This window comes from Buchnera aphidicola (Myzocallis carpini), from assembly GCF_964059025.1.
In the GTDB taxonomy this organism is placed as follows: domain Bacteria; phylum Pseudomonadota; class Gammaproteobacteria; order Enterobacterales; family Enterobacteriaceae; genus Buchnera_L; species Buchnera_L aphidicola_AK.
The window spans coordinates 173,406-231,076 of sequence record NZ_OZ060376.1 but is presented as its reverse complement, the minus strand read 5'-3'; the positions used below and the strand labels follow the sequence as shown (position 1 = coordinate 231,076).

Here is a 57,671-nt window from a genome sequence, read left to right as displayed (position 1 = left end):
TTTGAATGGAAAAAAAAGATTACAAGCCATAAAATCTATTAAAGATTTTGGTGCAGGATTAAAATTATCTATGCATGATTTAAAAATTAGAGGTATAGGAGAATTATTGGGATATAATCAAAGTGGGCATATTAAAAGTATTGAGTTATCTCTTTATATAGAATTATTAAATAAAACAATTCAATTGATTAAAAAAAAATCTATTTTATCACTTACGGAAATAGAAAAAAAACAACCAGAAATACAATTATCTATACCCAATATATTACCAAATAAATATATTCCTGATATTACTCAAAGAGTATATTTTTACAAAAAATTATATTTATTAAATAACAAAGAAGATTTATTAAAAATACAATTACAATTAATTAATAATTTTGGTATTTTACCTCAAGAAGTAAAAAACTTAATATTATTAATAAGAATCAAAATTCTATCTAATAAAATAGGAATTACAAAAATAAAATCTAATAAATATGGAGGAAAAATTACTTTTCTTCATATTCCAAAAACAGTTGATATACAAAAATTATTTAAATTGTGTACAGAAGAATTTACAAAATGGAATATAGAAAAAAAATATTCTATAAAATATTTTTATAAAGTTTTTGATGATATTAAAAGAATTAAATGGATATTTAATGTTTTAAAAAAAATAAAAAATATATTTACTGTTGATAAGTTATCAAATTCATAAAGAATATTATCTAGGTATATTATGCAACAAATTATTTATATAGTGACGGCTGGTAATAAATCAATTGAAGTGTGGAAACTATTAAATACTGGAAAAATGTTTTTAATACAAATTATTGATACCGATAATGGAGAAGGACAAACAATAACTATTTTACAAAAAAGAAAAAAAATATACGTTGGTATACGTCCTTATTATAAAATTTTAATTTATGATATTTTAAAAAATGGAAAATTAAAAAAAATCGATAAAATTAATATCCCATACAGTCCTCATTACCTTATTACAGATGCTCAAGAAGAATTTTTATTTTGTAGTTATTATCATGCTGGTTGTATGAACATCAGTTATATTAATAATAAACACATACCAACCACAATAGTAAAGAATTTTTATGGTTTAGAAGGATGTCATTCGGTAAATATCGATCTTTCAAATAATTTTGTTTTTTTTCCTGCATTATTACAAGATCGTATTTATTGTTACAATTTTCAAGATTTTAAAAATAAAAAAAATATTTTTTTTGATACATTGAAATATGTTAATTGTCTTGAAAAATCTGGACCAAGGCATATGGCATTACACCCAAATAAAAAATATATATATAATATTAATGAACTCAATGGCACCATTGATGTTTGGAAAATATATAATATTAAAAAAAATATACAACATATACAAAATATTCAATTATTTCCAAAAAATAACAAAAATCAATATTGGTCTTCAGATATTCATATAACTTCTTGTGGAAAATATTTATATGCTTCTGATAGATTACATAATACAATTACTCTTTTTCAAATCAATAAACATTATACACTCAGTATGGTAAATAATTTTTATACTGCAAAACAACCAAAATCATTTATTATTGATGAAAAAAATAAATTTTTAATTTCTATTGGTCAAGTATCTAATACTGTTATGGTACATAATATTTCTAAAAAAAATGGTTTTTTAAATACGTTATATGAATATTCAGTAGGTAATAATCCAACATGGATTACAATCCATACAATATAAACATGATATAATTATTATTTACTATATCTTTCAAAAGAAAGATATAGTAAAATTCTATATTTATTTTTTATAAAATAAAAAATCTATTATTTTGAATCGCATATTTAATCGCTATAATCATTTTTTTTAAATAATACTTCTTAATAATATATGGCGGAGTTAAATAAATAATATTTTTAAAAGGTCGAATCCATACACCATGATTAACAAAAAATTTTTGTATTAATTTTAAATTTACAAAATGATAACATTCAATGACAGCAATTGCTCCTAAAACACGTATTTCTTTAATACGAGGATGATTTTTCATTAAAAATAAGTTATTTATAAAATATTTTTCAATACAACGCACTTGTTGTTTCCATAACCCCTTTTGTAAAATAGAAATATTTTTACTTGCTACAGCACAAGCTAATGGATTCCCCATAAATGTTGGGCCATGCATAAATTTGTAAGGATAATTGTTACTAATAATATCAGAAATTTTTTGCGTTGTAATTACAGCTGATAAAGTTAACATCCCTCCTGTTAATGCTTTTCCAATACATAAAATATCCGGAGTAATATTAGAATATTGAAATGCAAACAGTTTACCAGTTCTACCAAATCCAGTAGCAATTTCATCTATAATTAGTGGAATATTATATATATTACATATTAATCTAATATTTTTTAAATATTCGCTATGATAAAATTGCATATTTCCTATACCTTGTACAATAGGTTCTAAAATTACTGCTGCAATAATATGATGAAATTTCATCATATTATCATTAAAAGATTTAATATCACAAATATTCCACTTTTCTTGAAATGATATTTGAGGTTGTTTGGAAAATAAATTTTTTGGTATCACATTATGATATAAATTATGCATAGAATTTACAGGATCACATACAGACATTGCAAATAATGTATCTCCGTGATATCCATTACGTATTGTCAAAAATTTATTTTTTTTTATTTTTAAAGCTTTCCAATATTGTAGAGCCATTTTCATTGCTATTTCTATTGAAACTGAACCGGAATCACAAAAAAAAATACGTTTTAATTTTTTAGGTAAAATATTTAATAATCTTTTACACAAAGAAATAGCTGGTTTATGTGTAAAACCTCCAAACATAACGTGAGACATGTGATCAATTTGTTTTTTTAAAGCTTGATTTAATTTTTTATGGTTATATCCATGAATCGCTGACCACCAAGATGACATACCATCTATAATTTGCACGCCACTCTGTAGTGTAATATGCACACCTTTAGCAGAAGAAACAAAATAACATGGTAATGGTTTTACTATAGAATCATATGGATGCCAAATATATTTAGAATTAAAATACAAATTATTTTTATTCATAATTATTACTATATCAAAATATTAAAGTATTTCAGTATACACTATTTATTTAATCGAATATACCTGTATGGAATAAAAATGAAAAAAATATGGAAATTAGAAGAAGTTAATATATTATTTCAAAAACCATTTTTGGATTTAATGTTTGAAGCACAAAAAATACATAGGAAATATTTTAATCCTAATGAAATACAAATTAGTACTTTACTATCCATAAAAACAGGGTTGTGTCCAGAAGACTGTAAATATTGTGCACAAAGTTCTAGATATAAAACAAATATTAAAAAAGAAAAATTATTAGATATTGCAAAAGTATTAAAAGCAGCTAAAAAAGCAAAAGCATCAGGATCAAATAGATTTTGCATGGGTGCTGCATGGAAAAATCCTCAAGAAAGAGATATGCCATATTTATTAAATATTGTTAAAGAAATCAAAAAGATGAATATGGAAACTTGTATGACTTTAGGCAGTGTAAATAAAACACAAGCAATACAATTAGCAAAAGCTGGATTAGATTTTTATAATCATAATTTAGATACTTCTCCACGATTATATAAAAAAATTGTTACTACTAGAACATATCAAGATCGATTACAAACATTAGATATTATTAGAGATTCCGGTATTAAAATATGTTCTGGAGGAATATTGGGATTAGGAGAAAATAATACTGATAGAGCTGAATTATTAATGCAATTAGCGAATTTAAAAAAAATACCTGAAAGTGTTCCTATTAATATGTTAGTAAAAATAAAAGGAACACCAATGGAAAAAAACGAAAATATTGATAATATTGATTTTATTAAAACTATTGCTGTCGCAAGAATTATGATGCCAACATCTTACATTAGACTGTCAGCTGGTCGTGAAAACATGAGTCAAAATATGCAAACAATTTGTTTTATGGCCGGTGTAAATTCTATTTTTTATGGATGTAAATTACTGACAACAAATAATCCAAATCAATCAGATGATTTACGATTATTCAAAAAATTGGGATTACAAACTAAAAAAATCAATATCAAAAATGCTCAAATAGAAAGTGTTATTCAAAAATAAAAATTATAATTACTTTATTAAAGATACAATATTTTTATAAAAATTATTATTCTACTTATATAAAATAAGTAGAATATCTTTTATGAATATTTTATAAAAAATTTTAAATATGAAAAACATGTGGTTTATAACTGGAACAGATACTAATATAGGAAAAACAATAGTATCAACAATTTTATTACAAAAAGCATCACAAATAGGATATAATACCGCAGGATATAAACCTATTGCTGCTGGTTGTGTAGAAAAAAAACATGGATTATTTAATAGTGATGTTTTATTATTAAAAAAATATAGTAGTGTTTATTTAAAATATAAAGAAATTAATTTATTTTCTTTAAAAGATTTTTTACCACCAAATTTTTTTTTTGAAAAAAATAAAAAAATAAATTTATATCAAATATCTCAGGGATTAAAAAATCTTCAAAAAAAATCTAATTGGATTATTATAGAAGGAATAGGAGGTTGGTATACACCAATTTTTCATACAACAAATTTTGCAAAATGGATCTTGATAGAAAAAATACCTGTAATTTTAGTAATTGGAATAAAATTAGGTTGTATTAATCACGCTATTTTAACATATCAAGCAATTATAAAAGATAAAATAAAATGTTCCGGATGGATTACCAATTGTTGTGTAAATCAAGAGGAAAAGTATTTAAAATATTATATAAAAACCATTAAAAAATATATCATGGCTCCTTATTTAGGAAATCTTCCATATTTTCAAAATATAAAAAATATATTTAGTAAAAAAAATAGTATTACATTACCAAAATAATATTTTTAATATACTGAATAATAGAATATAGTTACGTAATATAAATAACTATATTCTAAAAATTATTTGTACACTGGATATTGTTTACATAGTTCTAGAACTTGATTTTTTATATTTAATATTTTTTTAGAATTTTTATGATTTTTAATAATTGCAATTAACCAATCAGAAATTATTTTTGCTTCCTTTTCTTTAAAACCTCTTCTTGTAATTGCTGCAGTACCAATACGAATCCCAGAAGTAATAAAAGGACTCTGTAAATCATTGGGAATACTATTTTTATTTACAATAATATTTGCTTTTCCTAATGCATGTTCTATTTCTCTTCCAGTTACTTGATGTTTAGTTAAATCAATTACAAATAAGTGATTTTTAGTTTTTTTAGAGACAATCTCAATTTGACTATTAATTAATGTACTTACCATAATTTTTGCATTATTTAAAATTTGTTGTTGATATTTTTTAAAGCATGGTTGTAAAGCTTCTTTAAAAGAAATTGCTTTTGCTGCAATAACATGCATTAAAGGTCCACCTTGACTGCCTGGAAAAACAGCAGAATTTAGCTTTTTATAAAATAGTTCGTTTTTATTTTTTGAAAGTATTAAACCACCTCTAGGACCAGATAATGTTTTATGTGTAGTTGTTGTAACTACATCAGCATATTCTATGGGACTAGGATACAATCCTACTGCAACTAATCCAGAAATATGTGCTATATCAGCCAAGAAATACGCATTAATATTACGAGCAATATTTTGTATTTTTTCCCAATTCACAATACCAGAAAATGATGAAAATCCTGCGATAATCATTTTTGGTTGATATTTATGAGCCATTTTTTCTAATTCTAGATAATCAATATCACCATCTTGATTTAACCCATATGATATTGAATTATATAATTTTCCGGAAAAATTTACTACAGATCCATGAGTTAAATGACCCCCATGTGATAAATTCATACCTAAAATTAAATCTCCTGGTTTTAATAATGCTAAGCATACAGAAAAATTTGCTTGAGAACCAGAATGAGGTTGTACGTTAGCATAATCTGCTTTAAATAATTTTTTTGCACGTTGAATAGCTAATTTTTCAATTTCATCAACATAATTACAACCTCCGTAATAACGTTTTTCTGGATATCCTTCTGCATATTTATTGGTTAATTGTGATCCCTGTGCTTGCATAATAGCACGACTAGCATAATTTTCAGAAGCAATTAATTCAATGTGATATTCTTGTCTATTATTTTCTTTATTAATTAAATTCCATATTGTCTTATCAAAAATTTCAAGGGGTAAATTATTTTGAATCATAAAAATTATCCTATATTTTATTATAAAAATATTTTCATAAATATGAAATTTATATAAAATTATTTTAAATTATTTTCTATTATATTTATCAAAGTAATCAGAATGTATTTTTTTTATAAGATTATTTATATGAACTATACAATTTTCTTTGTTTATAAAATTATAAAAACGAATTAAATTATTTTTTATTTTATTTTTTTCTAATAATAAAAGTATGTTAGTATTATATTTTTTAATATTTTTAAATATCTTGTTGAAATTTACTGGTTGAAATTCTAAAAAAGTTTTTAACATAGGAAAATTATTTCTAATATTTTCTGATAAATCAATTGCAAATAATTTAATTTCTTCACTATCCAATAAAATATAAATATCAATCATAATATTTTTTTCATTAAAAATAGATAATGATTTTAATAGTAATAATAATCTTTCCATTCCAATTGCTAATCCCATTGCTGGAGTTTGAGGTCCTCCTAAGTTTTCTACCAATGTATCATATCTTCCTCCAGCGCATATTGTATTTTTAGAACCTAAAAAATTTGTTTTCCATTCAAAAACAGTATTATTATAATAATCTAATCCTCTGACTAATCTGGGATTAATAATATATTGAATATTAAAAGAATCCATAAGATTACATAATTTCTGAAAATGTATACGTTCTTGAGAAGTAATAAAATCCATAAGTATAGGAGATTTTTTGAGTATATTTTGTATTTTTGTACTTTTACTATCTAATATTCTTAAAGAATTATTATGTAATTGATTAATGCAATGATTATCTAATAAATCAATATGTTTATACAAAAAATGTTTTAATATGTTTTGATATTTTTTTCGAGATGCAAGAGATCCAATAGAATTAATTTCTAAAAATACATAATCGGAAATATTTAATTTTTTCAAAAATTTGTTGATCAATATAATAACTTCTAATTCTATTTCTGGTTCTAAAAAACCAAATGTTTCTATTCCAAATTGAAAAAATTGTCGATATCTTCCTTTCTGTGGACGTTCATATCGAAACATAGGTCCATAATACCATAATTTTTGTTTTTTATGATATAGTAATTGATTTTGAATCATAGACCTGACACAACCTACAGTTGCTTCTGGTCTTAAAGTTAAATTATTTCCATTTTTATCATTGAAAGAATACATTTCTTTTCCAATAATATCCGTCATAGACCCCATAGATTTTTTAAATAATATTGTGTTTTCTACAATAGGTAATCTAATTTCAAAATAACTATAATTAAATAATATTTCTTTCAATATATTTTCTACTTTATTCCATAATATTAATTCTTTTGGAAGATAGTCATGCATACCCTTAACAGATTGAAAAATATCCTTCACGTAATTTTCCTAAAATATTAAATTTCATATATAACACATAATAATATAATTGTGATATTTCTATTTTTACCGAATTTATTTATATATTATATTATATATTGTAAAGTATCAAACTACTTCATATTTGTACTAGTTAATTGACCACATGCCGCATTAATGTCTTGTCCACGAGATTTTCTAATCGTTACTACAAAACCTTTACAAGATAAAAAATTTAAAAAAGAATATATTCTTTTAAAATTACTACAGAGAAAATTAGTATTAGGGAGATAATTCCAAGGAATTAAATTAATTTTACTTGGTACATTTTTTAATATTGTTGCTAATTCTTTCGCATGTAATAAAGTATCGTTAATATTATTTAACATAATATATTCTATCATAACTCCATTTTTATTGAGTTTAGAAAATTTTAAAAAATTCAATACAGAAGATAAAACAGATGCTATATTATATTTTTTATTTATTGGCATTAACTGAGTTCTTATAATATCATTTGGGGCATGTAATGAAATAGCTAATTTAACATCAATGGTATGAGATAATTTGTTTAAAGCAGGAACAATACCTGCTGTTGACAAAACAATTTTTTTTTTTGAAATATTAAATCCAAAAGTATCTGAGATAATTTTTAAAGCAGTAACAACATTGTTGAAATTTAATAACGGTTCTCCCATACCCATCATTACTATATTTGTAATAGGGGGATATGCTATATTGTTATAGTCATTAATTTTTTGTAATGCAATCCATATTTGCCCAATAATTTCAAAAACTAACAAATTACGACAAAAACCCTGCATACCAGTCGAACAAAAGGAACAATTTAAAATACATCCAATTTGTGAAGAAATACATAATGTTCCTCTTTTCTTTTCAGGAATATATACTGTTTCAACCATTCCATGATTTACTGAAACTATCCATTTTATTGTATTATCAATAGAATGTTGTTCTTTTATAAATTTTGGCGCTTGAATAATACTAATTTTTTTTAACTTATTTCTCAAATTGATTGAAATATTATACATTTTATCAAAATCATTACAAAAATGACGGTATATCCATATCATTATTTGATCTGCACAAAACCTTTTTTCTCCTAATGAAAGCAAGAAATTTTGCATTTGATCGCGATCTAAATTTAATAAATTAATTTTATTATAAAAAATATCTTTATGTAATATACTATCCATAATTATTTCTTCATAAAGTAATATGTTATTTTTACAAGATACAGTATTATTATATTAATACTTTTTCATGAAAGCGTTATAATATGTGATATACCTTTAGGAAAATGTAATGTATCCAATACTAAACGTAGCCATTTGTGCTATTAGAAACGGTGGTAACATTATTATTAATAGGTATTATAATAATATTAATTATGATATCAAGAATATACAAAATAACAAAAATTATCATATTAGCTTAATACATAACATCATTTATAAAACAGAAAAGGTAATGATTGCAAAAATTCTGAAATTTTATCCAAATCATATAATACTCAACCAAAAAAATACTACTTTTATTAAAAAAACAAATATTATATGGGATTTACAACCTATATATGGAACAAAGAATTTTATAAAAAATATTCCTCATTTTTGTCTTTCAATAGCAATATATATAAAAAATAAAATTGCATTTTCTGTAATCTATGATCCTATTCGAGATGAATTATTTACTGCTATTCAAGGCAAAGGAACACAATTAAATAAAAATAGAATCAGGTGTAATAATTCTTTCAATATAAACAATTCAATTATTTCAATTAGTCATATTACAAATTATGTACAAAAAAAATTTTTCTTGGATAACATTTTTAAAAATTTTCTTAATGCTAAAATAAATCTTAGAATTACAGGATGTATTATTTTAGAATTTATGTATTTATCTAGTGGTAAATTAGATTTTGTAATAGATTTTAATCAAAAAAAAAAAATATTTGATATTGGAAAATTGTATATAAAAGAATCAGGGGGACTGGTTACATCTTTAAAAGACATCAATAATAACATCCTGGGTATGTGTTATGTTAGTAACAATAAATGTATGCAATTTATCAAAAATATATTTAAATAATTTTTAAATTCATTTGTTCAATATAAATGTTATAAAATTTTTTAAAATAAAAAATTGATTTGTCTAAAATTTTAATATTTTTCAATTACAACAAATACTATATTTTTCAAAAATATGCAACGATAATTATTATTGATGGTATTATGAATCAATAATATTAATATTTTTAACTATAGTAATTTAAATTGAATGTAACATAGATAATATTCAATATAGGTATGTGAAAGTAATAATACTATCTTTTTATATTTTTCTATGATAGTACAATAATATTTTAATTCTATAATTATTACCAATATTTCAAAAATTTTTCATTATGTTATCATAAAATGATATTATCATTCTTTAGTATTTATATAACAATATTTATAATAAAAAATTTGAATACATCATTTCAATATTTATAATAAAATTATATGATTGAATTGGTGATTAACATAAAAAATAATAAATTATAAATTTTATTACATTAATAAAATTTTTAATAATATATTTTATTTCAGATAACATATAAATATATTATTATAGTAGATATATCATATAATCATGAAAACAATCTTTAATAAATTATATCATTTAAAAAATTTAAATGAATCAGAAAGTTATTATTTATTTGATCATATCATAAATAATAAACTTCACCCAATAGAATTATCAGCAATCTTAACAGCCATAAAAATACGTTCTCCATCTATAGAAGAAATTCTTGGAGCGGTAAAAGCGTTTCAAAAACATTCTGTATATTTTCCAAAACCAGAATATCCATTTGCAGATATTGCAGGAACTGGAGGAGATAATTTCAATACAATTAACATATCTACAATGAGCGCTTTAGTAGCCTCTTCATTTAATGTAAAAATTATTAAACATTGTAATACAGGAATATCAAGTAAAATAGGTTCATCAGATATACTACAAAAACTCAATATCAATATTCATTTAAATACACAAGAATCTAAAAAAATGTTAGATAATCTTAACATTTGTTTTTTATTTGCTCCTCAATATCATCCAGGTTTTCAATATGCAAAATTAGTGAGAAAAATATTAAAAACAAAAACTATATTTAATATCTTAGGTCCTTTATTAAATCCTGCTCATCCAAAATTATCTGTTATTGGCGTATATTCTGAAAAATTACTATTTCCTATAGCTAATATTTTAAAATTTTTAAAATATCAAAAAGCATTTATTATTCATAGTGATGGTATCGATGAAGTTACATTACATAGTGTTACAAAAGTAGTAGAAGTGAATTATGATAAAATTCTTTCATATACATTATCTCCACAAGACTTTGGATTAGAAAATATTTCAAAAAAATTTTTTTTCAATAATTCTCCTGAAAAAAATTATAATATTTGCAAAAATTTATTTAGTACTCAAGGAAAAATAGAATATCAATATTTAATTGCTGTAAATACAGCTATATTATTAAAATTATTTGGATACAATAATCTTATAGAAAATACACAAAATGCTCTTAAAAAAATACAAAATGGAGAAGTTAATATACATATCCAAAAAATTATTAAAAGATCATATATATGAAGAAAAACATACTGAAAGAAATTATATATAATAAATTTGAATGGCTGAAGAAATATAAAAAACAATATTCATTAGAGATCATAAAAAAGAATATAAAAAACTCTAATCGAAATTTTTATGAAAAAATTAAAACTACTCGCCCATGTTTTATTTTAGAGGCAAAAAAAAAATCTCCTTCTAAAGGAATAATTAATAAACACTTTGATATTATTAAAATTGCAAAATATTATAAAAAACATGCAACAATTATTTCAGTACTAACAGAAGAAAAATATTTTCAAGGATCTTTTCAATTCTTACAAATCATGCACACATTAGTTAAACAACCAATATTATGTAAAGATTTTTTTATAGATCCATACCAAATATATTTAGCACGATATTATAATGCTGATGCGATTTTATTAATGTTATCTGTATTAAATGATAATGAATATAAAATACTTTCAGATATTGCACATAATTTAAATATGGGAGTTTTAACTGAAATCAATAATACTTCTGAATTAAATAGAGCCATTCAATTACAAGCTCAAGTTATTGGAATTAATAATAGAAATCTTGAAGATTTATCTATTAATATGAATAAAACATATCAGTTAGCTCCTTTAATTCCAAAAGAAAAAACTATAATTAGTGAATCTGGAATATATAATAATCAACAAATTAAAAAATTAAAAAAAATAGTACATGGATTTTTAATTGGTTCATCTATTATGCAATCTAAAAATATTGCCATAAAAATCAATAGTATTATTTTTGGAGAAAACAAAGTTTGTGGATTAAGAAAAATACAAGATGCGCAAAAAATAAAAAAATTTGGAGCAGTATATGGAGGATTAATTTTTGTACCAAAATCAATTCGTTATATTACAATTCAAATAGCAGAAAATATTATTTCTGATACTTTTCTCAAATATGTCGGTGTTTTTCAAAATGAAAAAATTGAAAATATTTTATCTATTATAAATCAATTGCCATTACATGCAATACAATTACATGGCAATGAAGATCAGGAATATATTAATAATTTAAAAAAAAAAATTCATAAAAAAATTAAAATTTGGAAAGCATTATATATTAATGAAGAACGAAATAATATTCACTTTCAAAATATTGATTATTATTTATTTGATAATAAAACAGGTGGTAGTGGAAAGTGTTTTGATTGGTCAAAAATCCCAAAATATAATTTAAATAAATGTTTTTTATCTGGTGGTTTATCTATACAAAATTATCATAAAGCAGAAAAACTCAATTGTTATGGATTAGACTTTAATTCAAAGTTAGAAACACATAAAGGGGTTAAAGATTATAAAAAAATCAAAGAACTATTTAAAAAAATACGAGCATAATAATAATTATTACAAGAAATAATATTACATTTATCAAATATTTCAGGAAAAAAATAATGAATTTATTAAATCCATATTTTGGGGATTTTGGTGGTATGTATGTTCCACAGATATTAGTACCTGCATTAAATCAATTAGAAAAACATTTCGTAGATGCCATACATAATAAGAAATTTAAAAATAAATTATCAAATCTTTTAAAAAACTATGCAGGTCGGCCAACTCCATTAACATTATGTAAAAATATTACAAAAAATACAAACACAAAAATTTATTTAAAAAGAGAAGATTTATTACATGGAGGAGCTCATAAAACTAACCAGGTATTAGCACAGGCATTATTAGCAAAAAAAATGAAAAAAAAACAAATTATAGCAGAAACTGGTGCAGGACAACATGGAGTAGCAACTGCATTTGCTTGTGCATTGTTAAATTTGAAATGTAAAATTTATATGGGAACTAAGGATATCCAAAGACAATCTGATAATGTTTTCAGAATGAAATTAATGGGAGCATCAGTTGTACCAGTTTCTAGCGGATCAGGAACGCTTAAGGATGCATGCAATGAAATTTTAAGATACTGGTCAGAAAATTATGAAAATAGTTATTATATGTTAGGAACAGCAGCAGGTCCGCATCCTTATCCTACCATGGTAAGAGAGTTTCAAAAAATTATAGGTATAGAAACAAAAAAACAAATTTTATTACAAGAATCAAAATTACCAGATATTATTATTGCTTGTGTTGGAGGAGGATCTAATGCTATTGGTATATTTTATGACTTTATTAATGATAAAAATGTCAAATTAATTGGAGTTGAACCGGGAGGTTTAGGTATTCACACAGGGAAACATGGATCTCCTCTCCATAAAGGGAAAATCGGTATATATTTTGGAATGAAATCTTTTATAATGCAAAATGAAGATGGACAAATTAAAAAATCTCATTCTGTTTCTGCTGGATTAGATTTTCCTTCTATCGGTCCCGAACATGCTTGGTTGCATTCAATTGGAAGAGTAGATTATAAATCTATTACAGATAAAGAAGCTATTCATGCATTTTCTATTTTATGTAAACATGAAGGTATTATACCTGCTTTGGAATCTTCTCATGCCATTGCATATGCATTAAAAATTATGCATCACAACCCCCAAAAAAAACAAACTATTATAATAAATTTATCAGGAAGAGGTGACAAAGACATATCAACAATCAGTCATGATATATTATCAGGAAATGTATTATGAATAGATATCAAAATATGTTTAAAAAATTATATACTAATAATGAAGGATGCTTCATGCCATTCTTAATGATTGCAGATCCTTCAATAGAAATATTTTATAAAATTATTGATATCGTAATAACATCTGGAGCAAATGCATTAGAATTAGGATTTCCTTTTTCCGATCCAATAGCAGATGGAATTACAGTACAAAAATCTAGTCAACGTGTACTAAAAAATAAAATATCTATATTAAATTGCTTTAATATTATTCAAGAAATACGCATAAAATATACTGAATTACCTATTGGAATCTTAGTATATGCAAATATTGTTTTTAATAAAGGAATAAAACATTTCTTTGAATTATGTAAAAAAAATGGAATTGACTCAATCGTAATACCCGACATTCCTATAGAAGAATCCAAAATTTTTATTAAATACGCAAAATTAAATAATATATCTTATATCTTTATTTGCCCCCCTAATGCAGAAAAAAAACTAATTCAACATATTGCATTAAAAAGTACAGAATATATTTATTTAATTTCTAGAACAGGAGTAACTGGTTTAAAAAATAAATTTATCAAACCTAATATAAATATTATTCAAACAATTAAAAAATACAACACTATTCCTATTTTACAAGGTTTTGGTATTTCTAGTACCAAAGAAATTCAAAAATCTTTATCATATGGAACGAGTGGAATTATTTGCGGGTCAAAGATTATTCAATTAATTGAAAAACATAAAAATGATATTAATATCTTGTTTCAAAAAATAACAATATTAATAAAAAAATTCAAAAAAGCGACAAAAATCATAGATAAACATAATTTTCTTAATATATAATATTTTTTATTTTAAATTTTTTGGTATAATATATTTTATATGATTTTTTATTGAAAATATTTTTTATAACCATAATATTAAATATTATAAAAATTATGCAATTGTATAAAATAATAAAATATCAAAAAATGTTTAAATTTTTAAAAATATTAATAATAACGCTATTTATAGCATTGTTTTTAAAATATATTTTTAACAAATGTATTAACCTAATTTATCTATTAACAATAATTACATTGATAATATATTTTTTAAAGAAAAAGTACATAATAAACATTCATTTTTTAAACAACAAAATTTTATTAAAAATAATATTATCTTTTTTATTTATAGTAATAATATATTTGATATTACAATTCTTTTTCTTTTCTTTAAATATAATGATTTTTTTTATAATATTAAATATACTATTCATGTTTTATAATTTAATACTTAACATTGTACTAAAAATGTCATTACTTGCATTAACATTTTATACATATATATAATATATAATAAAATATATTTTATAATATATAAAAACATAGAATATTAATATCATTATTTATATATTAGTGAAAAAATTTATATATAAATATATAATAGATAATATCAAACATCAATTATATAACAATAGAATACAATATATGAATATACAATATAATAATAAAAAAAAAATAGTATTAAGAACATTGGCGATGCCATGTAATACTAATGTTAATGGAAGTATTTTTGGTGGATGGTTAATGGCACAAATGGATATTGGAGGTGCTATTTTGGCAAAAGAGATTTCTAAAGGAAAAGTAGTAACACTCAAAGTATGTAATATGCTTTTTATAAAACAAATATTAGTTGGTGATCTTATAACCTGCTATGCAAACTGTATATATATTGGAAACACATCCTTAAAAATTAAAGTAGAAACTTGGATTAAAAAAATATCCTCTCCCCCTTTAGGAGCATGTTTTAAAAGTGCAGTTGCATGTTTTATTTATGTTGCTATTGATAATAATGGAAAACCACGACCTGTTTTTAAAAAATTAGATATTAGGAATTAAATGACCCATTTTATTGATTTTCGTACTTAAATATTTTGTATTTTTTGGATTACATTTCACAATTAAATCTATTCTTTCTATTACTTGAATACCTAAACTATTTAACATGTTTATTTTTAATGGATTATTAGTTAATAATTTTACTTTATGAATATTCATTAATTTTAATATATCTGAACAAACAGTAAAATCTCTTTCATCAGCAGAAAATCCCAATTTGTGATTTGCTTCTACAGTATCAAATCCCTGATCTTGTAAATTATATGCTTTTATTTTATTTAATAAGCCAATATTCCTTCCTTCCTGCCTATGATAAATAAGAATTCCACAACCTTCTTTTGCAATAGTCATTAAAGAAACTTTTAATTGTTCACCACAATCACATCTTAAACTAAATAAGGCATCCCCAGTTAAACATTCTGAATGAATTCTTAACAATACCGGAATATTAGGATTGATATCCCCGTAAGTTAAAACAACATGATTTTTATCTTGTAAGGTTTCTTCAAAACCAATAATAATAAATTCTCCCCAGGGAGTAGGTAACATTGCATCCTGTATACGTTTAATTTTCATATTTACTCTAATCAATATTAATTTTACATTAAATTACTTTGAAAAAAATGAAATACATTATAAACCATATAAATGATATTCAAAATATGATTTCAATATTGTAAAAATTTTATACTATCATCATCATAAAATAAACTAATATGATTAATGATAATTAATAATTATCATATACTATATGATTTTTCAATATGTTATTATATAATATATATTATTATTTTATTAACATTTTTACACAGCAGATTTCTTTTTTTGAAAAAAAATTGTACGACTTTATAGAAATATTATAAACACACAATAGAATTTTTATATAAAATTAAAAAAATATAATATTCATGAAATACTTATTCTTTCAACTGAAGATGAGCATGATAAGAAGATCTTACTAAAGGTCCACAAAAAACATTCGAAAAGCCCATAGAAAATGCTTCACGTTCAAAATATTGAAATTCAATGGGGCTAATGTATTTTTTTACTGGAAGATGTTTATCACTTGGTTGTAAATATTGCCCTAATGTTAACATACTGACGCCATTATCTCTTAAATCTTTTAATACTTTTATAATTTCTGCATTTTTTTCTCCTAAACCTAACATTAAACCAGATTTTGTAGGAACATTAGGGTTTTTTTTTTTAAAAAAATTTAATAATTTTAAAGAATGTATATAATTTGCTCCAGGTCTAATAATTTTATACAATCTAGGTACATTTTCTATATTATGATTAAATACATGTGGAGGATATTTTGATATAATATTAATTGCTATTTTCATTTTTTTACGAAAATCAGGTACTAAAATTTCAACTTTTAAATATTTTTGCATTCGTAAATATTTAATACATTTACTAAATTGTTTTGCTCCACCATCTTTTAAATCATCTCTATTAACAGAGGTAATAACAACATATTTAATACCCATTTTTAGTACTACTTCTGATAGTTTTTTGGGTTCTTCTTTATTCACAACATTAGGTCTACCTTTATCAACAGCACAAAAAGGACAACGTCTTGTACAAATATTTCCTAAAATCATAAATGTTGCAGTTTTATTATTAAAACATTCTGATAAATTAGGACACATTGCTTCTTGACAAACTGTATGTAAATTATTATCTTTTAGGATTTTTTTTAATCTATTAATATTCTCTGAAAATAACGGTAATTTAATTTTAATCCAATTAGGCTTGGATAAAACATTATTATTGTTATATTGATATTTTTTTATAATACCAGGAGTAATTACTTGATCATCATTATCATACATATTGTTTTCCATAATATTTTCAAAACAATCATATAATATCAAATATAAAAATACATATTATATTATAATATTTTGCACATTAGATCAACTGATAACAATACAATGACAATTAAAAAATAATTCTATTTGTTCAATTAAAACTTTATAAACTGTACATATAGTAGCATTTTTATTATAAATATCCATTTTTGTCATAATAATATTACTATCACCACATGGGTGAATATATGTAAAAGGCTTTAAGTTAATACTTATATTCAATGCAAAACCATGTAAACAACACCCTCTTTTAATTCTTAAGGCGATAGAACAAATTTTTTTATTCTTAACATATATTCCAGGATTTTTTTTTTTATTATTTGCATAAATAGAAAATTTATATAATGTTTCTAATATTACTGTTTCCATTAAAAATAGTAATGTTTTAATATTTATTTTTAATCTTTTTAAGTCTAATAAAAAATAAACAATTTGTTGTCCAGGGGCATGATATGTAATTTTACCACCTCTATTAGAATGCACAACAGGTATTTTTTTAATATACTGTTCTTTCTTGTTATATTCTATTTGCCCTTGAGTAAAAATAGGATAATGTTCAACAAACCAAATTTCATCTAAGGTATTATTATTACGAATATCAGTAAAAACATTCATAGAATCAAAAATATTTTTCCAATACGTTATTCCTAAATTACGAATAATAATAGTATTTTTTTTAAAAATCATGTGATAATTTTCAATAAAATATTAAATATATTATATATACATATAGATTAAATATAAAATATTAATATTATAAAATTTTAATAAAAAGAATTTTAATACTTTCAATAATAAATTCAATCCCTAAAGACATTAAAATAAGACCCATAATTTTTGTTAAAATATTAATTCCTGTAGCACCGAGTATTTTAATAAACCATGGAGCCATTTGAAATAATACCCAACAAAAAAAAGAAAACAGTAATATTATTATACTACAATAGATTTTATTGTTTAAATGATTATTATGTGTACTCCATATAATAGTTGAGCTAATAGCTCCAGGTCCTGCAATTAATGGCATAGCTAATGGTATAATACTTATATTTTCTTTGTAATACACAGATTGATTTTTATTTTTTTTATATAAAATACTATTCATTAGTGTACCATTAATCATAGAAATTGCAATACTTACAATTAATAATCCACCTGCTATACGAAACGATTCTATCGATATTCCAAAAAACTTTAAAATAATACTTCCAATAAATAATGTAACAATTAAAATTATAGCTGCAGAAATATTAGCTATAGTATTGATAATACTTCTTTTTTTAACAGATTGAAATCCAGTTAATCCTAAAAAAATAGGTATCATTCCAATTGGATTAATTAAAGCAAATAAACCTGCAAAATAATTAATATAAATTGAAAAATCTACATTGAAATAATGCAAATGATCTCCTAAAGATTATAAGTATAAAAAAGATACTATAAAATATTAGTAAATGAAAAAATCGAACATTATATAAATATATTTTAAGAATTATAATGAATATATTAAAAATATTATATTGAAAATATCATATAATAATTATATTAATTTATGAAAACACTTTAGCAAATATCTTTCGAGATTCTATTTTAATAGCAATAATAGTAACTAAAATTTTATCAGAAACTTGATATATTATTTTCCCTTTAAAATAATAAATACCATAATCTTGATCACAAAGTATTTTTTTTTGATCATAATTTACATGATAAATAGGAATAAATATCGTTGCCCCATTAATTAATAATAATGCTTGCATACCATATGGTGTTAAATTGAAAATTTCTGCTTCAAAATTTTTATGTAAAATATTGGTTTTTTGAAAAAATTGTATATACAACCAGTTTTCTATATTTTTTTTTATTATATGATATTTTTTTTTACACTTCATAATATTTTTTAAAATCGTACTATTAGGTTTTTTAGATGGAGACTGCAAAATAATACTTTTTAATAATCTATGATTCACCATATCACTATATTTTCTAATTGGAGAAGTCCATGTTAAATATTCTGTTAAACCTAATGCAAAATGAGGTTGAGGTATTAAACTCATAAACGCAGTAGATTGATATTTTATAATACGATTATTTATATAATCATTAGAAATATTATTTAAAAAACTACGAATTTTACAGAATCCATGGAAAGTATGAATTTTAGAAATATCAATATCAATATTATTATCTTTGAGTATATAAGATATCCTGTTAATATATATATGATTAAATCCTAAATGGGCATTATAAATACCAAAACCTAAATGCATAGATAAAAATTTTGCTGCACAAATATTGGCAATAATCATTGTTTCTTCAATCATTTTTTGTGCAATATTTCTATGCATAGTAGTAATATTAATAATTTCGTAATCATATGTAAAATGAAATTGATATTCTAGTTTATCTTGAAAAATTAGGGAATTTTTTTTTCTCCAAGAAATTCTTTTTTGACATAACTCATATAACAAATTAATTTGATTAGTAATTTTTTTGTTATTTGGATTCCAAACACCATTTTTTGTAACCCAATTAGTAACATTATTATATGTTAATTGAGCATGTGAACAAATCCAAGCTAAAAAAAAATTACTTTTAGAAATATTACCTTGTTCATTAATTTGTACTTCACACGCTAAAACTGGTTTTTTAAAATTCGCATGTAAAGAAAATACATCTTCTGATAATTCTTTTGGTAACATTGGAAGATTGATACCAGGTAAATAATTTGTAAATAGTCTCTTAGATGCCAAAATATCTAGATTACTTCCTTCAGTAATATATGCAGTAGGATCAGAAATGGCTATAATTAAATTAATCATACTACCATGTTTTTCAAGGAATATTGCATCATCTATATCTTGTGTATTTTCATTATCAATGGTAATAAATGATAAATGTGTTAAATCTTTTCTAGAAATATTAAAATTAAAAGTTGTATCACAACTATTAATTTTTGGAAAATGATACTCCAAATGATAATGTGATAATGTTATTTTCCAAGGAATTAACTTATCGTATGCAGAAGTAACGAATTTTATTAATTTTGCTTTAAAAGATTCATGGTCTCGTAATTTATGTTTAAATAATTTTGCAATAAACCAATCACCATCTTGAACATGCATACCATCACTATAATTATCAAAATATACTAAACATTCCTGTAGAAAAGGATAATCGGGTTTAATAAAAATAACATCATTTTTTTTATTAATTTTCCCTATAAAAATATTTAAAAATGGTTTAATTAATTGATGTGGTTTAACAAATTCTTGATTTTTTTGTGTATATATTATTGCGGTAATACGATCACCATGCATCACTTGTTTAATATATTTTTTTGAAATTACATAATTTATTTTGGATGTTATTTTCAAAAAACCATACCTTTTATCGTATTTTTTTACTAATCCTATTACATGTACTGTATGAACATGAAATTTATTCTTTAATTCTAACAATTTTTTTTTATATTGTAACATGGTTATAAACTCAAAATATTAGTAATCAAATATAATAAATATAAAAATATAATACATAAAATAATTAAAATAAATGGTTCATAGAAGATATATTCAAACCCCCATCAACATAAATTATTTGTCCTGTAATACCGCTAGAAAGATTAGAAAATAAAAATGCAGCTGTATTTCCTATTTCTCTTGTTGTTACTAGTCTTTTTATTGGTGAAAATTTTTTAGAAAAAGATAATATTTTTCGAAAATTAGGGATACAATAAGAAGAGACAGTTTTAATTGGACCTGCCGAAATTGCATTAATTCTACACTGTCTTGGACCAAGAACATTAGCAATATATCGAACATTAGATTCTAATGAAGCTTTTGCAGACCCCATAATATTATAATATGGAATCACTTGTTGTGAACCTAAATATGTTAACGTAACAATAGAAGAACCTTGATTTAATTTTTTTTGACATGATTGAATCATAGCAATCAAACTATAAGAAGTAATATTATTAGTTTTTTCAAAATCTTTGATATTTATTGTAGAAAGATAGTTTTTTGAAAATTGTTTTTTTGGAGTATATGCAATAGAATGTACAAAACCATCAAAAAAATCCCAATACTTAAATAAATTCAAAAATAATTTTTGTATACCAGTTGTTTTAAATAAATCACAAGTAATAACAATGTTAGAATTAAATTTTTTAGCAATTTTTTGAATTTTTTTTTTGTTTTTCGGATTGATACAGGTAAATGCTAATGATGCATTCTGTTCATATAGAGCTTGAGCGATACCATATGAAATAGACCATTCATTTAACATACCAGTAATTAAAATTTTTTTATTTTTTAAAAATCCCATTTTCGCCCTAAATATTATAATATTGATAATACTTTCAAAAATCAAATATATTAGTTACAAATGTTTTGAACTATATTAATAGCATCTCCAATATAATTCATTGGTGTTATTTGTTTTAAAATTTTTTTTTCTTTTTTAGGAATAGTTAAATTATCAATGTATTTATGTATATCTTGAAAATTAATATTATTACCCCTAGTTAATTTTTTTAATTGTTCATATGAATCAGAAATTCCAAAACGTCGCATAACAGTTTGAATAGGTTCAGATAACAATTGCCATTGATTATATAAATCTTCTTTAATTTTTATATTATTTACTTGAATATTTTGTAATCCTGATAGTATAGCATCATATGATATCATTGAATATCCAATTGCAATACCAATATTTCTTAATACTGTAGAATCACTTAAATCTCTTTGCCAACGAGAAATCGGTAATTTTGAAATCATATGATTCATAATAGCATTAGATAATCCTAAATTACCTTCCGATTTTTCAAAATCAATTGGATTAATTTTATGTGGCATAGTAGACGAACCTACTTCATTTTTTCTATTTTTTTGAATAAAATAATTTAAAGAAATATATCCCCAAAAATCTTGATTTAAATTAATTAAAATTGTATTAAATCTACATATACAACTAAATATTTCAGATATATAATCATGTGGTTCTATTTGTGTTGTATATGGATTCCAATGAAATCCTAAAGAAGTTACAAATTCTTCACTAACTTTTTTCCAATTAATTAATGGGTAAGCAATAATATGTGCATTGTAATTACCTGTTGCACCATTAAATTTTCCTAAAATATTAATTTTTTTTAATTGTTTAAATTGTCTATATAAACGGTAATAAAAATTTATTATTTCTTTACCCAAAGTAGAAGGCGTTGCTGGCTGTCCATGTGTTCTGGATAACATACTAATGTTTTTAAAATCTTTTGCCATACTCTTAAGAGTAATAAGTATTTTACTCCAATACGGTAATAATATATCAATTTTACTTATTTTCATCATATATGCATAAGCTAAATTATTAATATCTTCTGAAGTACAAGAAAAATGAATAAAATTAATTATATTTTTATAATCAATAATTTTTTCAGATATTTTTTTTTTTAAAAAATATTCAATTGATTTTATATCATGATTAGTAATTTTTTCAATATTTTTAATTTCTTTAGCATCATTAAAATTAAAATTATCAATAATATTATTTAATATTTGAACATTTTTTGTAGTTAGTGCAGGTAATTCAAGTACTTCTGATATAGAAGATAATTTTTGTAACCATTTAATTTCTATTTTCACACGAAATTTAAAAAATGCATACTCACTAAATATTTTTTTTAATCTTCTAGTATTTTTATAATACCTACCATCTATTGGAGAAATCGCTAATAAAGAAAAATCATTCATAAATACAATTCCAAAATGAGAAAATATACTATATTATGTATAATATGTATCTTTTGATAAAAATATTGGTTGTTTAATAAACCCTCCTCCTAAACAAATATCTAACATATAAAAAACTACTGATTGACCTGGAGTAATAGAAGTTATTGGAGTATTAAAAAATATTTTTACAGAATTTAAAGATATTAATATTATTTTACCAGAAATATCTTTTTGCTGATATCTAGTTTTTATAGTACAATATAATATATTAGAAATGTTCATCATACTAATCCAATGAACATCTATAGCAATTAATCCAATAGAAAGTAACTTAATATTTTTATTACCCTGACAAACAACTAGTGTATTTTTGAATAAATTTTTTTCTATTACATACCAAGGAAATTTTTTTTTCCCAGAAATACCACCAATTCCTATTCCTTTTCTTTGTCCAATCGTATAATTAACTAAACCGTGATGTATACCAAGAATATAACCATCACTATTAACAATATTACCTTTTTTAATTTTTATAAAACGACTTAAAAAATTTTTCATCTTACAAGAACCAATAAAACAAATACCAACAGAATCTTTTTTATTTGCATTTGGTAAATTAATTTTTTGAGCTATTTTACGTACAGTTTTTTTTTTTAAATGACCTACTGGAAATAAAATTTTTCTTAGTTTATTCAAGGTCATTCGATGTAAGAAATAACTTTGATCTTTATTGGAATCTAAACCTCGTAATAACATTGGTTGTTTATTAAAATATTTTACTTGTGCATAATGTCCTGTAGCAATATAATCTGCCTTAAATATTTTTTGCGCTACATTAAAAAATATACCAAATTTAATTTTTTCATTACAAAGAATATCAGGATTAGGAGTTTTACCTTTTCTATGTTCTAACAAAAATTTTTCAAAAACCAAATTCCAATATTCTTCAGAAAAATTTACTTCATGTAGAATAATTCCAAGCTTCTTACATACCAATCGAGTATCAGATAAATCTTGAGAAGAAGAACAAAAATTATTTTTATCATCTTCTTCCCAATTTTTCATAAACATTCCTTCTACTATATATCCTTGCTTTAATAAAAGATAAGCAGATACTGAAGAATCAACACCTCCAGACATCGCTACAATAACTTTTTTTTTTATATTCATATTAATCAATATAATAAAATCAATATTAATATTTTAATAAATTATTTTTCTATATATAATAAATTTATTAATGATAGTATATAATAATTATTATATATAAAAATATTATATAAAGATAATATAGTATATATTAAAAATAGTATTATAATTATTATATAACATATAAATATAAAATATGAAAAATATTAGAAACTTTTCTATTATAGCACATATTGATCACGGAAAATCTACATTATCGGATCGTTTCATTCAAATGTGTGGAGGATTGACAACAAGAGAAATGTCTAATCAAGTATTAGATTCTATGGACTTAGAAAAAGAAAGAGGAATTACTATTAAAGCACAAAGTGTTACTGTTCAATATATTAATAAAAATAATGAAAAATTTTATTTAAATTTTATTGATACTCCAGGACATGTAGATTTTTCATATGAAGTTTCACGTTCTTTAAGCGCATGTGAAGGAGCTTTATTAGTAATTGATGCGTGTCAAGGAGTAGAAGCACAAACTGTAGCTACTTGTAACATGGCATTAAAAATGAATTTAATTGTAATACCCATCTTAAATAAAATGGATTTAAAAAATGCAAATCCAGAAAAAGTAATACAAGAAATTCAAGAAACTATTGGACTTTCCACAAAAAATATTATTCAATGTTCTGCAAAAACAGGAACAGGAATTTCCGATATTTTAGAAACTATTATTCAAAAAATACCTCCTCCACAAGGTTCTGTAAGTAATGCACTGCAAGCTTTAATTATTGATTCCTGGTTTGACAATTATTTAGGAGTTATTTCTCTTATTCGTATAAAAAATGGAAAAATATATTCAGATTTGCAAATACAAGTAATGAGTACTAAAAAAAAATATACCATACATCAATTAGGTATTTTTACACCAAAACAAAAAAATAAAAAACAATTAATATCTGGAGAAGTTGGTTGGATTACCTGTGGAATAAAAGATATTACAGCGTTCTCTGTAGGAGATACATTAACATCCTTTGAAAATCCTACAAAAAATACTATTGCTGGATTTCAAAAAATTCATCCTAAAATTTTTGCAGGATTATTTCCGATTCATACTGAACAATACCCAATGTTTCGAATTGCACTAGGAAAATTACGTTTGAATGATGCTGCTTTATCATATGAACCCGAAAAATCTCATTCCTTAGGTTTTGGATTTAAATGTGGATTTTTAGGATTATTACATATGGAAATTATACAAGAAAGACTAGAAAGAGAATATCATTTAAGTATAATATCTACAACACCAACTGTAATTTATGAAATTGAAAAAAAAAATAAGAAAATAATTCATTTAAATAATCCAGAAAACCTACCTAAGTTAAATGAAATTAAAGAGTTTAGAGAACCAATTGCTTTATGTAATATTTTAACTCCACCTAAATATATTGGTAAAATTATTAAATTATGTTTAGAAAAAAGAGGAATACAAAAAGATATTATTTACCATACACATCAAGTATTATTAAAATATGATATTCCTATTTCCGAAATTATTATAAATTTTTTTGATCAACTAAAATCTATATCAAGTGGTTATGCATCTTTAGAATATCATTTTCAGTATTTTAAAAAAACTGATGTTGTTTGTTTAAATATTTTAATTAATTCAGAAAAAATAGATGCTTTATCTTTAATCTTACATCGTAATAATATATATAATAAAGCAAAAAAGATAATTCAAAAAATTCAATCTTCACTACCCAGACAACAGTTTAATATTTCTATACAAGCTGCTATAGAAAATAATATTATTGCTAGTAGTACTATTAAACAATTACGAAAAAATGTATTATCAAAGTGTTATGGAGGAGATGTTAGTAGAAAAAAAAAGTTATTACAAAAACAAAAAGATGGTAAAAAAAAAATGAAAAAAATTGGTAACATAAGAATTCCAAAAGAAACTTTTTTTTCTATATTATCTGAAAAATAATATAATTATTTCAAATAAGGAAATTTAAATATGGAAGGCATGTTTTTAAAAGTTTTTACAATTTTATTATTTACTACAGGAATTATATGGATTGCGAATAAAATAGAATTATATAATCAAAAAAAAACAAGATTTATTAAAAATATTGAAATACAAAAAAAAAATTATCATACTAAAAATACAATAAAATGTAAAAATAAATGTTTTATAAAAAATATTGGTGGTATATTTCCAATATTATTATTAATTTTTATTATACGATGTTTTTTATATGAACCATTTTATATTTGTTCACAATCTATGTTTCCAGAATTATCTACCGGAGATTATATTATAGTACAAAAGTATTCATATGGTATTAGTAATCCATTCACAAATCATAAAATTATTACTTTTCACCATCCTAAAAGAGGCGATGTAATTATCTTTAGATCATTAAAAGATTTTAATACAATGTATATCAAAAGAGTCATAGCAATCGCAGGAGATAAAATTTCTTATGATCATGTTAATAAAAAAATCACAATATATAAAAATTATCAAAATATTCAAAATAATAAAAATAATAAAATTTCTGTACATGATAAACTTATAAAAAAAGAAAATAATTATATTAATAAAAAAATAAATTTTTTTACAATCATAAAAAATCTTTTTAAAGAAAAAAAAACATTATCCATGTCAGATATACATCATAATATGTATCAAGAAAATATTGATAATTACAAATATAATATTATACTTTCTAATATCCAAAAAAACATAATAAAATCATATTTCCATCAAAACAATCAACCAAAACAATCTTGGATAGTACCTAAAAATCAATGTTTTGTTATGGGAGATAATAGAGATAATAGTATAGATAGTAGGTCTTTTGGATTTGTAACAGAAAATAATATTCTAGGAAAAGCAAATTATATATGGATGCATATAGAAAAAAAAGAACACCAATGGCCTACAGGTATTGACATATCTCGAATTGGAAAAATTCATTAATTCATAAATACTATTAAATTAATACGAGCTATATTGTGATTTACAAACTACAAAAAATAATAGGATATTTTTTTATAAAAAAGGGAATTTTACAAAAAGCACTTACACATCGCAGTGCAAGTAATAAACATAATGAGAGATTAGAATTTTTAGGTGATTCTATTTTAAGTTTTGTAATTGCAAATGCTTTATATAAATCTTTTCCAGATATTAATGAAGGTGATATGAGTAGAATGCGGGCAACATTAGTAAAAGGAAATACATTAGCAAAAATTGCTTATGAATTTCAATTAGGAGAACATTTAAAATTAGGACAAGGGGAATTAAAAAGTGGGGGATTTAAAAGAGAATCTATTTTAGCTAATACAGTGGAAGCATTGATAGGGGGTATCTTTTTAGATAGTGATATCCTGACTGTAGAAAAATTAATACTAAAATGGTATCAAAAGAGATTACAAAAAATCAGCCCAGGAAATACACAAAAAGATTCAAAAACGTTACTACAAGAATACTTACAAGCTAAACATTCACCATTACCCGAATATCATATAATACAAATATATGGAGAAACACACAATCAACTATTTACAATTCAGTGCGAAGTCTATGCACTCGAAATAAAATTTATTGGTATAGGAACAAGTAGAAGAAAAGCGGAACAAAATTCTGCTTATCAAGTTTTAATACAATTAGGAATAAAATGAAAAATAATAATTATTCTTATTGTGGAAAGATTGGTATTTTTGGAAAAACAAATGTTGGAAAATCCAGTATTTTTAATAAAATTATTGGAAATAAAATATCTATTATTTCGAATAAAAAAGGGACAACTGAAAAAAATATTTTAGGTATACAAACTATTCAAAATTATCAATTAATTTATATAGATACACCAGGTATGCAATTCAACAAACAATTTCAATATATAAAAAATAATATATTAAAAGTCAAAAAATATTTATCATTAATTCTTTTTATAATCGAAAAAACTCATTGGTCTACATTAGATGAAGAAATATTAAATAGTATTACAAAGAATTCTATACCTATTATACTAGTAATTAATAAAATTGATTGTATTACAAATAAAAAAATAATATTACCTTTTATCAAAAAAATCAATCTAAAACATCAATTTATGGAAATTGTTCCTGTATCTGCACAAACAGGAGAAAATATAGACATATTAATTAATATTATTCAAAAAAATATACCAAAAGATACACATCAATTTTTAAAACAAGATCAAACAAATATTTCTAATAATTTTATGATTACTGAAATTATTAGAGAAAAATTTCTTAATAATTTAAATCAAGAATTACCTTATCTAATTAAAATTAAAATAAAAGAATGTTTTATTGACAAAAATGGAGTATATAATATATATGCTTCTATTTTTGTCAAAAATATTCGACACAAAAAGATTATTATTGGAAGTAAAGGTAAAAAAATAAAGTATTGTATTTTTTTAGCAAAAAAAGATATCCAAAAATTTCTTAACACAAAAGAAATAATATTAAAATTAAAAGTGCAACAAAGGAGCATTTAAAAATATTTAAAAATATATGTCAATTATTGGAATCGGAATCGATATTATTAAAATATCAAGAATTAAAAAAATATTTAATAAATTTCATGTAAAATTTGCAAAAAAAATTTTATCAAAAATAGAATGGTTAAATTTTCGACATCATCATCATAAAATCAATTTTTTGGCAAAAATTTTTTCAATAAAAGAAGCAGTACTAAAAGCTTTAGGTACAGGTTGGAATAATAAAATTAATTTTAAAAATATTTTATTAATACATAATAAATCTGGAAAACCTAAAATAAAATTTATTAATGTAAAACATTATAAATACTTCATTACTAATATTAAGAAAATACATGTAAGTACTACTGATGAAAAAGAATATATTGTATCAATGGTTATTATTGAATAAATTTGATATTAAATAATAAATATTTCAGATAAAAGATCAATTTTTTAAGATTCTTTTATTTTTAAAGAAGGATTTTATAAGATAAGTGCAGTTTTTAACAGATATTAATTCTTTAATTTTTATTTTTTTTTTAAGACTTAAAAAAATACTATTTGTGCTATATTGTTGTTCTTTTTTATTTTTATGTTGAGTTCCTAAAACTAGCCGTGTAATACGGCTATTAATAATTGCTCCTAAACACATTAGGCAGGGTTCTAAGGTAACATATAATGTAGTATTAGGTATTCTATAATTTTTTAATATTTTGCTTGCTTTTCTTAAAGCAATGATTTCTGCATGAGCTGTTGGATCATGGTATGATATTGAACAATTAAATCCAGTACTAATAATACGATTATCAAAAATTAATACTGCTCCTACAGGTACTTCTCCAATACTTTTTGCTTTTTCAGCTAATAATAATGCATGTTGCATCCATATGATATCTTGAGAAGAATCTGTAGTTTTCATATATTCAATATTATATTATACTATTATTTATACTTATGTTAATATTCTTTTGAATAATTTACTTTTTTTTCTTTCCCATTCTCTGTTTTTAATAGTTGTTCTTTTATCTTTTTTTTGTTTCCCTTTTGCTATTCCGATTTCTAATTTACACCATGCTTCTTTCCAATATAAAGAAGTAGCAATTAAACTATATCCAATGGTTTTAAATTTTCCATATAAGAAATTTATTTCTCTTTTATTTAATAAAACTTTGATGGGTCTATTTTTTTGATAATCGGTATAAATATTAGATTTTAAAAACGGCTCAATATTTATACCAATTAAATATATTTCGTTATTTCTAAAAGATAAATAACTATTTGTAATATTTATTTTTTTTAATCTTATCGATTTTACTTCCCATCCTCGTAAAATTAATCCAGACTCTATAGTTTTTTCAATAAAAAAATTGTAATATGCCTTTTTATTGGTAATAATATTATTTCTTTTTTTTTTATTTTTTTTCATGTTTTATAAAAATACATTTTATATTTTTCAAAATAACTTATAGTTTCATTCAAAACTAATAATATAGTTTTATTGTGATACTATTACCATAGCAGGCCTTAAAACTCTTTTATATAACTTATATCCCTTTTGCATTACTTCTATGATATAATTCTTCTGAATCGTTGTAGAAGACGATACAGAAATTGCTTGATGTATACTGGGGTCTAAAAGAACATTGGTATTATAAATAGTAGTTACATGATATTTATTTAATACATTCATTACCAATTTTAAGATATTTTTTAATTCTATATAAATCAATTGAAATTTTTTGTCTAATTTCGATAACGCTATTGATTTTTCTATATTGTCAATATCAGGAAGAATAGATGATATTATTTTAGATAAAGAATATTTATGAAAAATATAAATATCCTTTTCTATTCTTTTTAAATAAATATCCATGTTCTTATCAGATAATTTATTAATAAATAATATTTCTTTCTTCTCATCTGATATTAAATTTTTTATTATTTTAATTTTATTGATCATAGTAAGTCAAACTATTTCGTTAACTATTTTAATAATATATATAAGATAATATATTTTATAATAAAAAACCCTTTATTTTATTTAATTTTAGGTTCTTTTATTAAAGGTTTAGAATAAGATAATGTCATATCCCATGGCTGTTCAACCCATATGTTTTGTGGAATATCAATCATATAATTATCAACTAATCTTTTTTCTTTAGGTTTTGCGAAAATCGTTACAAAATATGTACTGGGATACATTTTTCTAATAATTTTTGCTGTTCCTCCGGTATCCACTAAATCATCTACAATTAATATATCATCTGTACTATATTCAGGTTTCTTTAATACTTTAATGTTTTGAAGATAATAATCGTTATAGCTACATATACAAAGAGTATCGACATATCTAATACTTAGTTCTCGGGCTAATAAAGTTGCAGGAATAAGTCCACCTCTACTTACTCCAATAATTCCCTTCCACTTTTTTATTGAATATATTTTAGAAGCTAATTTTTTAGTATAAATCTGTAACATATCCCATGTCACAATATGTTTTTTATACATAAGGTACCACAACAAATATAAGATTAATAATATCAAATATATAATAAAAAAGAAAATAATGCAACTAAAAAATATTATTAAATTTCAATATTTTCATTTTACATTAAATGTTTTATTTGAAGGTAAGAATATATAAAAGATTTATATGTGCGGTGCGGACGGGTCTCGAACCCGTGACCCCCGGCGTGACAGGCCGGTATTCTAACCAACTGAACTACCGCACCAAAATACATATTGAAACAAATAATTTTATAAAATCATGAATGATAAATTTTTATTTTTTCGTAATCCACAAACAAGAATGATTTTCTTTCATTTTTCTTAAATATTTTGCATGCATGATATTTTCTTTTTCGGAAGCATACAAGACTATAAGATCATTTTTTTGTAAAAAAGATTCTTTATGGGACGTTTGTTGTATTTTTTCTTGTATAAGATTAATTTTTTTTTGAACTCGGGTCATTCTTAAATATAATTCAGATAAAAGTTTCGCATCTATTATTGCATTATGTAAATCCCTATGAGAGATATTGATATTATAACGTTCACATAGTGCATTTAAATTATTTTTTTTCCCCGGAAAAATAGATCTTGCTATATTCAGTGTATCAATAATCTTATTTATTTTAGAAATTTTAACGATATTTGGATTTATTATTTGAATTTCGTATTCTAAAAATTGAATATCAAAATTTGCATTATGCACAATAATATCAGAATTTTCAATATATTCTAGAAAATTTTCATAAATTTTAGAGAAGTTGGGTTTGTCAGAAAGGAATGTTTCAGAAATTCCATGAATATTAAATGCTTCAGGATCTATGGATCGATTAGGGTTAATGTATACGTGAAAATCATTTCCGGTGAATTTTCTATTAATAATTTCAACAGCACCAATTTCAATCACTCGATGTCCTGAAAATATTAAACCCAACTTATTCATGCCTGTTGTTTCGATATCTAAAGCAATCATTCTGGAAGATTTTTTTTTTTGAATATTAAACATAGATATTATAAATTTTAATTATATCATTTTTTTAAGATAAAAACATTTTATAAAAATATTGGTAAAATGATTTAAATGAAAAAATGAAACTATATTTGCAATAATAATAATTTATAATATTATAGGTATTTTTATAAATATTGGAGCTAAGCGGGATTGAACCGCTGACCTCCTGCGTGCAAGGCAGGCGCTCTCCCAGCTGAGCTATAGCCCCAGATGGAAAATAGGCTTGAGTGGACTTGAACCACCGACCTCACCCTTATCAGGGGTGCGCTCTAACCAACTGAGCTACAAGCCTATAAAAATTTTATCAAATAATCTGTGTGGGCACTTTAAAATTAAAATGCCTATATTATAAGGAGGTGATCCAACCGCAGGTTCCCCTACAGTTACCTTGTTACGACTTCACCCCAGTTATGAACCACAAAGTGGTAAGCGCCCTCCTCTTTCAAGGTTAAACAACTTACTTCTTTTGCAACTCACTTCCATGGTGTGACGGGCGGTGTGTACAAGGCCCGGGAACGTATTCACCGTGACATTCTGATTCACGATTACTAGCGATTCCTACTTCGTGGAGTCGAGTTGCAGACTCCAGTCCGAACTAAGATACACTTTATGAGATTCGCTTACCTTCGCAGATTTGCTTCTCTTTGTATATACCATTGTAGCACGTGTGTAGCCCTGGTCGTAAGGGCCATGATGACTTGACGTCGTCCCCACCTTCCTCCAGTTTATAACCGGCAGTCTCCTTTTAGTTCCCGGCCGAACCGATGGCAAAAAAGGATAAGGGTTGCGCTCGTTGCGGGACTTAACCCAACATTTCACAACACGAGCTGACGACAGCCATGCAGCACCTGTCTCATAGCTCCTAAAAGGCACTTTCTTATTTCTAAGAAATTCTATGGATGTCAAGACCAGGTAAGGTTTTTCGCGTTGCATCGAATTAAACCACATGCTCCACCGCTTGTGCGGGCCCCCGTCAATTCATTTGAGTTTTAGCCTTGCGACCGTACTTCCCAGGCGGTCGACTTAATGCGTTAGCTTCGGAAGCCATTTCTCAAGGAAACAGCCTCCAAGTCGACATCGTTTACGGCATGGACTACCAGGGTATCTAATCCTGTTTGCTACCCATGCTTTCGCACCTCAGCGTCAGTATTCGTCCAGGAGGTCGCTTTCGCCACAGGTATTCCTCCAGATATCTACGCATTTCACCGCTACACCTGGAATTCTACCTCCCTCTACGATACTCTAGCTCATTAGTTTTAAATGCAGTTCCTAGGTTAAGCCCAGGGATTTCACATCTAACTTAAAGAACCGCCTACGCGCTCTTTACGCCCAGTAATTCTGATTAACGCTTGCACCCTCCGTATTACCGCGGCTGCTGGCACGGAGTTAGCCGGTGCTTCTTCTTCAGGTAACGTCACAAAAAATAATTATTAGTTATTTTTCTTTCTTTCCTGACGAAAGTACTTTACAACCCTAAGGCCTTCTTCATACACGCGGCATAGCTGCATCAGGCTTTCGCCCATTGTGCAAGATTCCCCACTGCTGCCTCCCGTAGGAGTCTGGACCGTGTCTCAGTTCCAGTGTGGCTGGTTGTCCTCTCAGACCAGCTAGAGATCATTGCCTTGGTAAGCCATTACCCTACCATCAAGCTAATCTCATCTGGGTTCATCTAAAAACGTAAGGCTTAAATAAATAAAGTCCCCTACTTTGGTTTCTCAACATTATGCGGTATTAGCTATCGTTTCCAATAGTTATCCCCCTCTTCTAGGTAGATCCCCAGATATTACTCACCCGTTTGCCGCTCGCCGACAAGAAAGTAAACTTTCTTTCGCTGCCGCTCGACTTGCATGTGTTAGGCTTGCCGCCAGCGTTCAATCTGAGCCATGATCAAACTCTTCAATTAAATGCTACTACTTTAACATAAATTAAAGTAATAACGGAAATATTTTAAAAAGATATTCTTAAATTGAAAATTAATAAAAGAATATTTGCATTTAATTTTTAGTGCCCACACAGATTATTTGATTAATTTTTAAAGAGCATATAAAACTTATCTATATATATATACTACATGATTACAGAAAAAAGTCAACTAATTATTGAATATAAATCAAAATATTTTTTATTAGATACAATTTTTTAAAATAAAGGAAAAATTCATACTACGTATTTCATACAAAAATAATGTTTTAGAGTAAATTTTCTAATATACGCATATTATTATAAATAATATATTAACACAATTATATATACTTATTAAGTATATTCTACTTCTTATAAAATATAGCATACTAAGCAATATAATATGGATATTAAAAAAGTTTTACTAAAAGACTTAAAAAAAATAATATTAAAAAATAATATTTCAATTAATTATATTAATCATATTAATTTAACTACTAAATCAAAAATTGGACATTACCAAATAAATGGAATTATCACAATTTCTAAAATATTACAAATAAAAACATTAGAAATATCAAAAAAAATTATTTTTGGTCTACAAAATAATAAAAGATATAAAAAGATTAAATACTCTGAACCTGGATTTATTAACATATTTTTAAATACATTCTGGATATCCAAAATAACAGAAACAATCATACATTGTAAAAGATTAGGAATATCTAAAAAAAACCCCCAAAATGTTATTATAGATTATTCATCTCCAAATATGGCTAAAGAAATGCATGTTGGACACTTAAGATCAACTGTGATAGGTGACTCCATGGCAAGAATCATAGAATTTTGTGGAAATAATATCACTAGAGTAAATCATATTGGAGATTGGGGTATTCAATTTGGAATGTTGATTGCTTTAATAAAAAAAAAAAAAATTAAATTTTCTAAAGTAAATATTACTTTACAAGAAATAGAGAAATTTTATCAGGAATCTAAAAAATTATATGATACTGATGATAGTTTTAAAAAACAATCAGATAAATACTTTATAGATTTACAAAATTACCATACCACGTATACTAAAATATGGAAAAAAATTGTTAATATTACTATTCAAGAAAATAATGTAATTTACAAATTATTAAATATCAAATTAAATAATAATAATATTATTGGAGAAAGTTTTTATGTCAATATGCTTCCAAAAATTCTTTTAGATTTAAAAAAGAAAAAAATTACCTCACAGTATAAAGGAGATACCCTTGTATATTTAGATGAAATCCAAAATAAAGATGGAAAACCAATGGGAGTTATTTTACAAAAACAAGATCACCGATTTTTATATTCCACAATTGATTTAGCATGTTTAAAATATCGTATTAATGTATTGAAGGCAAATAGAATTATTTATTATACAGATATTAGACAAAAACAACATTTAACACAAGTCAGTATCATTGCTAAAAAAGCGCAATATATACCTCAGGAATTTGATTTAGAACACCACACATTTGGAATGATATTATCAAAAAATAATAAACCATTTAAAACTAGGGATGGAAAATTAATTAAATTACATTCTTTAATAAAGGAAGCAATTAAAAAAGCAGAAATCATTATAAAAGAAAAAAATAAAAATTTTAGAAAAAAAAAAATAATCTATTTGTCAAGAATTATCGGAATTAGTGCAATAAAATATTTTGATTTATCTAAAAATAGAAAAAAAAATTATATATTTAATTGGGAAAAAATACTTTCTTTTAATAGCAATACAGCATTATATATACAATATACATATACTAGAATATATTCTATATTTAAAAAATCAAAAATAAAAATATGCCATATAAAATCTCCAATAATATTAAATAAAAAAATTGAAATTAATTTATGTATTAAATTATTAGAATTTGAAGAAGTTATAAAAAAAATAGAAAAACAAGGAACACCACATATTTTATGTTTGTACTTATTTCAAGTATGTTCTTTATTCTCTGTATTCTATGAAAAATATCCTATATTATATGCAAAAAAAATTAAAATCAAAAATAGTAGATTGAAATTATCTTTTTTAACGTCTAGAATAATTAAAAAAGGACTACAATTGTTAGGAATACAGACTGTAAAACACATGTAAAAAATTTTTATAATATAAAAAATTACATTTTAATAATATTTTTAAAAATAATATTAACATTATTTGTAATTTCTAAATCAGATAAAACAATTAATTGTAAAAAATATTTTCGTAAAAGTGATGATACTAAAAATCGTACTTCATGTTTTACTATTATAATTAACGGAGCATTAATAGATATTTGATTTTGAATAGCTATATTAGTATTATCTATAAATAACTTATGTAATTGTGTATTCAGGGTATCTTTTCCAGATTGAATAATTTGTAATAGTAAATACTCTAATTTTTTTTCTAAACCAATTACATAAACTACTTTTTTAGAAGAAAAAAAAGTTTGTGTAATTAATTTATGTAAAGATAATCGCACAAAACTAGTTAATTCATTAGGATTTTGATACTGTATACCATATTCTATAAGGGTTTCTAATATGGTACATATATCACGAATTGGGATATTTTCAAATAATAAATTTTGCAAAACTTTATGTAAACATGTTAAACTAATAATATTAGGAATTAATTCTTCAGGTAATTTAGGAATTTTCAAAGATATATAATTTAATAATTGCTGAGCTTCTTGACGACTAAACAAATCTTTTAAATTTAAAGAAATAATATTTATTAAATGTTCTTTAATTACTAAATCAGCATGTATAACATGATATTTTTTGTGTTGAGCTTGATTTTTATATTTTATATCAATCCAAAATGCAGGATATCCAAATATTGGATCAACCACTTTAATTCCTGATAAAGTGTCAAGAATATTTTTTTTATTAATAGCTATTAAATTATTAACAACAATTGTTCCTCTTCCATGTTCTACTCCTTTAATAAAAATACGATATTCTAATGCAGATAAATAATTATTGTATTTAACGTGTATCATAGGAGGTAAAAATCCAATTTTTTTAGCAATTTCTTTTCGAATTTCAGAAATTTGAAAAAGTAGATTACTATCATTTTGAATTTTTGTCATAGAGAATAAAGAATATCCTAATTCTACTCTCATAGGATCTTCTAATACCACATTATCCCAGGATACATTATATATTATTTTTTTTTTACAAAAATGTTGATTTTTTTTAAAAAGTTTATTTTTTTCTTGAGAAAGATGTAAAAAATATGCAATCATCATTAATATTAATGTAAATGGAAAAAAAATAACATTGGGCATACCAGGTACTATACCTAGTATACCCAATACTAGGCTACTAAAAAAAATTACTTTGGGATTATAAAATATTTGATTAATCATTTGTTCGCCAACATCTTGATTACTACTAACACGAGTTACAATAACTCCTGCAGCTGTTGAGATCACTAAAGCTGGAATTTGTGCGACTAAACCATCTCCAATAGTTAACAGAGTATAAATTTTTCCCGCTTCTGATAATGTCATATGGTGTTGAATAACTCCAACCACTAAACCACCCAAAATATTAATTATCATAATTACAATACCAGAAATCGCATCTCCTCTAACAAATTTACTAGCTCCATCCATAGCACCATAAAAATCTGCTTCTTGTGTAATTTCCATTCTACGAATTTTTGCTTGTTTTTCGCCAATAATACCAACATTTAAATCAGAATCAATCGCCATTTGTTTTCCAGGCATACCATCTAAAGCAAATCTAGCACCAACTTCCGCAATACGACCAGCACCTTTTGTAATTACCATAAAATTAATAATAACTAGTATAAAAAATACTATAATTCCAATTGCAAAATCTCCTCCAACTAAAAAATGTCCAAAAGCTTCTACTACCCTACCTGCAGAAAAAGGACCCATATGTCCTTTTAGTAAAATAATTCTTGTGGAAGCAATATTTAAAGATAATCGTAATAAAGTAGAAAATAACAAAACTGTTGGAAATGCTGAAAACTCTAATATATTACGTGTAAACATGGATACTAAAAGTACCATAATAGAAATGGAAATATTAAAAGTAAAAAAAATATCTAAAATAAAAGCAGGCAAAGGAAGAATCATCATAGCAAGAATCATTAAAATTATAATAGGTCCCACTAATCCTTTCCACTTTATTTGTTTGAAAAATAGTAAAAATCGATATATATGAACAACATTCAACATAACAATACTCATATTAAAATTTTAATTTAGGTGATATAAATGATTTTTTAATTCTTTCAGGAAATTTTCCACCATATTTTTTCCATTTCTCTAACCTACGCATCCATATTAATACCTCAGACATGACATTCAATAACATATTTGGAACACACTGACCTCTTGTACCATATTTATATAATATATTTGCTAACTCTGCATCGTGCAATACTAAAATATTATATTTACGTGCTAATTCTTGTATTTTATACGATAATGTTCCAAACCCTTTTTCCAATATTTTAGGAAAATAAATGTTTTGAACATCATATTGTATTGCAATAGAATAAGATATTGTATTTGTAATGACTATACTGGATGTAGAAGTATTAGAAAATAAAAACATATGGTTAGAGATTTTATTTTTTTTTCTAATAAATTTTTTAATACAATGATACCCTTCAGTTTCTTTATATTCATCTTGTAATTCTTGATAACTCATTTGTAAATTTTTATAATAATAAAAGGTTTTATAAAATACTTCAAAAAAAACTATTGGAATTAATCCAATTAATATAAAAATTAAAAAAAAATAAATCAAATGTATACCTAATTTTAAGCATGATATCATGGAGCACGTAGTTAAATGGATAATTTTTAAAAAAAATAATTTAAAATATATTGTAATTATTAAAAATATTACAAATATTTTTAAAAAGAAACTAAATATTTGAAAATAAAATTGAAAAGAAAAGATATTTTTCAAAATTTTGAAATTGATATTGAATATATTCAATTTAACTAACGAAAAATTTAATATTATCCCATAAAATAACCACTGAATAGTAAATATTACTATCATCAATAGTATAAAAAATACAAAAAAAAAAAAATTATTTTTAAATCCCGACATATATAATGTAAAAAAAATAGATTATTTCGAAAAATAGATCTATCAAACATAAAACTACAATACATAATTTTAATTAAAAAAGATATAATCCTATATTTCAAAAAATATAATGATATCACAATGATATTTAAAATAATAAAAAAAATAAATTCCTGAAAATAATTATTACAACCAATATTTTTTGCTTTCTGAATTTTATAATACGTTGGTTCTTCTGTTCTTTCTTGAAAAGAATATTTATTCACAATAATACTTAATATGTCCGATATATTCTAAATAATAAAAATATAGTATATATTATAAAAGAATTCATAATAACAATTGTTATTGATCATATAAAAATACTATTCATATCCATTAACAACGAAAAATATTATATGCGTACAAGTAAATATTTATTATATACAATTAAAGAAATACCACATAATACTGATTCTATTAGTTACCAATTAATGTTAAGAGCAGGAATCATTAGAAAATCGGCTGTCGGATTATATACATGGTTACCGAGTGGATTAAGAGTATTAAAAAAAATTAATAATATTATACGGTATGAAATGAATAAGTTGGGAGCAATAGAAGTATCTTTCCCAATTATGCAAACAGACATTTTATGGAAAAAAAGTAACCGTTTAAAAAAATACGGAAAAGAGCTCATTCAATTATACGATAGAAACAATAATCGTTTTATATTAAGTCCTACTTATGAAGAAATGGCAACAGATTTTATAAAAAATGAAATCAAATCATACAAAAAATTACCAATAATATTATACCAAATACAAAAAAAATTTCGTGATGAAAGAAGACCAAGATCAGGAACTATACGAGCACGTGAATTTATTATGAAAGATGCATATTCCTTTCATGAAAATATTAATTCTCTCAACAATACATATTTTCAAATGTATCAAACATATATAAATATTTTTAAAAAAATGAATTTAATATTTTATCCAGTAAAAGCAGAATCTGGTATTATGGGTGGAAAATATTCACATGAATTTCAATCACTATCCAAAAATGGAGAAGATCAAATTATTATTCATAATAATAAAATAAAATGTAAAAATAATTTTTGTATATATGCTGAAAATATTAAATATGTAAGAAATGTACAACATTATATATCAGAAAATATTCTTTATAATAAAAATGAAAAAGAATTACAAAAAATATTTTATACAATGAAAAAAAAAATTATAAAAATTTTTATTATAAAAATATTACTTAGAAAGAAATATCAGTTTATAGGACTTATAATTAAAGGAGAAAATACGTTAAATATTAAAAAAATCAATAAAATTAATATATTTCATTTAAACAAAAAAAAAATTTTTTTTGCAAATAGTACAGAAATAAAAAAAATAATTAATAACAATAATAGTATTAACCTAATAATACCATTGATTACAGATCCCAATGTAGTATATTTAAAAGAAATTATCCCAATGGTTATTATTAATAATATCTTTTTTACTAATATAATACTTAGTCAAAATTTTCAATACTCTCAAATATACAGTATTATTGATACTAAAAATTCTTATAATACAAAAAAAATAGCACATTGTATTGAAATAGGTCATATTTTTCAAATCGGACAAAAATATTCTAGGGATAGTAATACAAAAATAAATAATATTCATGGAGAACAAAAATTTATACATATGGGATGCTACGGAATTGGTATCACAAGATTAGTATCAGCAATTATTGAACAAAATCACGATCACAAGGGTATCATATGGCCAAGTAATATTGCTCCTTTTGAAGTATTAATTATACCCATCAATTTCCATCAATGCAAAAAAATAAAAAAAATATCAGAATCTTTGTATAAACAATGTAGACAATATAATCTTGAAGTACTACTAGAAGATAGAGAAGAAAGAATAGGAATTCTATTTAATGATGCAAATTTATTAGGAATTCCAAATATTATTATTATTAATCAAAATACAATTAATAATAACACTGTCGAATATCAAGAAAGAAAATATTTATACAAAAAAAAAATTATCAATATGAACAATATTATTAATATTATAATACAAAAATTAAAAAATATAAAAAGTGAATAATATTTAACATTTTAATAATACATACTCTGGACCTAATAAATTCTTTAATCTATTTATCACCTTTTGATCCAAATAAATATTCCATCGATTATGTAACTGAAATTTATAATTTATATTTTTTTTTTTATAACAAACATATAATTCAATTTTACCACCTAAAAATGGATAAATAATATTTTTAATATCATTAAAAATTTTTTTATAATTCAATTTATCTTTAATGAATAAAATGATTTTTTTTATGTATTTATTACGCGAAGTATGAATATCTGTAATACCATGTGCAATAAATTTTAATTTTTTATTAAATTTATTTAAAATTGCATGTCCAGAAACAATTAATATATTATCCTTGATCAAAATATTTTTATTTAAAATAATTAATTTATGAAAAATCGTTACTTCAATATGATATATTCCATCTATTAATTGTAAAAATAATATTTTTTGATTGTTTTTAGTCATTTTATAATGTATGGAGGATACAATTCCAAAAATATTTATTAATTTAGACTTTTGATATATATCAATATTTTTAATTCTGATTCCATTCGTATAATTTTTCAATTCATTTAAATATTCTTCAAGAGGATTCCGAGTCAAATAAAACCCTAAAACATCTTTTTCATGATTTAAAATTTCCATACTTAAAAATGTAGAGTAAGAATAATCTTTTAATTGATTATATAAAAAAGTTTTTTCATATTCTATTGGCTGTAACAAAATTAATTGAGAAATATTTTTTGATTGTAAATATTGAATAGATAATTTAATTGCTTTAGGAATTAAAGATATTAAAAATGACCTTGGGATATTGAAAGAATCAAAAGATCCTGAATAAATCAGTTTTTCTAAAACACGTTTATTAATATATTTAGGAGGAATATGCATACAAAATTCAAATAAACTACTAAATTTTTTTATTTTTTTTTTAATTTTTATAATAGTACTTATAACAGATTTTCCTAAACCTTTGATAGCTCCTAAACCGTAAATAATTTCTCTATTAATATTCACCCTAAAAGAATAATGACTAATATTAATATTAGGAGGAACAATAATAATTTTCATATCTAAACATTCTTTAATTAAAACTTTAATTTTATCAGTATTATCAATATCAGAATTCATAACAGCAGCAAGAAATTCTTCTGGATAATTTGCTTTCATCCACAATGTTTGATATGATATTAATGCATAAGCAACAGAATGTGATTTATTAAACCCATAACCCGAAAACTTTTCCAATAAATCAAAAATTTTACTTGATAATACTGTAGAAATACCTTTTTTTTTAGCAGAATTTTGAAAAAATGTACGTTGTTTAGACATTTCTTTGAAATTTTTTTTAGACATTGCACGTTGCAAAATATCTGCTTTAGATAATGTATAACCAGATAATACTTGTGCAATTTTCATTACTTGTTCTTGATATAAAATAATACCATATGTAGATTCTAAAATAGGTTTTAAAGATATATGCTGCCATTTTGGATCAGGATAAGAGATAATTTCTTTACCATGTTTACGATTAATAAAATTATCTACCATACCTGATTGCAAAGGGCCCGGTCTAAAAAGAGCGATTAAAGCAATAATATCTTCAAAACAATCCGGTTGCAAACGTAAAATTAAATCTCTCATCCCTTCAGATTCTAATTGAAATACTGCAATAGTTTTCGCAGTCTTTAACAAAGTAAAACTTTTGGTATCATTGAATGGTATTTGATTTAAAAAAATCCTTTTTTGATTATTGCGATGCAAATACTTATTAATCATGTTTAAAGATGAATGAATAATTGTTAATGTTCGTAATCCTAAAAAATCAAATTTTAATAATCCAACATAGTCAATATCATTTTTATCGAATTGCGTAACAAAAATATCATTATCATCGCGTTGTAAAGGTGTAAAATTAGTTAATTTATTTGGAGCAATGACAATACCTCCAGCATGTTTCCCTGTATTTCTAATCACACCTTCTAATTTTTTAGATATATCAATAATTTTTTTTACCTCTACATCTTTTTTATATAATTTAATCAAATCAAATTCTTTCGATAAAGATTTTTCTAATGTAATACCAATATCTAATGGTATTAATTGAGAAATTTTGTTCACAAAACCATATGGATATCCTAAGGATCTTCCAACATCTCTAATCACAGATCTAGCAGACATAGTTCCAAAAGTAATAATTTGAGATACTTTATCTTTTCCATAAACACTCGCAACATGCTCAATAACTAAATCTCTTTTTTCCATGCAAAAATCAATGTCAAAATCCGGCATAGATGTTCTATCTGGATTTAAGAATCGTTCAAACAATAAATCAAAAGATAAAGGATCTAATTCTGTAATTCCTAAAGAATAAGCTACCAAAGAACCAGCTCCAGAACCTCTTCCCGGACCAACAGGAATATCATTTTTTTTAGCCCATTGAATAAATTCCATTACAATTAAAAAATAACTCGGAAAATTCATTTTATTAATAATATTTAATTCTAAAGATAACCTTTCTTGATATTTTTTATAAATTTTTTTTCTCTCTTGAGGATTTTGATATAATTCTTTCAAACGAATTTGCATTCCTTGAACACTTTTAGTAATTAAAAAATCTTTTATATCTATAGAATTTGTACAAAATTTTGGAATAAAGTAATTTCCTGTAGATATACTAATATTACAACGTTTTGCAATTTCTATAGTATTTTTTAAAGCTGATGGAATATCAAAAAATAAATCTAACATCTCTTTTTCAGTTTTAAAATACTGCTCTTGACTATATTGATAATAAAACTTTTCAGAATTAATTGAAACACCTTGATAAATGGATACTTTAATTTTATGAACATAAAAATCTTTTTTATTTATAAAACAAACATCATTAGTGGCAACGATAGGAATTTTATAAATTTTAGATAGCTTGATAACATATTGTATATATATTTCTTCATACATTCTACTTGTTCTATGAATTTCAAAATAATACGAATTCTTAAAATATTGATTATAAAAAGATATAAAATGATCAATAATTTCATAGTTTTTATAAATAATATTTTTTCCAAAATCACCATTAAAACCACCAGAAAGAATAATAAGACCTGTTCTATATTTTACTAAACAATCTTGAGTAATTACAATATCATCTTTTAAAAAAAATGTATCATTTTTTTTCGTACGAGCTTTTGAAACTAATATTATTAAATTTTTATATCCAATATCGTTAGTTGCTAAAATATTAATTTCACTTAAAAAAGTAGAAAATAAAAATTGTACTTTAATTTTTATTCCAAAAATTGGTTTAATTCCAAATTTCATAGAATATTTATAAAATTTAATTACTCCATACAAATTTCCATAATCAGTTATACCTAATGCTGGCATGTTATATAAATAAGATTGTTTAATCAATGCTTTTGGTTTATTTAAACCACTAATAATAGAATAATCACTACGAATAGATAAATGTATAAAATTTGGTTGCATCATATTTAAAATTCTTTCAAAATATTCATAATAATATCGTGCACTAAATTTATAATATATTTACAACATACTTACATATAATATTTGTATAACAAACAAGATCATTATTCACATGAACATAACCTTTAAAAAAAAATAAATTTTTATATTCTTTTTTGATTGTGACTGTAATTATCAATTGATCACCAGGTATAATAAATTTTTTAAATCTTGTTTTTTCAATACCGATAATACAATAAATACCATGAGCATGATTATGTTCTGGGTGATTTAACAATGATAAAGCTATTGCAGATTGTGATATAGATTCTATGGTTAATACTCCAGGGAAAATAAATTTTGACGGAAAATGACCTTGTAATAATGGATCATTGAGACTGATATTTTTTAAAACTCGAATACTATTTTGATTTTTATAAGACAGAATTCTATCAATTAATAAAAAAGGGTATCTATGAGGTATTAAATTTAAAATACTATGCAAATTAAAATTTAAAAATGGTCTTTTCAAAACAAATTAACCTTATATTTTATTAACAATATACTACCAATGATAATTCATATTAAATTGTAAAGGTTCTAAAGAATTTTTATTCGTATATAATACTGGAAAAGAATAAGATAAAGAGATTGGTCCAACAGGAGATATCCATTTTATTTGAACACCTGTAGAAATATTCATATTATATGGATTATTATAATTATGTATCTTATAAGATACATTTCGTATAGTATTTTTCCAAAAGGTATCCCATAAATTTCCAAAATCTAAAAATAAAGAGGTTTCAAAATAATGGTCATAATATTTATTTAAAAGAAAAAAATTCGGTATTATTAAATCTAATTTACTGAGAATAAAAATATTCCCTCCAATAGAATAATTAGATTTCAAAGAATTAGATTCTAAGATTATAGATTTTTTATTTATATTCATACCATTATAATTAATACATCGTGGACCAATACTATTATTCATAAAACCACGAACATTATTATTTTCATGAAAAGAAAAATTTTCATAAAAAGGAAAATCGTTTCTATGAAAATTACTTCCAAAACCCATATTCAAAAAAGTGTGTAAAACATACTTAAACGATTTTAAAAGAGATAAATATTTTTCAAAAGAAAATGATATTTTGTAAAAATTATTAAATCCACCAGGTAAAGAAAATTTTACATTAAGAACCGATTTTACTCCTGCATCAGGAAAATTAGTTTCTAAAATACTATTATATTTCCATATATATGTAATCATAATGTTCGAATTTTTTTTATAATCTAAAATACAATCATGAATATTATTTTCGAGAAATTTAATATGTTTCCATAATGTAATCTCATTGTTCAAATTTAAAATATTATTTACAATATATCCAAAAATTAATTTTACATGTTGATATTCCGAAAAAGTGCATTTTATATTTTCTTCTAATCCATAATTTTTGTTTTTATAAAATAAAATATTTTTTATATTATTTTGTACATAATTATAGAAAATTCGATTACTAAAAATAACATTATGTAAAAAAACTTGGTATTTGTATAATAAATCAATATAATTATGATAATTATTATGGATAATATGCATTACAGATTTTATATTGTATCCCATCCAATAATCATGATCTAATTGAAAACGTATATTTAAACCACTAAATGTACTATATCCACAATTTATATTTAAAGTATTTGGATTTTTTTCACGAATAGTATAGATAATCTTTACATCACTACCAATTATATCATCTTTAATAATTTTAATATCTACATTATCAATGTAATTTATTTTTCGTATATTTTTTTTACTTTCTTGTATGATATTTAAATTTACATACGATCCAACGAAAATTTTTTTCATAGCACCATGTAAATCTATATTGTGAATTATTTTATTACCATTGATCACAATTTTTTTAATTAAAAATCTATTTTGTAGATCAATATAAATATGTAAAATAATTTTTCTACTATTAATATTTAATATTAATGGTTTTAAAAAAATTTTACATTGTAAAAAACCTATATTTTCAAAAAAATTTTCTATTTTCTTTTGCAATAATAGTATTTGATTTACATCGTATTTTTGGTGTAAATTCGAATTATGGATGATTTTTTGAATATCTATTTGGTATCTACCAAAATTACCATCAAGAACTATAGAAGAAAGTGTATACTGTAAACCTTCAAATATATTTAAAAATATTAAAAAATATTTTTTATGTTTCAAAATGGAAAACTGAATATTTTTTACTAAAAAACTAATATATCCATTTGTATAATATAAATTTTTTAAATATATTAAATGTTTTTTAAAATTTACATTATTATATTTTTTATGATGAAAAATAAATTTTTGAAATAAATCTGGATAAAAATTTAAAAAAGAAATAATTTTTTTATAAGAAAAAAATTTATTTCCAGAAACATTAATATCTCGAAATAAAAATTTTCTTCCTTCAATAATATTGATTTTTAAAAAAATGTATTTTTTTTTTATAAAACAAAAATGAATATTAATTTTTGTATTATACATTTCAATATTATTATATAATTTTTTAATTATATTTTGTAATTTAAATAATTTTTTTTTTTCTGTAAAATTATCATTTCTAATACCAAAAGATCTTAAAGTATCTAATATAATTTTTTTTTTAAATTTTCTATTTCCAATAATAGTAATATTTTTCAGAATATATTTTTCTTCAAATAAAATAATTATTTTGTTTCTTTTTTGTAAAAGAGTAATATGATTAAAAAAACCAGTTTTATATAATTTTAAGATATTTTTTTTAATACTATCATAAGCCACTAAATGTCCATAATAAATCTTGCAATCATCTAAAATATGTAATTGAGACATATGATGTAAACCTAGAATATTTATTTTTTTAATATATATGTCTGTACTAGCAAAACAAATGTTGCTATAAAAAAGAAAAAAAAGTAATAAAATACACCGTATGATTAACATATATATTATATATCTCAAATCTAAAATAATGAACATTAACAATATTAATTACAAAAATTACTCACAATTACAATAACTATAAAAACACTAAGTAATATTTTACCCAAATGATATAAAATAAAAAATTTTTATAAATTATTCAAAATTAAAATTGCATAATTTCTTTTTCTTTATGTAAAAGTATATCATTGATCTTTTTAATGTAATCATCTGTTATTTTTTGTATTGTATGTTGCATACTATGCTCTGTATCATTATTAATAGTTTTTTCTTTAATATATTTTTTTAATCTTTCATTTGCATTACGTCGAATATTACGCATATTAACACGTGTTTTTTCAGCTTCAGAACGTACTAATTTAAACAAATTTTTTCTTCTATCTTCTGTTAAAGAAGGTAAAATAATTTTAATTATATTACCTTGTACTAGTGGCGAAATTTCTAATTTGGAATTCAAAATGGAATTTTCGATATCACGAATAATAGAATAATCAAATACGCTAATCTTTAAAGTATTAGAATTTTCAACAGTTATATTAGATATTTTTTTTAATGGCATTTTTTTACCAAAATAATCTATTGCAATATTATCTAATAAATTGGGAGATGCCCTTCCAGTTCGAAAACTATAAATGATGTTTTGAAAAGATTGTAAGGATTTTTCCATACGAACCTTCAAATCCTGTATTAAAATAGTATTCATATATATTCTCTACATAAATAATTAAAAAATTGTAAAAACTATCAGTATAAATATCTCATCAACTAGTAATTAAAGTTCCTTCTGTGTTACCTTGTAAGATACGAGAAAGAATATTATTATGATAAATATTAAAAATATGAACAGGAATATTATAATCTCTTGCTAAAATAAAAGCTGTTAAATCCATCACTTTAAATTCTTTTTGTAAAACATCTTGGTAATTTAATTTTTTATAAAAAAAAGCATCAGGATATTTATTGGGATCTTGAGAATATATTCCATTCACTTTAGTACCTTTGAAGATAATATCCGAGTTAGTTTCAATAGCTCTTACACATGCAGCAGAATCTGTGGTAAAAAAGGGATTACCCATACCACCACAAAAAATTATCACTACTGAATTAGATAATAATTTCATAGCTTTTTCTAAATTATATTTTTTACATACATTATCTATAGTAATAGAAGACATTAAACATACAGGAATATTATATCGTTCAAAAATATCCTTAAGAAATAAACCATTAATTATTGTAGATAACATACCTATATAATCAGAAGAAACCCTATTTATACCTAATTTTGATAAAAAAGATCCTCGAAATAAATTACCACCACCAATTACTAAACTAATTTCAATACCATTTTTAACTAAAAATCGTATTTCTTTCACAATATTATAAATTAAACAGTTTTTAAAATTAACTTTATCAACCCCTTTTATTACTTCTCCGCTCATTTTGAGTAAAATACGTTTATATATAAATTTCATACAGTTTGCAATCATGATTATAAAATATATAAGCATTATAACATGTATTTTAAAAAATATTTTATATTTCTTCACCTAATTCAAAACGTATAAATTGTACAATCTTAAAATTATTTTGCAATAGAAAATCTTTCATAACAATATCAGTATCAAAAACACATGATTGTTCTAACAAACAAATATTTTGAATAAATTTTTCTATTCTTCCACTAACGATCTTTTGTGCAATAAATTCTGGTTTTCCTGATTTCATAGCAATATCTACTTGTATTTCTTTTTCTCGTTCAAGGATTGCATTTGGAATACTCTCACGTTTTAAATAATCAGGATTATTTGCAATAATATGCATTGATATCTTTTTCATTACTAAGGTATTATAAGATTCAGAACTTAATAAAACACCGATTTTATTTCTATGTATGTACGAAAAAAGGAACTCTCCATTTAATATCGAAAATCTACGAATAACAATATTTTCACCAAACTGAGCAATTAAAGATAATCTTTCTTTTTTAAAAAAATCATTTAATAAATTCAGATGATAAATTTTTTCTTTATGTATTGTATATAATATTTTTTGAGCAAATTGAACAAAATTCGCATGTTGTTCAACAAAATCAGTTTCACAATTTAATTCCAAAATACAAGAATATTGTTCTAATACATGTGTTGCAATGATCCCTCTAAGAGTAGAATTTTTAATTTTATTTTCTGCTTTTACATATCCTCTTTTTTTTAATATAACAATAGCTTTATCAAAATTACCATCAGAATCTATCAATGCTTTTTTACAATCTAAAATTCCAATACCAGATTTTAAACGTAATTTTTTAATAAGCTCTTTATTAATATGCACTATATTTTTTCCTTATCAAATTATACCTATTTAAAAGGGCAAAAAAATAATTTACTTCAAATATTATAATATAAAAATTATTTATTAGATTGAAAAACAATATCCTCAATATCACTAGATATATAATTTACAATAGTTTTTAAATACAAATTAATTGCACGAATAGCATCATCATTACCTGGAATTATAAAATCTATACCATCAGGACTTGCATTAGTATCTACTATTGAGAATACTGGAATACCTAAAGTATTTGCTTCTTGGATAGCAATTTTTTCATGCTTTGCATCTATAATAAATAAAACATCAGGTAATCCATGCATATTTTTAATACCACCTAAACTATTTTCTAACTTTAATAATTCTCTTGATCTAATTAAACCTTCTTTTTTTGTCAATTTTGATAAAGTTCCATCTTTCATTTGTACTTCTAATTCTCTTAATCGAATAATAGATTGACAGACAGTTTTCCAGTTTGTTAACATACCTCCAAGCCATCTTTTATTAACATAAAATTGATTACAAAATATTGCAGACTGTTTAATCATTTTGCTAGCAGGTTTTTTAGTTCCTACAAATAATATTTTTCCTTTACGAACATGAATTTTTTTTAGTTCTATTAAAGCAGATTGAAACATTGGTAAAGTTCTTTCCAAATTAATAATATGTACTCGATTACGAGAACCAAAAATAAAAGGCTTCATTTTAGGATTCCAATAACGAGTTTGATGTCCAAAATGAACACCTGCTTTTATCATATCATGCATAGAAATCATACTCAAAATAATTCCCTCAAAAGTAATAAATAACAATTATATTTCATAATATTCATAGTATTTCAATTGATTAACATGTATTATAAATATAATATATCATTAAGGATTATAAAAATAATAAGTTTATATTAAACTAAATAAAACTTTTTTTCCAATAAAATAAAATAAAAAATATTTACAATCGTATAATATGTATTATATATTATTAAATAAAATATTGATATCAAAATGAAAATTTCCATAAAAAATTCTGAAGAAATTAAGAAAATGCGAATTTCTGGAAAATTAGCCAGCCAAGTATTAGAAATGATTACACCATATGTAGTTGCTGGAATTACAACAGAACACTTAGATTACATTTGTCATAACTATATTGTTGAAAAACAAAATGCTATTCCAGCTTGTTTAGGATACCAAGGATTTCCAAAATCAACATGTATTTCTGTAAATGAAGTTGTATGTCATGGCATTCCTAATAACACCGAATTAAAACATGGAGATATCGTAAATATTGATGTCACCATCATAAAAAATCAATACCATGCTGATACATCAAAAATGTTTATTGTTGGAAATACAAATTCTATTGCAAAAAAATTATGCTATACAGCAAAGAAAATATTATATGAAACCTTTTCAGTAATCAAACCAAATATTCCTATCAACATCATTGGCAAAACAATACAAAAAAATATTCATAAAACACCTTTTTCTATTGTCACAGAATATTGTGGACACGGAATTGGAAAAGAATTTCACGAAGATCCATATATTTTACATTATTTTAATAAAAATAATAAAATATTATTTAAAGAAGGTATGGTATTTACTATAGAACCCATTATAAATTCTGGAAAAAGTGATGTCATTTGTATGGATGATAGTTGGACTATTAAAACAAAAGATAATAGTTTATCCGCACAATACGAACATACAATTTTAGTCACTAAAAATGGATGCGAAATCTTAACAAAAAGAAAAACTGAAAATATAAAAAACATATATATTAATATGTAAAATAGATCAAAAATAAAAAAATTATCAATCCACTATATTAATAATACAGAGTATGTTTATGGAAAAATTAGAAAAGATTATAAATAAAATTTTTGAAAAAAAAGAACATATTAATTTTAATAAAATGAATATTGAATATTCCCATGCAATTAAGAAAACCATTGAACTTCTTGATCAAGGTAAAATACAGGTATCAACAAAAATATCAGGATCATGGATTACTCACCAATGGATTAAAAAAGCAATTTTATTATATTTTTGTATCCAAAAAAATAAAATAACTAGAGGCATTAAAAATACTTTTTATGACAAAATCCCCCTCAAATATGAACATATTACAGAACAGGAATTAAAAAAAAATAATATTCGTATTGTACCACCAGCTACAATCCGAAAGGGTGCATTTATTGCACAAAATACTGTACTAATGCCTTCTTATGTTAATATTGGTGCTTATATTAATCAAAATACTATGATAGATACATGGTCTACTGTTGGATCTTGTGCATACATTGGAAAAAATGTACATATATCAGGTGGTGTAGGTATAGGAGGTGTACTAGAACCAATCCAAAGTAATCCAACAATTATTGAAGACAATTGTTTTATTGGCGCACGTTCTGAAATTGTGGAAGGTGTAATTGTAGAAAAAGGATCAGTAATTTCTATGGGAGTATATATTGGACAAAGTACAAGAATTTATAATAGAGAAACAGAAGAAATTACATATGGCAAAATACCTTCTGGGTCTGTAGTGGTTTCTGGTACTTTACCGTCAAAAAACAAAAAATATAACTTATATTGCGCAGTTATTGTTAAAAAAGTAGATACAAAAACACTCAAAAAAGTAGAAATTAATGAATTATTACGAAATATTCAATAATGAATTGAAATATTCAGATCCAAGAAAAATATATGGATCTGAAAATTTTATAAAACTATCTTAGTTAAAAAACTATGTAATATAATAAAAATACAATATTAATATAGTAATTTACTAAATACTACAATCAAAATCAATAAACAATCGTACTTTATAATCTTAAAAGAAAATAATTCATATATAACACAATAGTTTTAATTATTCCAATTGCACAACTACATTCATAAAAACTATTTTTAAAATATCATAATATTTCATAATCAAAAATAAAAATTTAACTAATACACGATCACCACTATTCAACATAATAATATTATCAATAATATTATAAAATAAATATCCTATTAGGAGAAATAATGGAATTATTATCAGGCTCAGATATGGTCATTCGATCATTAATAGATCAAGGAATAAAACATATTTTCGGATATCCTGGAGGTGCGGTATTAGATATCTATGATTCTTTAAAAAAAAATACTGATATTAAACACATATTAGTACGACATGAACAAGCTGCTACACATATGGCAGATGGATATGCAAGAGCTACAGGGAAAGTGGGAGTCGTATTAGTAACTTCTGGACCTGGTGCCACTAATTCTATTACAGGAATTGCAACAGCATATATGGATTCTATTCCCATGATTGTTATTTCTGGACAAGTCGATTCATCTTTAATTGGATACGATGCATTTCAAGAATGCGATATGTTAGGCATTTCAAGACCAATAGTAAAACATAGTTTTTTAATCACAAATACCGAAGATATTCCTATGATATTTAAAAAATCCTTTTGGATAGCATCAACAGGTAGACCAGGACCAGTAGTTATTGATCTACCAAAAGATATTTTGAATGCAAAAAATAAAAAACCATATTTTTGGCCAAAAAAACCTTATATACGATCATACAATCCTATAATTCATGGAAATAAAAAACAAATAAAAAAAATATTAAAAATATTATTAAAAGCAAAACAACCTATATTATATATTGGAGGAGGAGTTGTAAACTCTAATAGTACAAAAGAATTAAAAAAATTCGCGGAACTACTAAAAATACCAGTTACTAATTCTCTAATGGCTCTTGGAGCTTTTCCAGGAACACACGTACAAAATCTTCACATGCTCGGAATGCATGGAACTTATGAAGCAAACATGGCTATACACTATTCCGATGTTATTTTAGCTATTGGAGTGAGATTTGATGATCGTACTACAAATAATTTAAAAAAATATTGTCCTACAGCAAAAATTTTACACATAGATATAGACCCTACATCAATATCTAAAACAGTCTCTGCAGATATACCAATTGTTGGAGATGCAAAAAAAATATTACAATGTTTATTAAAAATTCTGGATGAAAACAAAACATTAATAAAAAATTATAATATTCAACCATGGTGGGAAAAAATTAAAATATGGAAAAATAAAAAAAGTTTACAATACAATAAAATGAGCAATAAGATAAAACCTCAAAATGTGATAAAAACTTTATGGAATCTTACAAATGGAAAAGCATATATCACATCCGATGTTGGACAACATCAAATGTTTGCAGCATTATATTATTTATTTGAAAAACCAAGAAGATGGATTAATTCAGGTGGACTAGGTACCATGGGTTTTGGTTTACCAGCAGCATTAGGAGTTAAAATAGCCTTTCCTAAAAAAATGGTTATTTGTATTACTGGAGATGGTAGTATTCAAATGAATATTCAAGAACTTTCTACAGCAATGCAATATAAATTACCAATATTAATACTGAATTTAAATAATCAATCCTTGGGAATGGTCAAACAATGGCAAAATATCATTTATGAAGAAAGACATTCTCATTCATATATGAAGTCATTACCAAATTTTATAAAATTATCAGAATCTTATGGACATATTGGAATTTCTATTATTAATAATCAAGAATTAGAAGAAAAATTAAAAGTCGCATTACAAAAACTCAAAGAAGGAAATCTGGTCTTTATAGATGTAAAAATTGATCATACTGAACATGTATATCCTATGCAAATTCGAGGTGGGGGAATGAATGAAATGTGGTTTAGAGAATAAAGGGATGATAAAAAACTATGAAAACAATGCTATTAATATTATTAGAAAATGAACCAGGCGCCTTGTCTAGAGTAGTCGGTTTATTTTCACAAAGAGGATATAACATAGATAACTTATCTGTTTGTCCAACAGAAGACACTTCAATATCTACTGTTACAATACAAACTAGCGGAGATCAAAAAATAATTGAAAAAATTGAAAAACAATTACATAAACTCATTAATATATTAAAAATTCAAATCATACACCATCAACAATATATAGAAAAAGAACTTGCTCTTATTAAAATTCAGGCATCTAAGTATGAAATACAAAATATAAAAAAAATTTTAGAAAAATTTCACAGTCAAATTATAAAAGAATTTTGCCCAATATATACTATTCAAATTCTTGAAAATAACACTCAAATCAATAATTTTTTAAATATAATAAAAAAACATTCTAAAATTATAAATATTTCTCGATCAGGAACTATTATTATTTAATCACGAAATAACAATATAAAAGAATTACAATTAATATTCAAAGATTACATATATTAATTATAAAAAATATTATTAACTTCATTATGAATACTTTATTACACAAAACAGTAATGTTGGAAGAATCTATTCAAGCACTAAAAATAAAAAAAAATGGTATATATATCGATTGTACTTTTGGTGCTGGAGGACATTCTTTAAAAATATTAAAAAATTTAAATAAAGATGGAAAATTATATGCTATTGATAGAGATCCATATGCAATTAACATTGCAAAAAAAATATTAGATCATCGATTACAAATCATTCACGGAAATTTTTCTGATATTGATATTTTCGTAAAAAAATATAATATCAATAAAAAAATTGATGGTATTATACTAGATTTAGGAGTCTCGTCCATGCAATTAATGTTTAAAGATAGAGGTTTTTCATTTAAACTAGATGGACCATTAGATATGAGGATGAATCCAACAGAAGGAATATCTGCTACTACATGGATCAATTCTAGTACAAAAAAAGAAATAGCATATGTTTTAAAAACATTCGGAGAAGAAAAATTTGCAAATAAAATTGCTGCAATAATTGAAAAAAAAAAAAAAAATCAACCAATTACAACAACTTTAGAATTATCTAAAATTATTCAATCAGTAATATTTAAAAAAAAAAAACGTCAACACCCAGCAACAAAAAGTTTTCAAGCAATTCGAATTTTTATTAATCAAGAATTATATGCAATAAAAATATTTTTACAAAAAATACTAAAATTTTTAAATAAAAATGCTCGCATTGTTGTCATTAGTTTTCATTCATTAGAAGATAGAATTATAAAACAATTTATGGTACAAAATAGTTGTATACCTCATATACCAAATGGAATACCGATATCTGAAAAAAATATAAAATTATTGTATCAAAAAAATATAAAAATTGTTGATAGGATTTTTCCAACTACAAAAGAAATTATAGATAATCCAAAGTCAAGAAGTGCTATTTTAAGAATAGCGGAATATATACAATAATTATAAAATTTTTTGCATATAAAATATAAAATATTGATGATACTCAATATATTGTAAAGATTTCTTTTAATTAAAAATAATAATATGTAAAAATTATACATGAAAATCATATTTATGATTATAAATATATAAAAAGTAATTTATTATTAAATAGGTTAAAATTATCATGATGAATCAAAAACAAGAAACATTGGTAGCAGGATTAGAAATAGGAACTACCAAAGTTGTTGTTTTAATTGGAAAAATTTTAGAAAATAATAATATTAATATTGTCGGAATAGGAAAATGTTCCTCCAAAGGAATTAGTGTAGGAAATATTAATGATTTAAATTCTGTAACTAAATGTATTAAAAAAAGCATAGATGAAGCAGAAAAAACTGCACAATGTAATATTTCTTCTATATATTTATCATTATCTAATAAATATATTCAATGTAAAAATGAAACTGGAATTGTTCCAATCCATAATAACGAAGTCACCACAAAAGATGTACAATATGCTATATATACTGCAAAATCCATTAAATTAAACTACGATTATAATATATTACATGTTATTCCTCAAGAATATGCTATTGACCAAGAACAAGGAATCAAAAATCCAATTGGATTATCTGGATTTCGAATGACTGCTAATGTTCACTTAATTACATATCGAAATCATATTAAAAAAAATATTATAAAAGCTGTTAAAAACTGTAATTTAAAAATTAAAAAAATAATATTTTCAGGATTAGCATCTAGCCAAGCCATATTAACATCCGAAGAAAAAAGTTCTGGAGTTTGTATGATCGATATTGGCGGTGGAAGTATAGAAATTGTAATATACACCAATGGATATATCCAACACAGCGAGGTTATTCCATATGCCGGAAATACTATTACTAATGATATTGCATGTATATTTAATACATCATTCAAAAATGCAGAAATGATCAAAATAAAATACGGATCTACAGTATTATCATCTTTTTCGATACCAGAATTAATAGAATT

The 57,671-nt window shown here is 23.3% G+C and carries 48 protein-coding genes, 3 tRNA genes, 1 rRNA gene and 1 pseudogene (2 of these 53 cut by a window edge); 23 read left to right on the top strand and 30 right to left on the bottom strand.

Annotated elements, in window-relative coordinates; all coding sequences use genetic code 11:
• Together mfd and AB4W53_RS01030 are read left to right on the top strand one after the other, a co-directional pair.
• Window positions 1-700, top strand: the end of a protein-coding gene (gene mfd, locus AB4W53_RS01035) for a transcription-repair coupling factor (protein WP_367671563.1). The gene continues 1,367 nt to the left of window position 1, outside the view; only the last 700 of its 2,067 coding nucleotides appear in the window; the start codon falls outside the window, past its left edge; its stop codon occupies window positions 698-700.
• Window positions 701-721: 21 nt separating this feature from the next.
• Complete coding sequence (locus AB4W53_RS01030; protein ID WP_367671561.1) at window positions 722-1,726, top strand: beta-propeller fold lactonase family protein; 1,005 nt, start codon at window positions 722-724, stop codon at window positions 1,724-1,726.
• 67 nt (window positions 1,727-1,793) lie between these two features.
• Here the strand turns inward: AB4W53_RS01030 and bioA are convergent, their stop codons facing one another.
• Window positions 1,794-3,083 (bottom strand): adenosylmethionine--8-amino-7-oxononanoate transaminase, encoded by a 1,290-nt coding sequence (gene bioA, locus AB4W53_RS01025; RefSeq protein WP_367671559.1) that lies wholly within the window; start codon window positions 3,081-3,083, stop codon window positions 1,794-1,796.
• 78 nt (window positions 3,084-3,161) lie between these two features.
• Between bioA and bioB the strand changes: the two are divergent.
• Together bioB and bioD are read left to right on the top strand one after the other, a co-directional pair.
• Window positions 3,162-4,085 (top strand): annotated as a pseudogene (gene bioB, locus AB4W53_RS01020) (biotin synthase BioB); the annotation flags it as partial.
• 166 nt (window positions 4,086-4,251) lie between these two features.
• On the top strand, window positions 4,252-4,926 hold the full coding sequence (gene bioD / locus AB4W53_RS01015; protein ID WP_367671558.1) for a dethiobiotin synthase: 675 nt from the start codon (window positions 4,252-4,254) through the stop codon (window positions 4,924-4,926).
• Between the two features lie 62 nt (window positions 4,927-4,988).
• Here bioD and glyA read toward each other — a convergent pair whose 3' ends face one another.
• From glyA to rlmN, 3 genes are all read right to left on the bottom strand, one after another.
• A complete protein-coding gene (gene glyA / locus AB4W53_RS01010) occupies window positions 4,989-6,242 on the bottom strand; it encodes a serine hydroxymethyltransferase (protein ID WP_367671556.1) in 1,254 nt (417 codons plus the stop codon).
• A gap of 69 nt (window positions 6,243-6,311) precedes the next feature.
• Window positions 6,312-7,604 carry a histidine--tRNA ligase gene (hisS, locus tag AB4W53_RS01005; protein ID WP_367671555.1) on the bottom strand — a complete coding sequence of 431 codons (1,293 nt, stop codon included), beginning with the start codon at window positions 7,602-7,604 and terminating at the stop codon, window positions 6,312-6,314.
• A gap of 113 nt (window positions 7,605-7,717) precedes the next feature.
• Complete coding sequence (rlmN, locus tag AB4W53_RS01000) at window positions 7,718-8,800, bottom strand: 23S rRNA (adenine(2503)-C(2))-methyltransferase RlmN (RefSeq protein WP_367671554.1); 1,083 nt, start codon at window positions 8,798-8,800, stop codon at window positions 7,718-7,720.
• Between the two features lie 109 nt (window positions 8,801-8,909).
• On the opposite strand from rlmN, the gene AB4W53_RS00995 reads away from it, so the two are divergent.
• The 6 genes from AB4W53_RS00995 to yciA all read left to right on the top strand — a co-directional run bounded on the left by AB4W53_RS00995 (window position 8,910) and on the right by yciA (window position 15,715).
• Window positions 8,910-9,695 carry an inositol monophosphatase family protein gene (locus tag AB4W53_RS00995; protein WP_367671552.1) on the top strand — a complete coding sequence of 262 codons (786 nt, stop codon included), beginning with the start codon at window positions 8,910-8,912 and terminating at the stop codon, window positions 9,693-9,695.
• 546 nt (window positions 9,696-10,241) lie between these two features.
• A complete protein-coding gene (gene trpD, locus AB4W53_RS00990; RefSeq protein ID WP_367672108.1) occupies window positions 10,242-11,246 on the top strand; it encodes an anthranilate phosphoribosyltransferase in 1,005 nt (334 codons plus the stop codon).
• The gene (gene trpCF / locus AB4W53_RS00985) at window positions 11,243-12,601 is read left to right on the top strand and encodes a bifunctional indole-3-glycerol-phosphate synthase TrpC/phosphoribosylanthranilate isomerase TrpF (protein WP_367672107.1); all 1,359 of its coding nucleotides are present in this window, start codon (window positions 11,243-11,245) and stop codon (window positions 12,599-12,601) included. Before trpD ends, trpCF begins: the two co-directional genes overlap by 4 nt.
• 53 nt (window positions 12,602-12,654) lie before the next feature.
• Window positions 12,655-13,848 carry a tryptophan synthase subunit beta gene (gene trpB, locus AB4W53_RS00980; protein WP_367672127.1) on the top strand — a complete coding sequence of 398 codons (1,194 nt, stop codon included), beginning with the start codon at window positions 12,655-12,657 and terminating at the stop codon, window positions 13,846-13,848.
• Window positions 13,845-14,678, top strand: coding sequence for a tryptophan synthase subunit alpha (gene trpA, locus AB4W53_RS00975; RefSeq protein WP_367672106.1), 834 nt, complete (start codon window positions 13,845-13,847; stop codon window positions 14,676-14,678). The genes trpB and trpA overlap by 4 nt, the downstream gene beginning before the upstream one ends.
• A 626-nt stretch (window positions 14,679-15,304) precedes the next feature.
• A complete protein-coding gene (gene yciA, locus AB4W53_RS00970) occupies window positions 15,305-15,715 on the top strand; it encodes an acyl-CoA thioester hydrolase YciA (RefSeq protein WP_367672105.1) in 411 nt (136 codons plus the stop codon).
• Here yciA and ribA read toward each other — a convergent pair.
• From ribA to mnmA, 8 genes are all read right to left on the bottom strand, one after another.
• Window positions 15,698-16,291: a GTP cyclohydrolase II gene (gene ribA / locus AB4W53_RS00965; RefSeq protein WP_367672104.1), complete on the bottom strand. Its 594-nt coding sequence runs from the start codon at window positions 16,289-16,291 to the stop codon at window positions 15,698-15,700. The two genes, yciA and ribA, sit on opposite strands and share 18 nt — an antisense overlap.
• A gap of 341 nt (window positions 16,292-16,632) precedes the next feature.
• A complete protein-coding gene (lipA, locus tag AB4W53_RS00960) occupies window positions 16,633-17,553 on the bottom strand; it encodes a lipoyl synthase (RefSeq protein ID WP_367672103.1) in 921 nt (306 codons plus the stop codon).
• An 84-nt stretch (window positions 17,554-17,637) separates the two neighbouring features.
• Window positions 17,638-18,279, bottom strand: coding sequence for a lipoyl(octanoyl) transferase LipB (gene lipB, locus AB4W53_RS00955; protein WP_367672102.1), 642 nt, complete (start codon window positions 18,277-18,279; stop codon window positions 17,638-17,640).
• A gap of 67 nt (window positions 18,280-18,346) precedes the next feature.
• Window positions 18,347-18,994 carry a YchE family NAAT transporter gene (locus tag AB4W53_RS00950; protein WP_367672101.1) on the bottom strand — a complete coding sequence of 216 codons (648 nt, stop codon included), beginning with the start codon at window positions 18,992-18,994 and terminating at the stop codon, window positions 18,347-18,349.
• Window positions 18,995-19,142: 148 nt separating this feature from the next.
• Complete coding sequence (locus AB4W53_RS00945; RefSeq protein ID WP_367672100.1) at window positions 19,143-21,074, bottom strand: exoribonuclease II; 1,932 nt, start codon at window positions 21,072-21,074, stop codon at window positions 19,143-19,145.
• A 64-nt stretch (window positions 21,075-21,138) separates the two neighbouring features.
• The gene (locus AB4W53_RS00940; RefSeq protein ID WP_367672099.1) at window positions 21,139-21,921 is read right to left on the bottom strand and encodes an enoyl-ACP reductase; all 783 of its coding nucleotides are present in this window, start codon (window positions 21,919-21,921) and stop codon (window positions 21,139-21,141) included.
• Window positions 21,922-21,971: 50 nt separating this feature from the next.
• Window positions 21,972-23,348: an adenylosuccinate lyase gene (purB, locus tag AB4W53_RS00935; protein ID WP_367672097.1), complete on the bottom strand. Its 1,377-nt coding sequence runs from the start codon at window positions 23,346-23,348 to the stop codon at window positions 21,972-21,974.
• 33 nt (window positions 23,349-23,381) lie between these two features.
• A complete protein-coding gene (gene mnmA / locus AB4W53_RS00930; protein WP_367672125.1) occupies window positions 23,382-24,512 on the bottom strand; it encodes a tRNA 2-thiouridine(34) synthase MnmA in 1,131 nt (376 codons plus the stop codon).
• A 163-nt stretch (window positions 24,513-24,675) separates the two neighbouring features.
• Here mnmA and lepA point away from each other — a divergent pair, with 163 nt between their 5' ends.
• From lepA to acpS, 5 genes are read left to right on the top strand one after another with little or no spacing between them, the layout of a single operon-like run.
• On the top strand, window positions 24,676-26,463 hold the full coding sequence (gene lepA, locus AB4W53_RS00925) for a translation elongation factor 4 (RefSeq protein WP_367672096.1): 1,788 nt from the start codon (window positions 24,676-24,678) through the stop codon (window positions 26,461-26,463).
• Between the two features lie 30 nt (window positions 26,464-26,493).
• Window positions 26,494-27,462, top strand: a complete 969-nt coding sequence (gene lepB, locus AB4W53_RS00920; RefSeq protein ID WP_367672094.1) for a signal peptidase I — start codon at window positions 26,494-26,496, stop codon at window positions 27,460-27,462.
• Window positions 27,463-27,479: 17 nt separating this feature from the next.
• Window positions 27,480-28,166, top strand: coding sequence for a ribonuclease III (gene rnc / locus AB4W53_RS00915; RefSeq protein ID WP_367672124.1), 687 nt, complete (start codon window positions 27,480-27,482; stop codon window positions 28,164-28,166).
• The gene (gene era, locus AB4W53_RS00910) at window positions 28,163-29,014 is read left to right on the top strand and encodes a GTPase Era (protein ID WP_367672092.1); all 852 of its coding nucleotides are present in this window, start codon (window positions 28,163-28,165) and stop codon (window positions 29,012-29,014) included. The genes rnc and era overlap by 4 nt, the downstream gene beginning before the upstream one ends.
• Window positions 29,015-29,030: 16 nt before the next feature.
• Entirely contained in the window at window positions 29,031-29,408 is a 378-nt protein-coding gene (gene acpS, locus AB4W53_RS00905) for a holo-ACP synthase (protein WP_367672090.1), read from the top strand.
• A 36-nt stretch (window positions 29,409-29,444) separates the two neighbouring features.
• Here the strand turns inward: acpS and tadA are convergent, their stop codons facing one another.
• From tadA to AB4W53_RS00860, 9 genes are all read right to left on the bottom strand, one after another.
• Window positions 29,445-29,918 (bottom strand): tRNA adenosine(34) deaminase TadA, encoded by a 474-nt coding sequence (gene tadA, locus AB4W53_RS00900; protein ID WP_367672089.1) that lies wholly within the window; start codon window positions 29,916-29,918, stop codon window positions 29,445-29,447.
• A 33-nt stretch (window positions 29,919-29,951) separates the two neighbouring features.
• Window positions 29,952-30,425 carry an SsrA-binding protein SmpB gene (gene smpB, locus AB4W53_RS00895; protein ID WP_367672087.1) on the bottom strand — a complete coding sequence of 158 codons (474 nt, stop codon included), beginning with the start codon at window positions 30,423-30,425 and terminating at the stop codon, window positions 29,952-29,954.
• A gap of 69 nt (window positions 30,426-30,494) precedes the next feature.
• Window positions 30,495-30,959: a nucleotide exchange factor GrpE gene (locus AB4W53_RS00890; RefSeq protein ID WP_367672085.1), complete on the bottom strand. Its 465-nt coding sequence runs from the start codon at window positions 30,957-30,959 to the stop codon at window positions 30,495-30,497.
• Between the two features lie 77 nt (window positions 30,960-31,036).
• The gene (gene gpt / locus AB4W53_RS00885) at window positions 31,037-31,507 is read right to left on the bottom strand and encodes a xanthine phosphoribosyltransferase (protein WP_367672083.1); all 471 of its coding nucleotides are present in this window, start codon (window positions 31,505-31,507) and stop codon (window positions 31,037-31,039) included.
• Window positions 31,508-31,657: 150 nt separating this feature from the next.
• Window positions 31,658-31,731: transfer RNA gene (locus tag AB4W53_RS00880), tRNA-Asp, on the bottom strand.
• Window positions 31,732-31,781: 50 nt separating this feature from the next.
• Window positions 31,782-32,513, bottom strand: coding sequence for a DNA polymerase III subunit epsilon (gene dnaQ / locus AB4W53_RS00875; RefSeq protein ID WP_367672081.1), 732 nt, complete (start codon window positions 32,511-32,513; stop codon window positions 31,782-31,784).
• Window positions 32,514-32,654: 141 nt separating this feature from the next.
• Window positions 32,655-32,727 (bottom strand) — tRNA-Ala (locus AB4W53_RS00870).
• A gap of 10 nt (window positions 32,728-32,737) precedes the next feature.
• Window positions 32,738-32,811, bottom strand: a tRNA-Ile gene (locus tag AB4W53_RS00865).
• A 57-nt stretch (window positions 32,812-32,868) separates the two neighbouring features.
• A 16S ribosomal RNA gene (locus AB4W53_RS00860) occupies window positions 32,869-34,422 on the bottom strand.
• Between the two features lie 402 nt (window positions 34,423-34,824).
• Here AB4W53_RS00860 and argS point away from each other — a divergent pair.
• Complete coding sequence (argS, locus tag AB4W53_RS00855; RefSeq protein ID WP_367672079.1) at window positions 34,825-36,558, top strand: arginine--tRNA ligase; 1,734 nt, start codon at window positions 34,825-34,827, stop codon at window positions 36,556-36,558.
• Window positions 36,559-36,580: 22 nt separating this feature from the next.
• Here argS and flhA read toward each other — a convergent pair whose 3' ends face one another.
• Window positions 36,581-38,659, bottom strand: a complete 2,079-nt coding sequence (flhA, locus tag AB4W53_RS00850; protein WP_367672077.1) for a flagellar biosynthesis protein FlhA — start codon at window positions 38,657-38,659, stop codon at window positions 36,581-36,583.
• Window positions 38,660-38,672: 13 nt separating this feature from the next.
• Complete coding sequence (locus AB4W53_RS00845; RefSeq protein ID WP_367672075.1) at window positions 38,673-39,548, bottom strand: EscU/YscU/HrcU family type III secretion system export apparatus switch protein; 876 nt, start codon at window positions 39,546-39,548, stop codon at window positions 38,673-38,675.
• Between the two features lie 377 nt (window positions 39,549-39,925).
• Here AB4W53_RS00845 and AB4W53_RS00840 point away from each other — a divergent pair, with 377 nt between their 5' ends.
• A complete protein-coding gene (locus AB4W53_RS00840; RefSeq protein WP_367672073.1) occupies window positions 39,926-41,632 on the top strand; it encodes a proline--tRNA ligase in 1,707 nt (568 codons plus the stop codon).
• 3 nt (window positions 41,633-41,635) lie between these two features.
• Here the strand turns inward: AB4W53_RS00840 and dnaE are convergent, their stop codons facing one another.
• From dnaE to rpsB, 7 genes are all read right to left on the bottom strand, one after another.
• The gene (gene dnaE, locus AB4W53_RS00835; protein WP_367672071.1) at window positions 41,636-45,127 is read right to left on the bottom strand and encodes a DNA polymerase III subunit alpha; all 3,492 of its coding nucleotides are present in this window, start codon (window positions 45,125-45,127) and stop codon (window positions 41,636-41,638) included.
• 46 nt (window positions 45,128-45,173) lie between these two features.
• Window positions 45,174-45,635 (bottom strand): 3-hydroxyacyl-ACP dehydratase FabZ, encoded by a 462-nt coding sequence (fabZ, locus tag AB4W53_RS00830; RefSeq protein WP_367672069.1) that lies wholly within the window; start codon window positions 45,633-45,635, stop codon window positions 45,174-45,176.
• A gap of 33 nt (window positions 45,636-45,668) precedes the next feature.
• Window positions 45,669-48,095 (bottom strand): outer membrane protein assembly factor BamA, encoded by a 2,427-nt coding sequence (gene bamA, locus AB4W53_RS00825; protein ID WP_367672067.1) that lies wholly within the window; start codon window positions 48,093-48,095, stop codon window positions 45,669-45,671.
• A gap of 145 nt (window positions 48,096-48,240) precedes the next feature.
• Complete coding sequence (frr, locus tag AB4W53_RS00820) at window positions 48,241-48,798, bottom strand: ribosome recycling factor (RefSeq protein WP_367672065.1); 558 nt, start codon at window positions 48,796-48,798, stop codon at window positions 48,241-48,243.
• A 58-nt stretch (window positions 48,799-48,856) separates the two neighbouring features.
• Entirely contained in the window at window positions 48,857-49,582 is a 726-nt protein-coding gene (gene pyrH / locus AB4W53_RS00815; protein ID WP_367672122.1) for a UMP kinase, read from the bottom strand.
• 49 nt (window positions 49,583-49,631) lie between these two features.
• On the bottom strand, window positions 49,632-50,426 hold the full coding sequence (gene tsf, locus AB4W53_RS00810) for a translation elongation factor Ts (protein WP_367672064.1): 795 nt from the start codon (window positions 50,424-50,426) through the stop codon (window positions 49,632-49,634).
• Window positions 50,427-50,503: 77 nt separating this feature from the next.
• Complete coding sequence (gene rpsB / locus AB4W53_RS00805) at window positions 50,504-51,208, bottom strand: 30S ribosomal protein S2 (RefSeq protein ID WP_367672062.1); 705 nt, start codon at window positions 51,206-51,208, stop codon at window positions 50,504-50,506.
• A 222-nt stretch (window positions 51,209-51,430) separates the two neighbouring features.
• Between rpsB and map the strand changes: the two genes are divergently transcribed.
• The 6 genes from map to ftsA all read left to right on the top strand — a co-directional run.
• Window positions 51,431-52,219, top strand: coding sequence for a type I methionyl aminopeptidase (map, locus tag AB4W53_RS00800; RefSeq protein ID WP_367672060.1), 789 nt, complete (start codon window positions 51,431-51,433; stop codon window positions 52,217-52,219).
• A 58-nt stretch (window positions 52,220-52,277) separates the two neighbouring features.
• Window positions 52,278-53,102 carry a 2,3,4,5-tetrahydropyridine-2,6-dicarboxylate N-succinyltransferase gene (dapD, locus tag AB4W53_RS00795; RefSeq protein WP_367672058.1) on the top strand — a complete coding sequence of 275 codons (825 nt, stop codon included), beginning with the start codon at window positions 52,278-52,280 and terminating at the stop codon, window positions 53,100-53,102.
• Window positions 53,103-53,458: 356 nt separating this feature from the next.
• A complete protein-coding gene (gene ilvB / locus AB4W53_RS00790; protein ID WP_367672056.1) occupies window positions 53,459-55,171 on the top strand; it encodes a biosynthetic-type acetolactate synthase large subunit in 1,713 nt (570 codons plus the stop codon).
• A gap of 17 nt (window positions 55,172-55,188) precedes the next feature.
• Window positions 55,189-55,656 (top strand): acetolactate synthase small subunit, encoded by a 468-nt coding sequence (gene ilvN / locus AB4W53_RS00785; protein ID WP_367672054.1) that lies wholly within the window; start codon window positions 55,189-55,191, stop codon window positions 55,654-55,656.
• An 83-nt stretch (window positions 55,657-55,739) separates the two neighbouring features.
• Window positions 55,740-56,675 carry a 16S rRNA (cytosine(1402)-N(4))-methyltransferase RsmH gene (gene rsmH, locus AB4W53_RS00780; RefSeq protein ID WP_367672053.1) on the top strand — a complete coding sequence of 312 codons (936 nt, stop codon included), beginning with the start codon at window positions 55,740-55,742 and terminating at the stop codon, window positions 56,673-56,675.
• Between the two features lie 166 nt (window positions 56,676-56,841).
• On the top strand, window positions 56,842-57,671 hold the 5' portion of the coding sequence (gene ftsA, locus AB4W53_RS00775; protein WP_367672052.1) for a cell division protein FtsA. 430 nt of this gene lie beyond the right edge of the window; the window shows 830 of its 1,260 coding nt (coding positions 1-830); its start codon is at window positions 56,842-56,844; the stop codon falls past the right edge of the window.

Bases quoted from the DNA above. Each gene is read 5' to 3' on its own strand.
- AB4W53_RS01030 (WP_367671561.1), top strand. From the start codon at position 722: ATGCAACAAATTATTTATATAGTGACGGCTGGTAATAAATCAATTGAA.
- bioA (WP_367671559.1), bottom strand. From the start codon at position 3,083: ATGAATAAAAATAATTTGTATTTTAATTCTAAATATATTTGGCATCCA.
- bioD (WP_367671558.1), top strand. From the start codon at position 4,252: ATGAAAAACATGTGGTTTATAACTGGAACAGATACTAATATAGGAAAA.
- glyA (WP_367671556.1), bottom strand. From the start codon at position 6,242: ATGATTCAAAATAATTTACCCCTTGAAATTTTTGATAAGACAATATGG.
- rlmN (WP_367671554.1), bottom strand. From the start codon at position 8,800: ATGGATAGTATATTACATAAAGATATTTTTTATAATAAAATTAATTTA.
- AB4W53_RS00995 (WP_367671552.1), top strand. From the start codon at position 8,910: ATGTATCCAATACTAAACGTAGCCATTTGTGCTATTAGAAACGGTGGT.
- trpD (WP_367672108.1), top strand. From the start codon at position 10,242: ATGAAAACAATCTTTAATAAATTATATCATTTAAAAAATTTAAATGAA.
- trpCF (WP_367672107.1), top strand. From the start codon at position 11,243: ATGAAGAAAAACATACTGAAAGAAATTATATATAATAAATTTGAATGG.
- trpA (WP_367672106.1), top strand. From the start codon at position 13,845: ATGAATAGATATCAAAATATGTTTAAAAAATTATATACTAATAATGAA.
- yciA (WP_367672105.1), top strand. From the start codon at position 15,305: ATGAATATACAATATAATAATAAAAAAAAAATAGTATTAAGAACATTG.
- ribA (WP_367672104.1), bottom strand. From the start codon at position 16,291: ATGAAAATTAAACGTATACAGGATGCAATGTTACCTACTCCCTGGGGA.
- lipA (WP_367672103.1), bottom strand. From the start codon at position 17,553: ATGTATGATAATGATGATCAAGTAATTACTCCTGGTATTATAAAAAAA.
- lipB (WP_367672102.1), bottom strand. From the start codon at position 18,279: ATGATTTTTAAAAAAAATACTATTATTATTCGTAATTTAGGAATAACG.
- AB4W53_RS00945 (WP_367672100.1), bottom strand. From the start codon at position 21,074: ATGTTACAATATAAAAAAAAATTGTTAGAATTAAAGAATAAATTTCAT.
- AB4W53_RS00940 (WP_367672099.1), bottom strand. From the start codon at position 21,921: ATGGGATTTTTAAAAAATAAAAAAATTTTAATTACTGGTATGTTAAAT.
- purB (WP_367672097.1), bottom strand. From the start codon at position 23,348: ATGAATGATTTTTCTTTATTAGCGATTTCTCCAATAGATGGTAGGTAT.
- lepA (WP_367672096.1), top strand. From the start codon at position 24,676: ATGAAAAATATTAGAAACTTTTCTATTATAGCACATATTGATCACGGA.
- lepB (WP_367672094.1), top strand. From the start codon at position 26,494: ATGGAAGGCATGTTTTTAAAAGTTTTTACAATTTTATTATTTACTACA.
- era (WP_367672092.1), top strand. From the start codon at position 28,163: ATGAAAAATAATAATTATTCTTATTGTGGAAAGATTGGTATTTTTGGA.
- acpS (WP_367672090.1), top strand. From the start codon at position 29,031: ATGTCAATTATTGGAATCGGAATCGATATTATTAAAATATCAAGAATT.
- tadA (WP_367672089.1), bottom strand. From the start codon at position 29,918: ATGAAAACTACAGATTCTTCTCAAGATATCATATGGATGCAACATGCA.
- smpB (WP_367672087.1), bottom strand. From the start codon at position 30,425: ATGAAAAAAAATAAAAAAAAAAGAAATAATATTATTACCAATAAAAAG.
- AB4W53_RS00890 (WP_367672085.1), bottom strand. From the start codon at position 30,959: ATGATCAATAAAATTAAAATAATAAAAAATTTAATATCAGATGAGAAG.
- gpt (WP_367672083.1), bottom strand. From the start codon at position 31,507: ATGTATAAAAAACATATTGTGACATGGGATATGTTACAGATTTATACT.
- dnaQ (WP_367672081.1), bottom strand. From the start codon at position 32,513: ATGTTTAATATTCAAAAAAAAAAATCTTCCAGAATGATTGCTTTAGAT.
- argS (WP_367672079.1), top strand. From the start codon at position 34,825: ATGGATATTAAAAAAGTTTTACTAAAAGACTTAAAAAAAATAATATTA.
- flhA (WP_367672077.1), bottom strand. From the start codon at position 38,659: ATGTTGAATGTTGTTCATATATATCGATTTTTACTATTTTTCAAACAA.
- AB4W53_RS00845 (WP_367672075.1), bottom strand. From the start codon at position 39,548: ATGTCGGGATTTAAAAATAATTTTTTTTTTTTTGTATTTTTTATACTA.
- AB4W53_RS00840 (WP_367672073.1), top strand. From the start codon at position 39,926: ATGCGTACAAGTAAATATTTATTATATACAATTAAAGAAATACCACAT.
- dnaE (WP_367672071.1), bottom strand. From the start codon at position 45,127: ATGATGCAACCAAATTTTATACATTTATCTATTCGTAGTGATTATTCT.
- bamA (WP_367672067.1), bottom strand. From the start codon at position 48,095: ATGTTAATCATACGGTGTATTTTATTACTTTTTTTTCTTTTTTATAGC.
- frr (WP_367672065.1), bottom strand. From the start codon at position 48,798: ATGAATACTATTTTAATACAGGATTTGAAGGTTCGTATGGAAAAATCC.
- map (WP_367672060.1), top strand. From the start codon at position 51,431: ATGAAAATTTCCATAAAAAATTCTGAAGAAATTAAGAAAATGCGAATT.
- dapD (WP_367672058.1), top strand. From the start codon at position 52,278: ATGGAAAAATTAGAAAAGATTATAAATAAAATTTTTGAAAAAAAAGAA.
- ilvB (WP_367672056.1), top strand. From the start codon at position 53,459: ATGGAATTATTATCAGGCTCAGATATGGTCATTCGATCATTAATAGAT.
- ilvN (WP_367672054.1), top strand. From the start codon at position 55,189: ATGAAAACAATGCTATTAATATTATTAGAAAATGAACCAGGCGCCTTG.
- rsmH (WP_367672053.1), top strand. From the start codon at position 55,740: ATGAATACTTTATTACACAAAACAGTAATGTTGGAAGAATCTATTCAA.